Origin of the sequence: Pseudoxanthomonas composti (assembly GCF_004122095.1) — a bacterium.
GTDB lineage: Bacteria > Pseudomonadota > Gammaproteobacteria > Xanthomonadales > Xanthomonadaceae > Pseudoxanthomonas_A > Pseudoxanthomonas_A composti.
On sequence record NZ_SAWZ01000001.1, the window covers coordinates 515,106 to 572,776 of the forward strand.

At 68.4% G+C, this 57,671-nt stretch carries 42 protein-coding genes and 1 pseudogene (2 of these 43 cut by a window edge); 21 read left to right on the plus strand and 22 right to left on the minus strand.

What is annotated here, in order from left to right:
• Both EPA99_RS02180 and EPA99_RS02185 read left to right on the plus strand, forming a co-directional pair.
• Nucleotides 1-180 carry the 3' portion of a DNA-3-methyladenine glycosylase I gene (locus tag EPA99_RS02180; RefSeq protein ID WP_129469764.1) on the plus strand. 360 nt of this gene lie to the left of the window's left edge, so only the last 180 of its 540 coding nucleotides appear in the window; its start codon lies beyond the left edge, outside the window; its stop codon occupies nt 178-180.
• Nucleotides 181-791: 611 nt separating this feature from the next.
• Nucleotides 792-1,694 (plus strand): DUF72 domain-containing protein, encoded by a 903-nt coding sequence (locus EPA99_RS02185; protein WP_129469540.1) that lies wholly within the window; start codon nt 792-794, stop codon nt 1,692-1,694.
• 240 nt (nt 1,695-1,934) lie between these two features.
• Here the strand turns inward: EPA99_RS02185 and EPA99_RS02190 are convergent, their stop codons facing one another.
• The 3 genes from EPA99_RS02190 to EPA99_RS02200 form a co-directional block, all read right to left on the minus strand.
• Entirely contained in the window at nt 1,935-2,630 is a 696-nt protein-coding gene (locus tag EPA99_RS02190) for a YitT family protein (protein WP_241688247.1), read from the minus strand.
• A gap of 215 nt (nt 2,631-2,845) precedes the next feature.
• Nucleotides 2,846-3,976, minus strand: a complete 1,131-nt coding sequence (locus tag EPA99_RS02195) for a PilT/PilU family type 4a pilus ATPase (protein WP_129469541.1) — start codon at nt 3,974-3,976, stop codon at nt 2,846-2,848.
• A 121-nt stretch (nt 3,977-4,097) separates the two neighbouring features.
• The gene (locus EPA99_RS02200; protein ID WP_129469542.1) at nt 4,098-5,135 is read right to left on the minus strand and encodes a type IV pilus twitching motility protein PilT; all 1,038 of its coding nucleotides are present in this window, start codon (nt 5,133-5,135) and stop codon (nt 4,098-4,100) included.
• A 93-nt stretch (nt 5,136-5,228) separates the two neighbouring features.
• Between EPA99_RS02200 and EPA99_RS02205 the strand changes: the two genes are divergently transcribed.
• From EPA99_RS02205 to EPA99_RS02215, 3 genes are all read left to right on the plus strand, one after another.
• Nucleotides 5,229-5,912: a YggS family pyridoxal phosphate-dependent enzyme gene (locus tag EPA99_RS02205; protein WP_129469543.1), complete on the plus strand. Its 684-nt coding sequence runs from the start codon at nt 5,229-5,231 to the stop codon at nt 5,910-5,912.
• A 31-nt stretch (nt 5,913-5,943) separates the two neighbouring features.
• Nucleotides 5,944-6,768, plus strand: coding sequence for a pyrroline-5-carboxylate reductase (gene proC, locus EPA99_RS02210; protein WP_129469544.1), 825 nt, complete (start codon nt 5,944-5,946; stop codon nt 6,766-6,768).
• A 239-nt stretch (nt 6,769-7,007) separates the two neighbouring features.
• Nucleotides 7,008-7,259 carry a hypothetical protein gene (locus EPA99_RS02215; protein WP_129469545.1) on the plus strand — a complete coding sequence of 84 codons (252 nt, stop codon included), beginning with the start codon at nt 7,008-7,010 and terminating at the stop codon, nt 7,257-7,259.
• Nucleotides 7,260-7,301: 42 nt separating this feature from the next.
• Here the strand turns inward: EPA99_RS02215 and soxR are convergent, their stop codons facing one another.
• Nucleotides 7,302-7,742 carry a redox-sensitive transcriptional activator SoxR gene (soxR, locus tag EPA99_RS02220; protein WP_129469546.1) on the minus strand — a complete coding sequence of 147 codons (441 nt, stop codon included), beginning with the start codon at nt 7,740-7,742 and terminating at the stop codon, nt 7,302-7,304.
• A 125-nt stretch (nt 7,743-7,867) separates the two neighbouring features.
• Here soxR and EPA99_RS02225 point away from each other — a divergent pair, with 125 nt between their 5' ends.
• Nucleotides 7,868-9,268, plus strand: a complete 1,401-nt coding sequence (locus EPA99_RS02225) for an MFS transporter (protein WP_129469547.1) — start codon at nt 7,868-7,870, stop codon at nt 9,266-9,268.
• A gap of 334 nt (nt 9,269-9,602) precedes the next feature.
• On the opposite strand, the gene EPA99_RS02230 is transcribed toward EPA99_RS02225, so the two are convergent.
• The 11 genes from EPA99_RS02230 to pdxH all read right to left on the minus strand — a co-directional run bounded on the left by EPA99_RS02230 (nt 9,603) and on the right by pdxH (nt 34,897).
• Nucleotides 9,603-11,828, minus strand: coding sequence for a di-heme oxidoreductase family protein (locus EPA99_RS02230; RefSeq protein ID WP_206733664.1), 2,226 nt, complete (start codon nt 11,826-11,828; stop codon nt 9,603-9,605).
• 351 nt (nt 11,829-12,179) lie between these two features.
• Complete coding sequence (locus tag EPA99_RS02235) at nt 12,180-12,506, minus strand: hypothetical protein (RefSeq protein ID WP_129469549.1); 327 nt, start codon at nt 12,504-12,506, stop codon at nt 12,180-12,182.
• Between the two features lie 93 nt (nt 12,507-12,599).
• Complete coding sequence (locus tag EPA99_RS02240) at nt 12,600-13,007, minus strand: hypothetical protein (RefSeq protein WP_129469550.1); 408 nt, start codon at nt 13,005-13,007, stop codon at nt 12,600-12,602.
• Between the two features lie 9 nt (nt 13,008-13,016).
• On the minus strand, nt 13,017-17,153 hold the full coding sequence (locus EPA99_RS02245) for a hemagglutinin repeat-containing protein (RefSeq protein ID WP_129469551.1): 4,137 nt from the start codon (nt 17,151-17,153) through the stop codon (nt 13,017-13,019).
• Between the two features lie 140 nt (nt 17,154-17,293).
• Nucleotides 17,294-18,196, minus strand: a complete 903-nt coding sequence (locus EPA99_RS02250) for a hypothetical protein (protein ID WP_129469552.1) — start codon at nt 18,194-18,196, stop codon at nt 17,294-17,296.
• 16 nt (nt 18,197-18,212) lie between these two features.
• Entirely contained in the window at nt 18,213-30,440 is a 12,228-nt protein-coding gene (locus EPA99_RS02255; protein WP_425479151.1) for a hemagglutinin repeat-containing protein, read from the minus strand.
• 119 nt (nt 30,441-30,559) lie between these two features.
• Nucleotides 30,560-32,257, minus strand: a complete 1,698-nt coding sequence (locus EPA99_RS02260) for a ShlB/FhaC/HecB family hemolysin secretion/activation protein (protein ID WP_129469553.1) — start codon at nt 32,255-32,257, stop codon at nt 30,560-30,562.
• Between the two features lie 287 nt (nt 32,258-32,544).
• Complete coding sequence (locus EPA99_RS02265) at nt 32,545-33,339, minus strand: cobalamin-binding protein (RefSeq protein WP_129469767.1); 795 nt, start codon at nt 33,337-33,339, stop codon at nt 32,545-32,547.
• The gene (aac(6'), locus tag EPA99_RS02270; protein ID WP_129469554.1) at nt 33,339-33,797 is read right to left on the minus strand and encodes an aminoglycoside 6'-N-acetyltransferase; all 459 of its coding nucleotides are present in this window, start codon (nt 33,795-33,797) and stop codon (nt 33,339-33,341) included. The genes EPA99_RS02265 and aac(6') overlap by 1 nt, the downstream gene beginning before the upstream one ends.
• Nucleotides 33,794-34,171 carry a YqfO family protein gene (locus tag EPA99_RS02275; protein WP_241688226.1) on the minus strand — a complete coding sequence of 126 codons (378 nt, stop codon included), beginning with the start codon at nt 34,169-34,171 and terminating at the stop codon, nt 33,794-33,796. The genes aac(6') and EPA99_RS02275 overlap by 4 nt, the downstream gene beginning before the upstream one ends.
• Nucleotides 34,172-34,297: 126 nt before the next feature.
• Nucleotides 34,298-34,897 (minus strand): pyridoxamine 5'-phosphate oxidase, encoded by a 600-nt coding sequence (gene pdxH, locus EPA99_RS02280; protein WP_129469555.1) that lies wholly within the window; start codon nt 34,895-34,897, stop codon nt 34,298-34,300.
• Between the two features lie 38 nt (nt 34,898-34,935).
• Here pdxH and EPA99_RS02285 point away from each other — a divergent pair, with 38 nt between their 5' ends.
• From EPA99_RS02285 to aroB, 3 genes are all read left to right on the plus strand, one after another.
• On the plus strand, nt 34,936-35,760 hold the full coding sequence (locus EPA99_RS02285; RefSeq protein ID WP_129469556.1) for a kinase: 825 nt from the start codon (nt 34,936-34,938) through the stop codon (nt 35,758-35,760).
• Nucleotides 35,761-35,877: 117 nt separating this feature from the next.
• On the plus strand, nt 35,878-36,420 hold the full coding sequence (locus tag EPA99_RS02290) for a shikimate kinase (RefSeq protein ID WP_129469557.1): 543 nt from the start codon (nt 35,878-35,880) through the stop codon (nt 36,418-36,420).
• Nucleotides 36,417-37,538 carry a 3-dehydroquinate synthase gene (gene aroB, locus EPA99_RS02295; protein WP_129469558.1) on the plus strand — a complete coding sequence of 374 codons (1,122 nt, stop codon included), beginning with the start codon at nt 36,417-36,419 and terminating at the stop codon, nt 37,536-37,538. The genes EPA99_RS02290 and aroB overlap by 4 nt, the downstream gene beginning before the upstream one ends.
• An 88-nt stretch (nt 37,539-37,626) precedes the next feature.
• On the opposite strand, the gene EPA99_RS02300 is transcribed toward aroB, so the two are convergent.
• Nucleotides 37,627-37,950, minus strand: a complete 324-nt coding sequence (locus tag EPA99_RS02300) for a cupin domain-containing protein (protein ID WP_241688227.1) — start codon at nt 37,948-37,950, stop codon at nt 37,627-37,629.
• Nucleotides 37,947-38,570, minus strand: coding sequence for a cysteine hydrolase family protein (locus tag EPA99_RS02305; protein WP_129469559.1), 624 nt, complete (start codon nt 38,568-38,570; stop codon nt 37,947-37,949). The genes EPA99_RS02300 and EPA99_RS02305 overlap by 4 nt, the downstream gene beginning before the upstream one ends.
• Nucleotides 38,571-38,664: 94 nt before the next feature.
• Here EPA99_RS02305 and EPA99_RS02310 point away from each other — a divergent pair, with 94 nt between their 5' ends.
• On the plus strand, nt 38,665-39,615 hold the full coding sequence (locus tag EPA99_RS02310) for a helix-turn-helix domain-containing protein (RefSeq protein ID WP_129469560.1): 951 nt from the start codon (nt 38,665-38,667) through the stop codon (nt 39,613-39,615).
• Between the two features lie 43 nt (nt 39,616-39,658).
• Here the strand turns inward: EPA99_RS02310 and EPA99_RS02315 are convergent, their stop codons facing one another.
• Together EPA99_RS02315 and EPA99_RS02320 are read right to left on the minus strand one after the other, a co-directional pair.
• A complete protein-coding gene (locus EPA99_RS02315; RefSeq protein ID WP_129469561.1) occupies nt 39,659-40,570 on the minus strand; it encodes a tyrosine-protein phosphatase in 912 nt (303 codons plus the stop codon).
• Between the two features lie 18 nt (nt 40,571-40,588).
• Nucleotides 40,589-42,886: a TonB-dependent receptor gene (locus EPA99_RS02320; protein WP_129469562.1), complete on the minus strand. Its 2,298-nt coding sequence runs from the start codon at nt 42,884-42,886 to the stop codon at nt 40,589-40,591.
• A 135-nt stretch (nt 42,887-43,021) separates the two neighbouring features.
• Between EPA99_RS02320 and EPA99_RS02325 the strand changes: the two genes are divergently transcribed.
• Genes EPA99_RS02325 through EPA99_RS02345 form a run of 5 tightly spaced genes read left to right on the plus strand, consistent with a single transcriptional unit; the run spans nt 43,022 to nt 46,322 of the window.
• Entirely contained in the window at nt 43,022-43,666 is a 645-nt protein-coding gene (locus EPA99_RS02325; protein ID WP_129469563.1) for a TetR/AcrR family transcriptional regulator, read from the plus strand.
• 59 nt (nt 43,667-43,725) lie between these two features.
• Complete coding sequence (locus EPA99_RS02330) at nt 43,726-43,983, plus strand: WGR domain-containing protein (RefSeq protein WP_129469564.1); 258 nt, start codon at nt 43,726-43,728, stop codon at nt 43,981-43,983.
• Between the two features lie 6 nt (nt 43,984-43,989).
• Nucleotides 43,990-44,547, plus strand: a complete 558-nt coding sequence (locus EPA99_RS02335) for a GNAT family N-acetyltransferase (protein ID WP_129469770.1) — start codon at nt 43,990-43,992, stop codon at nt 44,545-44,547.
• Between the two features lie 31 nt (nt 44,548-44,578).
• Nucleotides 44,579-45,658, plus strand: coding sequence for a uroporphyrinogen decarboxylase (hemE, locus tag EPA99_RS02340; protein WP_206733679.1), 1,080 nt, complete (start codon nt 44,579-44,581; stop codon nt 45,656-45,658).
• On the plus strand, nt 45,630-46,322 hold the full coding sequence (locus EPA99_RS02345; RefSeq protein WP_129469566.1) for a hypothetical protein: 693 nt from the start codon (nt 45,630-45,632) through the stop codon (nt 46,320-46,322). Before hemE ends, EPA99_RS02345 begins: the two co-directional genes overlap by 29 nt.
• Here the strand turns inward: EPA99_RS02345 and EPA99_RS02350 are convergent.
• The gene (locus EPA99_RS02350; RefSeq protein ID WP_164978530.1) at nt 46,298-49,894 is read right to left on the minus strand and encodes a sensor histidine kinase; all 3,597 of its coding nucleotides are present in this window, start codon (nt 49,892-49,894) and stop codon (nt 46,298-46,300) included. The genes EPA99_RS02345 and EPA99_RS02350 overlap by 25 nt on opposite strands.
• Nucleotides 49,895-49,982: 88 nt before the next feature.
• Nucleotides 49,983-53,564: a hybrid sensor histidine kinase/response regulator gene (locus EPA99_RS02355; RefSeq protein WP_241688228.1), complete on the minus strand. Its 3,582-nt coding sequence runs from the start codon at nt 53,562-53,564 to the stop codon at nt 49,983-49,985.
• Between the two features lie 67 nt (nt 53,565-53,631).
• Between EPA99_RS02355 and EPA99_RS02360 the strand changes: the two are divergent.
• The 5 genes and pseudogenes from EPA99_RS02360 to EPA99_RS02380 all read left to right on the plus strand — a co-directional run.
• Nucleotides 53,632-54,318: pseudogene (locus EPA99_RS02360) on the plus strand (YceI family protein); the annotation flags it as partial.
• A gap of 98 nt (nt 54,319-54,416) precedes the next feature.
• Nucleotides 54,417-55,007: a cytochrome b gene (locus tag EPA99_RS02365; protein WP_129469569.1), complete on the plus strand. Its 591-nt coding sequence runs from the start codon at nt 54,417-54,419 to the stop codon at nt 55,005-55,007.
• Nucleotides 55,008-55,010: 3 nt separating this feature from the next.
• Nucleotides 55,011-55,577: a YceI family protein gene (locus EPA99_RS02370; protein WP_129469570.1), complete on the plus strand. Its 567-nt coding sequence runs from the start codon at nt 55,011-55,013 to the stop codon at nt 55,575-55,577.
• 3 nt (nt 55,578-55,580) lie between these two features.
• Entirely contained in the window at nt 55,581-56,471 is an 891-nt protein-coding gene (locus EPA99_RS02375) for an alpha/beta hydrolase (RefSeq protein ID WP_129469571.1), read from the plus strand.
• Between the two features lie 295 nt (nt 56,472-56,766).
• Complete coding sequence (locus EPA99_RS02380; RefSeq protein WP_129469572.1) at nt 56,767-57,213, plus strand: nuclear transport factor 2 family protein; 447 nt, start codon at nt 56,767-56,769, stop codon at nt 57,211-57,213.
• Nucleotides 57,214-57,269: 56 nt separating this feature from the next.
• Here EPA99_RS02380 and EPA99_RS02385 read toward each other — a convergent pair whose 3' ends face one another.
• Nucleotides 57,270-57,503 carry a glutaredoxin family protein gene (locus EPA99_RS02385; protein ID WP_129469573.1) on the minus strand — a complete coding sequence of 78 codons (234 nt, stop codon included), beginning with the start codon at nt 57,501-57,503 and terminating at the stop codon, nt 57,270-57,272.
• A gap of 120 nt (nt 57,504-57,623) precedes the next feature.
• Here EPA99_RS02385 and EPA99_RS02390 point away from each other — a divergent pair, with 120 nt between their 5' ends.
• On the plus strand, nt 57,624-57,671 hold the 5' end (the start) of the coding sequence (locus tag EPA99_RS02390) for a GntR family transcriptional regulator (RefSeq protein ID WP_129469574.1). Its footprint extends 678 nt past the window's final position; only the first 48 of its 726 coding nucleotides appear in the window; it begins with the start codon at nt 57,624-57,626; its stop codon lies beyond the right edge, outside the window.

The window sequence follows — 57,671 nt, forward strand, 5'->3', positions numbered from 1 at the left end:
CATCCGCTGGACAAGGCCGGCTGGGTGAAGCTGTTCAAGAAGACCTTCCGCTTCACCGGGGGCGAGATCACCGGCGAGTTCCTGATGAGCCTGGGCTACCTGCCGGGCGCGCATCACGCCGACTGCCCGGTGTACACGCGCCTGCTGGCCATGGCCCCGCCATGGCGGGGCGGCGGCTGAGCGCGGAGATGGTGCGCGGTTGAGGGCTCGGCGTGACGGTCACGCCTGCGCCCACGAGCCCGCAGCGTGGGGAGCCTGCTCTGCCGGACCGGCCTCGCTGACTGGCACGCTTCCGGCGTGGGCAAGCCGGACCTCCTTCCACCCGGACCGGGATGGTGCCGGTGCCTCTGGCCGGCGGCATGCGCAGGACGCGTGCGCCGGAAGGCAGGCCGTCTGTGCCCGCCATCATCCCGGAGGCTGCGTTCACGCATCGCTTCGACACCTCCGAAAGCCATGCGCGGCTCGGCACTGGCCTTGCTCGCCAGTGCAACGCTCTCCCGCGCGCGGCGCCTCAGATCCGCTGCATTGCGCGGGGTGCGGGTGTCGGGTGCGTGAGGCAAATTTTTCCTGGCCGGGACAGGGCCCACGGACGAGCGCGTGTGACGCCATAGATCGGACGGCCTGACAGGAAGGCGCAGCCCCATTCGCCGGAGCGAAGTCTCAAGGCTGCCACCAGGCAGCGATCCAAGCCTGCCCGGGAATCTGTCATCCATGCCACTCGCACCCTCGCCCTGCCGCGCCCAGCACCTGCCGATGACAGCGGCTTACAGGGCCGCCCGCACGCTATGACCATGTCCATCCGCATCGGCATTTCCGGCTGGCGCTACCCGCGGTGGCGCGGCCGCTTCTATCCTCAGGGGCTGCCGCAACGCGCGGAGCTCGAATACGCCTCACGCTGCTTCCCCAGCATCGAGCTCAACGGCTCGTTCTACTCGCTGCAGCGTCCGCAGAGCTGGCAGGCCTGGCACGACGCCACGCCGGCGCGCTTTGTGTTCGCGGTGAAGGGCCCGCGCTTCATCACCCATACCAAGCGGCTGCGCGACTGCGGCACGCCTTTGGCGAACTTCTTCGCCTCCGGCCTGCTCGCCCTGGGCCCGAAACTCGGCCCCTTGCTCTGGCAACTGCCGCCGACGTTGAAGTTCGACGCCGCGCTATTGGAGGAATTCCTTGCACTGCTGCCGCGTAACGTCGAACAGGCAGCCGCGCTGGCCAGGCGCCGCGACACTGCGTTGATGCGCGGTCGCAGCGTCCTGGCGGCTGAGGGCCGGCGTCGGATCCGCCACGCCCTGGAGGTGCGTCACGACAGCTTCCTCGATGCGGAATTCATCGCGCTGCTGCGGCGCCACCGGGTCGGGCTGGTGGTGGCCGATGCGGCCAGCCGCTATCCGCTGATGGAGGACGTGACGGCGGACTTCGTTTATCTGCGCCTGCACGGCGATGCCGAGCTGTATGCCAGCGGCTATGGCGACGCGGCGCTGGCGCGGTGGGCGCGCAAGATCACGCGATGGACCGAAGGCGGGGAACCGGACGATGCCGCGCGCCATGCCCCCAAGGCACCGGCGCGCACCCGGCGGGACGTGTATTGCTACTTCGACAACGACATGAAGGTACACGCGCCCTTCGATGCGGCCGGATTGATGGAACGCCTCGGGCAGCGGCCCATGCGTCCTACAGACTTGGCGACGAGATCCTAGGGCGCTGCCCGGCCTGTTGCGATCACTCAAAGGCTGGTTTCGAAAAGACCCGTCAGGAGCAAAGCGTGGCAGCCAGTGGTGGGAGCGGATTTTGTGGGAGCGGCTTCAGCCGCGAAGTGGACTTCCCAGGAATGCCCCTTCGCGGCTGAAGCCGCTCCCACAAGAATCCGCCTCCACCAAGCCGCCGGTGCGAGACAAGTTTTCATGAGGTCGCTTGCAACCCGGCCCCTGCAGCCTTGCTCAAACACCCATGTAGCGATGCGGGCGATGGTTGAACATCAGCACCAGGCTCAACATCAGCGCGCCCAGCGCCGAGTACAGCACCTTGGAAGGCGCCAGGGTGAAACACGCCACGCACATCAGCGCCGCGTCGAAGCTCATCTGCACCTTGCCCGCGCTGATGCCGCGCGTGCGCTGCAGGTACACCGCCAGGATGCCGACACCGCCCAGGCTGGCGTGGTGGCGGATGAAGAACAGGATGCCCAACCCCACCAGCGCCCCGCCGACCACGGCCGAGTACAGCGAGGCCATGTGACCGTAGTCGGCCCAGCGCGGCAGCAGGTCGGTCAGCACGCCGCAGGCGCCCACGGCGGCGAAGGTCTTGAGCGTGAACTCCCAGCCCATGCGCCGCACCGACAGCCAGTAGAACGGCAGGTTGACCAGCACGAACATCAGGCCGAAGTTCCAGCCGAAGGCGTAATGCGTCAGGAAGGCCACCCCCGCCATGCCGCCGATCATCAGCCCGCCCTTGGCGAACACCGCCAATCCCATGGACGCCACCAGCGTGGCCAGCACCATGCCTTGCACGTCCTCGGCGATGGAGTGGTGGAAGGCGCGATCGTCGACCCCGGTGCCTTCCGAGTCCGGCGCCGGCGTCAGCGGACCGGAGGTCACCACCACGCCCGGCGGCGAGTGGTCGGCACCGCCGTCGTCCAGGCCGATTTCCGGCGCAGGCACGCCCGGGGAGGAATCTTCGGTAGGCGTTCGGGAAGTCGGCACGGCGGCGGCAGGCGTTGGGGGCGCGGGCATTCTACCGGCCGCCCCACGCGTCAGTCACAACTGAAACCGAATCGACGCCGGTAAACCGCTCAGGTCCAACGAAAACGGCCGCCCAAAGGGCGGCCGCGAATCGGGCTGGCGCGACGGCGCGCTCAACGCACCTCGGCCACTTCCACCCCATCCAGGCCCTGGGCCAGGGTCTTGGCATCGCCGCCCTGGGCCAGCTTGATGCGCAGGCGCACCTCGTTCTGCGAGTCGGCGTGGCGCAGGGCCTCGTCGTAGCTGATCTCGCCGGCCTGGTAGAGCTCGAACAGGCTCTGGTCGAAGGTCCGCATGCCCAGGTTGGTGGATTCCTTCATCACTTCCTTGAGCTTGTGGATCTCGCCCTCGCGGATGTAGTCCTGGATCAGCGGCGTGCCCAGCATGATCTCCATCGCCACCCGGCGCCCCTTGCCGTCGGGCGTGGGCACCAGCTGCTGGGCGACCACGCCGCGCAGGTTGAGCGACAGGTCCATCAGCAGCTGGTTGCGGCGGTCTTCCGGGAAGAAGTTGATGATGCGGTCCATCGCCTGGTTGGCGTTGTTGGCGTGCAGGGTGCACAGCACCAGGTGGCCGGTTTCGGCGAAGGAGATGGCGTGGTCCATGCCCTCGCGGGTGCGCACCTCGCCGATCATGATCACGTCGGGGGCCTGGCGCAGGGTGTTCTTCAGCGCCGCTTCCCAGCTGTCGGTGTCGATGCCGACCTCGCGCTGGGTGATGATGCAGCCCTCGTGCTTGTGCACGAACTCGATCGGGTCCTCGATGGTGATGATGTGGCCGGTCGAGTTCTGGTTGCGGTAGCCGATCATCGCCGCCAGCGAGGTCGACTTGCCGGTGCCGGTGGCGCCGACGAAGATGATGATGCCGCGCTTGGTCATGGCCAGCGTTTTGATCACCGGCGGCAGGTTCAGCTCATCGACCGAGGGAATGCGCGATTCGATCCGGCGCAGCACCATGCCGACCTGGTTGCGCTGGTAGAAGCAACTGACACGGAAACGGCCCACGCTGGCCACGCCGATGGCGAAGTTGCACTCGTGGGTCTTCTCGAACTCCTCGCGCTGGGCCGGGGTCATCACGTTGAGCACCAGGTCGCGCGACTGCTGCGGCGTCAGCGGCGTCTGCGTGATCGGCGAGAGCCGCCCATGCACCTTGATCGAAGGCGGCATGCCGGCGGTGATGAACAGGTCCGACGCCTTCTGGTGCGCCATCAGTTTCAGGAACGAGGTGAAGTCGATGGTGCTCATGGTGTGCTCCTTGGGAGCCGGGATGAGGGATGCGGGATGAGGGGATTGCTAAGAGCGGGCGGATCAGGGATCGATGAGAGACCGCTTCCGCGAATCCCCAATCCCCAATCCCGAATCCCCGCTACTCGAACATCCGCTTGTCCTTGGCGTACTCGCGGGCCTGGTTGCGCGTGATCAGGCTGCGCTTGACCAGGTCCTGCAGATGCTGGTCAAGCGTCTGCATGCCCATCTGCTGGCCGGTCTGGATGGCCGAATACATCTGCGCCACCTTGTCCTCGCGGATCAGGTTGCGGATGGCCGGGGTGCCGACCATGATTTCCCAGGCCGCGGTGCGGCCACCGCCGACCTTCTTCAGCAGCGCCTGCGAGATCACCGCGCGCAGCGACTCGGACAGCATCGAGCGCACCATCGGCTTTTCGCCGACGGGGAACACGTCGATGATGCGGTCGATGGTCTTGGCCGCCGAGCTGGTGTGCAGGGTGCCGAACACCAGGTGGCCGGTTTCCGCGGCGGTCAGCGCCAGGCGGATGGTCTCCAGGTCGCGCAATTCGCCCACCAGGATGATGTCCGGGTCTTCACGCAGGGCCGAGCGCAGCGCCTCGTTGAAGCCGTGGGTGTCGCGATGCACCTCGCGCTGGTTGATCAGGCACTTCTGCGAGGTATGCACGAATTCGATCGGGTCCTCGACGGTGAGGATGTGGCCGTATTCGTTCTTGTTGATGTAGTCGATCATCGCCGCCAGCGTGGTCGACTTGCCCGAGCCGGTCGGGCCGGTCACCAGGATCAGGCCCTGCGGTTGGTCGATGAGCTGGCGAAAAATCGGCGGCGTGTTCAGGTCCTCCAGGGTCAGCACTTCCGAGGGAATCGTGCGGAAGACCGCGCCGGCGCCACGGTTCTGGTTGAAGGCGTTGACGCGGAAGCGCGCCAGCGAGGGAATCTCGAAGGAGAAATCGACCTCGAGGAATTCCTCGTAATCGCGGCGCTGCTTGTCCGACATGATGTCGTAGACCAGTGCATGCACCTGCTTGTGGTCCAGGGCCGGGATGTTGATGCGACGCACGTCGCCATCGACGCGGATCATCGGCGGCAGGCCGGCGGACAGGTGCAGGTCCGATGCCTTGTTCTTGACCGAGAACGCCAACAGTTCGGCGATATCCATGCGCGTACTTCCCCCGATTGCGACTAAGTGTGGTAAGGCAGTTCCCCGGACGGCAGTATACGCGGTTCCACCAGATTCAAAGGGTGCCGCCCCATGCTCGCCGAGCGCTACGCCCAGACCCTGCAAAGGCTGCAGAACGACGCGGCCCATGCTGAACGCGCCGCGCCCTCACTGCTCGCCGTGTCCAAGACGCAGCCGGCCGAGGCGGTCGCTGAACTGGCCGCCGCCGGACAGCGCGCGTTCGGTGAGAACTACGTGCAGGAAGCCCAACAAAAGATCATCGGCCTGCGCACGCTCGGACTTGAGTGGCATCTGATCGGCCACCTGCAATCCAACAAGGCCGCCCTGGCCGCCGAGCTGTTCGACTGGGTGCAGAGCGTGGACCGGCCCAAGCTGGTCCAGGCGCTGGCCACGGCGCGCGCGCCCTCGCAGCCGCCGCTGAACGTGCTGATCCAGGTGAACGTGGACGGCGAGCCGGGCAAGCAGGGCTGCAGCCCGGCGGACGTGCCGGTCTTGGCCGCAGCGATCGGCCGCCATGCCACGCTGAAGCTGCGCGGGCTGATGGCGATTCCAACCCCGCATGAGGCACTGGAAGCGCGCCGCCCCGCCTTCCGCGCGATGAAGGCCCTGTTCGATCAGCTGCGCCAGGACGCCCCGCACGTGGACACGCTGTCCATGGGCATGAGCGATGATGCCGCCCTGGCCATCGCCGAGGGCGCCACGATGGTGCGCATCGGCACCGCCCTGTTCGGCGCCCGTCCGCGCAAGCCCGATTGACCCGACATTCCAACGCCAAAAGGCATTCCGCATGACTTCGATTTCCCGCGTCGCCTTCATCGGCGGCGGCAACATGGCCCGCAGCCTGATCGGCGGCCTGATCGCGCGCGGCATTCCGGCCGACCGGATCACCGTGGCCGAACCGGTGCCGGCGCTGCGCCAGGCGCTGGCCGATGACTTCGGCGTGGCCGTGCATGACGATGCCAGCGCCGCGGTGGCCGAGGCGGGCCTGTGGATGATGGCGGTCAAGCCGCAGGTCATGCGCGAGGTCTGCAGCCACCTGGCGGCCACGGCGCAGTCCACGCGCCCGCTGGTGGTGTCCATCGCCGCCGGCATCACTGCCGAACAGCTGGACCGCTGGCTGGGCGGCGATGCGGCCATTGTGCGCGCCATGCCCAACACCCCCGCCCTGCTGGGTGCGGGGGTGACCGGCCTGTACGCCAACGCGCGCGTCGACCTGGAGGGCCGCGCGCAGGCCGAGGAGCTGCTCAGCAGCGCCGGCAAGACCGTGTGGGTGGCCGACGAGGCGCTGATGGATGCGGTCACCGGCGTGTCCGGCAGCGGCCCGGCCTATGTCTTCCTGTTGGCCGAAGCCATGGAGGCCGCAGCCCTGGCGCAGGGCCTGCCCGCAGAAGCCGCGCGCACCCTGGTGCAGGAGACCGTGCTGGGCGCCGCGCGCATGCTGACCGAGGCCGGCGAGGCCCCGGCCGAGCTGCGCCGCCGCGTGACTTCGCCCGGCGGCACCACCCAGGCGGCGGTCGAGACCTTCCAGGCCGGGGGCTTCGAGACCCTGGTCGGCCAGGCCATCGCCGCGGCCACCCGCCGCGGCGGCGAGCTGTCGGCAGCCAACGACTGAAGCGAATCTCGAATCACCCCACTCCGCCACAGCTCCGCAGCGTGCATTGCCCTGTCGAAGCGGCTGCGGTGGAAGTAATTGCTGTGGCAGCGGCTGCTGTGGAAGTGGCTGCTGTGGCGCCGGCTCTTATGGCAGCGGCTGTGGTGGCGCCGGCTTTTGTGGGAGCGGGGGGGGGGGCGAAGGGCCTTCCCGGTAAAGCTCCTTCGCGGCTGAAGCCGCTCCCACGGAATGCTTCGGGAGTGTTCAAGGTTGCCTGGACCATCACATGCAGCGCATCTCCGACCGGTGAGATGACTTCTACCCGCATCGCTCACTGCCTGGGGCAATGCTCGAAGCTCAACAGCGCAGTTGAGGGCGGCAGGGATCACGATCGCTGTTTGGGCTTCATCGTCAGCGTGGAAGCGCTCGGCGACGATCGGACGTATTGGATGGAGCTGGAATCAGGCCGGGACGCCTTTATCGATCGATTGCTCATGCGGCACATGACCTAGTGAGCGTTCGCTTTGGAAGCGACCAGGCATGTGCTGCAGGTGTTACGTGGCCTGCCACCGCTGCGGCCCGTCGCCCTGCCGGGCCAAGGCGTCGCCGGGATTGCTCAGGCGACAGCGCCGCAGCGACAGGCAGCCGCAGCCGATGCAGTCGGTGAGCTGGTCGCGCAGCTGTTGCAGCGCATGGATGCGCCCGTCCAGTTCAAGCCGCCAGGCCGCGGACATGCGCGCCCATTCTGCCTTGGTCGGCGTGCGGCCCTCGGGCAGGCTGTCGAAGGCGCGCGCCACCGCTTCCAGCGGCACGCCCACGCGCTGGGCCACGCGGATCACTGCCAGCCGCCGCAGCACATCGCGCGTGTAGCGGCGCTGGTTGCCGGCGGTGCGCAGGCTGTGGATCAAGCCCTTCTTCTCGTAGAAATGCAGGGCCGACACCGCCAGCCCGCTGCGCGCGGCCACCTCGCCCACCGTCAGTTCCTGCGCGTGCATGCCGTCCTCGCCCTGATCTGTACCGCCCTGTTGACCTAAACCTTACTTGAGGTCGCACGCTGGTGTCACCGCGCTGCCGCGCACCGATGCGGCAACGCGCTTCATTCCACAAGGACGCAAACCTCATGTCATCCATCGCCACGCCTCAGCGCGAGGATTCACCCACCGCGCCCCTGCCCTCGCTGCTCGCATCCGAGTACCGCGCCACCACCTTGGGCATGGTGGCGCTGGTCTCGCTGATCGCCTTCGAGGCGCTGGCCGTGGCCGCGGCCATGCCCACCGTGGCCCAGGCGCTGGATGGCCTGCCGCTGTACGCGCTGGCCTTCGGCGGCACCCTGGCCACCAGCGTGATCGGCCTGACCCTGGCCGGGCGCTGGTGCGATGCACGCGGCCCCGCGCCGGCGCTATGGCTGGGCCTGGCCAGCTTCATCATCGGGCTGGTGCTGGCCGGCGCCGCGGTGTCCATGCCCATGCTGCTGGCGGGCCGGCTGGTGCAGGGGCTGGGCGGCGGCTGCATGACCGTGGCGCTTTACGTGCTGGTGGCGCGGCAATACCCTGATGCCCTGCGCCCGAGACTGTTCGCGGCCTTCTCCGCCGGCTGGGTCGTCCCATCCCTGGTCGGCCCGGCGCTCAGCGGGTTCATCGTCGAATCCCTTGGCTGGCGCTGGGTGTTCCTGATCGTGCCGGTGCTGGCGCTGCCGGCCGCCTGGCTGCTGCGCCCTGCGCTGCGCGCGGCTCATGCCTCGGCTGGATCAGGCCAGCCCACCGGCGCTTCCACGCCGATCGCCTGGGCGATCGGCGCTGCGCTCGCCACTTGCCTGTTGTATCTGGGTGGCCAGCTGCACGGCGCCCTGGGCCTTGCCGTCATGCTGCCCGCAGCGGTGGGCGCGCTGCTGTGCGCGCAGCGACTGTTGCCCGCGGGGACCCTGCGCGGCGGCCGCGGCCTTCCCAGCGTGATCGCACTGCGCGGCCTGGCGTGCTCGTCCTTCTTCGCCACCGAGGCCTTCCTGCCGCTGCTGCTGTCGCGCGAACGCGGGCTGTCGCCGTCCTGGGCCGGCATCGCGCTCAGCATCGGCGCGCTGGGGTGGTTTGCCGGTTCCTGGTACCAGGGCCACAGCCGCAGCGGCTGGAGCCGCCATCGTTTCCTGCGCACCGGCACCCGCGCGATGTGCGCCGGCCTGCTGCTGACCTTCGGCCTGGTATGGCCGGCGCTGCCGATCCCGGTGGCCATCGCCGGCTGGGCGCTGACCGGCCTGGGGATGGGCATGATCTCGGCCAGCCTGTCGGTGTTGACGCTAGCGCTGTCCGCACCGCACGAACAGGGACGTAACAGCTCTGCGCTGCAGTTGTGCGAGGCCTTGGCCGTGGCTGCCACGCTGGCCATCGGCGGCTCGCTGTTCTCGCTGCTGCTGGAGCGCGCACCGCAGGCCGCGTACCTGACCACCTTCGCCGTTGCCGGCCTGGCGGCGGTGGCCGGCGCGTGGATCGTTGGGAGAACCGAGGCGCATCGCGGTGCGACTGCGTGAGGTGGGTCGACTCCAGCCCGGCAGGCGCTCACCCGGGGCCGATGCGCGCGTTCCTTGAAAGCGGCTGAACGTTCCTTTGGACAACCTGCCTGCGCCACGATCGAGCCGGAATTCGGATTGTCCTGTGGGAGCGGCTTCAGCCGCGAAGGGCATTCCCGGTAAAGCCCCTTCGCGGCTGAAGCCGCTCCCACAGGGCGCGCTCACAGCTCACTCGTGCTCCCTGAGTCGCGATGGGAGATGCCTTTTCTCATCTGAGACAGATGAGACAAGCGTCATCTCGCTAGGACAGGAACACCCCTGACTCTGACAGTTCGGTATCGCTGCCAGCCCGGCGTTACAGCGACTCCAGAAAGGTCAGGATCGCCTGGCGGTCGGCACGCGGCAGCGCCTCGTAGCGGGTTCGACTGTTGGCAGCTTCGCCACCATGCCAGGCGATCGCTTCGGACACGGTGCGGGCGCGGCCGTCATGCAGGTAACGCACGCTGCTGGCGTCGGCAAATCCGGTGCCCTTCTGGACATACTTCAGCGAGCCCAGCCCCCACAGCGGCTGCGTGCGCCACAGATTAGCCGCCGCCTCACCCTCGGCCAGCGTGTCGGCCATCTCGCTGCCCATGTCATGCAGCAGCAGATCGGTGTAGGGCCGGATGGTCTGGTTGCGAAGCTCGGCGAACGGGTGGCGGGCGCCGGTCTTGATCTGCGCCACGTGGCAGGCCGTGCACTGCGCCTGCGCGAACAGCTGCTGGCCGCGCGCCACCGTCTGCTCGTCCACCTCGTGCTCGGGCGGGGTGATGGTGCCATCTGTGTAGCCGCTGCGCAGGCTGCGCTGGGCGGGCACGCCGAGCAATTGCAGATAGTCGGTGAGCTGGGCGATGTCCTCGGTGGTGATGGCCGTCGAGGCGTTGCCGGCCTTGCACTCGGCCGAAGCCGGTGCCCGCTGGCAGGCGGCATTCTTGTAGACCGGGCTGGTCACGCCCATGTCCAGCAGCAGGGCCGTGCCGCTCTGCTGGCGCAGCGAGCCTTTGCCCGCCTTCCAGCCGAACCGCCCCAGGTGGCGCGCGCCGGTCTCCGGATCGATCGACCAGTTGGGCTTGCCGCGCACGCCATCGCCGTTGCGGTCGTCCGGATCGGACAACGCCAGGATCGTCTCCTCGTCGATCGCCTCCAGCAGCCCCAAGCCGATCACCTGCGGCGCCTGCCGCACCGAATAGGCCGCCGGCACCGGGCCTGAGAAGGCATAGACCGGCTTGCGCAACTCGACCACCTCGCCATCGGGTAGCCGCCGCTGCGAGGTCTCGAAGGACTGGATCCTCACCGCATGGTTCGGCGCGTTGCCATCGCGCGCCACCTGCTGCACGGCCAGGCCGTAGACCGGGTCGGGCGCCGCCCCGGTGGCATTGGCGGCCGCGGTCAGCACGTTCATCGCATTGAGCGGATCGCCGGCCTCCACCGCCGGGCTGCGGCCGTTCAAGCTGTGACAGGCCAGGCAGCGCTCCTGGTTGAAGCGCGCGCCCAGCTGGTTGGCGTGCCGGGTGAACACCGGGTTGACGTTGGGGCTTTCCGAGTGCCTGCCATCCAGGAAGGAGGTGTGGAACAGCCGCCGCCCCTCCACGAAGCGCTGCACGTTGCTGATGCCGATGTTGGTGGCGGCCTGCTGGAAGACCCGGTGCGGCTCTTCCGAATAGTTGTAGGACACGCTGGCCTGCCCGCCCAGCAGCGTCTCCTCGGGCAACGGCGTGGTGTCCAGCTTGGGCGCGGTGCCATACCAGGGCACGAAGCCCTTGCCGACCACGTACATCTGCTCCATCGAGTAATAGCGGCGCGGGCCGCCGTCGATCAGGGCGTTGTTCGTGCCCGGCGCGGCCTCCAGGAAGATGCTGCCGGTCATCTCGATCTTGTCGCCCATCCGCAGCCGGTTGTCTGGCCGGGTATTGCCGATGTAGAGCTGCTCATCGCCGTAGCGCCAGTAGTCGCGGATCACGGCGTTGCCGTCCCCGGCCACGCACATCTGGGCGATGTCGGTCGAGGCACCGCAGCGCGTGCTGCCATCGGTCGGATGCTTGAAGCCGGTGTTCAACTGCCAACCGTACTCGGCGCTGGTGGGATCGATGCGACGGAAGGCGTTGAAGGCGTTGTCGACCATGACCCCGGCGTTGGAGCGCAGGTACGCATTGATGCGCTGGCGACCCGCTGGCACCTCATCGCGAATGACGATGCCGAAGGTGCGGTTCTGGAAATAGTGGGTCGGGAAGGCGAAGTGATTGCCCGGCCCCCGGTCCACCGGATCGGTCCACGGCTCACCGCCTTCGCGCGAATGACGCGGCACCGGCCGAAACCCCAGCAGGGTCACCAAGGTGCCATCGGCCTCGGTGTACTGGATCTGCTCGCGCACCGGCGTGTCGCTGGCAAACAGCGACGCGTAGGCCGGCGTGGGGTTGGCCGCCGGCGGAACCGGCGTGGCCACCGGAGGCGCGGCAGGCTGCGCCGGCGTGCTGGCGCTGCCACCCCCACCACCCCCACCGCATGCGGCCAGGACCACCGCCGCCACACACGCCGCTGCCAAGGTCCTCGTCCGCATGCCCCGCCCCCATCCCGGTCCTGCGCAAGCGGCCGTCATGGCCATGCGCGAAAGAGCGCAATCCTACAGATCCGGACGGCCGCCACCTTGCTGGCGATCACTGTCTGCGCGCTTGGTCAGGTCCTGGCCCCTCGTTAGGAACGAGAGCTCGCGCCCGCAGTCTGACTGTGGCTCCTGCCAAGTCACCCTGTGACACAACGCCCCAGTGCCGCAACAAGGACAACGTAAGGACCACTCTTTCCGTCAATGCTCGAAGGAAAATAAGGGGGGGGGGGGGGATAAGTAACCCCAGTAGTATCGGGCCACTTTTACTGAGAGGCCATAAATTCACGATCGTTATTCATACTTAAAATCGATTTTTATCTTCATGCTGCGCAGGCATAGCTCGACAATACAACTTTTCCATGGCCTACCCCCCGCATAAAGCCCATTCGACTCGAAGAAATTTCTAAGCCGAACAAAAAGATCTAGCAAATCATTATCCACCTTCGCGCTGCTTGGCAAAAACCACTGCTTTTTTCCAGAGGGCCCAAGATAATCAAATAACAAATTACAGTGATCCTCCCCCGGAGAAATTTCGGCCTCTACCATTACCACCTCGGCGTCAGCAGGAGAGATCGCGACCAAAACCGCACCAATGCCCTCATAAATCTTATTGTCCACACTCACATCCCACGCGGAGAATTGACAAAAGCTCCTATTATTGGGCGTCCGGAATTTACAGGAATAGCTCCACGCTAATCAGCGAAGAACCTTTCAGGTGAATTCAATCGTGCACTCTGATAGCGGAAATGAGCGGCCATCCGAGACAACAAATTTATCCCCCTCGACTCGAGCAAGGAGTAAGCCAAGCCCCTTCCCCCCCTCTTCCATGTCCTTTCGCCAGCCAGCAAGATCACCGTGATATATGACAGCATGAAAAAGCGGGCCACCTGGAGGTGTAATGTCGCAACCAGCTTCATTTATGCCACCAGAAGTTGCATTAGGCGGCTCAGTAAAGCAGGTTATTTTTTTAAACTGCTTTCTGAACTTACTTTTCCCGTCATCAGAGAAGTAAACAGCCTCACGAGTAGATGTACTTTCGGTTCCCGGGATGACCCTGGCATCCACTCTCTCAAGCTTTCCACCAAGCATTCGCTCTAGCCCTTTAATTTGATCGCTCATGACGCAACCTCAATTTCTCACCGGAGTGATGACAAACTTAAAATTTTCAACACCCGCTTCTGTAAAATCCTTCGAATACTGACTAGCCAGCTCTTGACTATTCGTATGGTAAATGACGCCACCTTCAAAACCTGAAGAATATTTCTTTGCCTGATCCACCATCTTGGCTTGCTCTATAATCGACCAGGGTTTCGTACCTGTAGAGCCACTCGGGTTCCGAATGGAACTCCCCCAATCCTCTACAAACTTAGCATCAACAGCAGTTCGCTTTCCATCAGTAATAGTTACGTTATCAGCAACACCATTTACTCGCCTTCCGTCTACAACTGTCGTGAACTGACGTTCGGCATAGGTAACACCTCCATAAATATCTCGCACACCACTTTCATAGCTCTGTGCCTTGTCGATGGCTCGACCGCCGCTGATGGTCACGGGCTTAGTGGTTTCTAAACCCTGACCACTTGCTTTTGCACCACCAGCTGCAACATTCGGTGCAGAGACATCGTCGCCCAGGCGCACGACCGCTTTCCCCGCGCTGCTACCCGCCAGCTCCGCAGCCTCATCCACCGGCCTTAAGGCACTGACTGGCTCAAGGGTTGTGATCGGCAAAGTCGTGGCTGGCTTGCCTAGATTAGCGGCCGCACCCGCTGGCACAAACCCGACCAGAGAGTAGAGCGCCTCCGCATACGGCGTCGGCAGTCCTGTCTTGCTCAGCAACATGCCGCCCAGGGTGGATGTCGCTTGACCCGTCGCTACCGTTCTAGCCCCGGCTGTGGCCTGGTCTGCGCCCCAAGGGATCAGGACGCATGTAATGGCGGTCTCTAAGCATCCACCGCCGCCTGCGAGCATGGCGGTTGCGCCCTCCGCTGTTTGCAGCAGACCACCAAGGCGGGCAAACGGGTGTCCATTTTCGTTATCCCATTTCGTGGTGGCGTCTGATACGGCGTCAAGGGCTCCGTAGCCGAACAATTGCTGCTCCGAAGGCTTTCCAGTCTTTGCCGCCAGGGTTGTGCCGTAATTTAGGTAAATCTGAGTAGCCAGCAGGTCTTGCTCGTCCTTGAGCGATGCACCCGCAGCTTCAACAGCAGCCCAGAATTTTTGCTCCTCGCTACCATCCGCATACTCTGCAGAGCACTTGACTCGTGCGCAGGCGGCAGCGGTGAGCCGCGCCTCTTTATCGGCGTCCCCCTCGCTTAGCTCCTTGATCCGATTGACTTCCGTCTCGTTCAGCATGCGGTTGTTCTCCACCGCATTCTTGGAGGCGCCGGTTCCCGCCGCAGCCTCGGCCAGGCTTCCTCCCGAAATCCCCCCAGCCAGTGCGCCAGCTGCCTGCGACAGCGCCAAAATGGTTTGCTTGTCCGCGTCAGGAAACGCCTGCATCAGCACGCCGGCCGCCAGCTCCCCACCCGCTCCGGCTGACGCACCGCCCGCCAGCGATGTGCCATTGACCTCCGCAAGCACCGCGCCCAGCAGCGCATGCGACAAGGCCTGGGCGACCGCGTTCGGGTCGCTGCCGTGGTTGGTATCGAACTTCTGACCGATCAGCTGCGCTGCATATGGTGCGAGCGCGTTGCCCGCGATCTGCGCGCCGCTTTGGCCTGCGGTGCTACCCACCAAAGCCGTGGTCACGGCCTGCAGGTCGCGGTTGTAGTCGCCACCGGTCCCCCATTGCAGTTGGGTGGCATAAGCCTGGCGATAGTCCGAGCTGTTCTGCAGCAGGAGGTCCTGCTGGTCCGAAGCACTCAGCGCTCCGAATGCAGCCTGCGCCTCGGGCGATAGCCCCGACAGGTAAGCCTCGGCCGCTTGCGAGGCCTGCTTCTGGGCATTGGTGGCGATGTCCCCAGCCACTTGCTGGCTGGTCGCCACCACCGTGCCCATGGCCGCTGCCATGGCCTGCTGGTCCGCCAGGAGCTTCCCGGCATCGGGAAGATCCTTGAGCGCCGTGTGGGCAACGCTGGCGTCGGCGTTGATGCCCAGTTCCGCGGCGGTGGTCTGCTTGCCGCCGAGGGTGATGTTGCCTTCGGTCAGGGTGGCGTAGGTCGTGCTGCTGTCGCCGCCCTTCTCTGTCATCGGCACGCCAGCGCCGAAGTTCGGGGTGCCGCCTTCGGTGGTCGGCTTGAAGCCCTCGGCCTTGCCGCCGTAGCCGCCACTGATGCTGCCCGAGCTTGCGCTGTGCTGCATCTGGTTCTGCAGGTCGCTGAAGGTCAGGCTCTGCGCGGTCAGCGCGCTGTTGGCCGCATTGGTGCTCGCGATCGCACCGCCGATCAGGTTTACCGTGTCCGCATCGACGTGGTAACCGCCATCCCCGGCGAAGAGCCCGGACTGCTGCCCGACCCCTTCGTAGCTGCCGTTGGCCTTGCCCGAGCTGGCATAGCCGCTGGCGTCCCAGGCCGTGCCGAAGGACACCTGCACGCGTCCGCCGGCCTGGCTGTTCTTGGACGTGCTCTTGGCCAGGTCCTGCAGCGACTCGATGGTGAGTGCGCCGCCAGTCTTCACATCGATGCGGTCGCCCGTGGCTGTGGCACCGCGCAGGGTCGTGTCGCCATCGGCCTTCAGCGAGATGTCCCGACCGGTCAGCGTGGTGTTCTGCCAAGCGGTGCTGTCCGAACTGGACTTGCTGCTGCCCGCACTGGCTTCGGCATACACGTACACACCGGTCTGGGCGCCCACCGACACGCCTACGCCCACCTCGACACCTGCGTTGTTGCTGCGGCTGCTGTCGGTGACATGCGCCTTGCCTGCCTCCAGCAGGATGTCTTGGGCTGAATCCAAGGACAGCTTGTCGCCGGCGCTCAGGTTGCCTTGCACGACATGGATGTCGCCGGTGGTGCTGGTCAGGCTGAGGTTACCGCCGGCCTGCAGGGTCGAGCCTTGCGAGACCGTGCTGCTGCCCTGTGCGCTGCTGCTGGCCGTCTTGAAGCCAACACCCGCCTCAGCGGCGATCAGGGTGCCACTGCCCCCCGCGCCAGCGGCCGCCGCCGCCGCGCTTGCCGACTGGTAGGCATTGGCCGCCGCGGCCATGCCCTGCATCGCCTGCAGGCGACCATCGGACTGGCGGGCGGCGTCCACGTTGTTGATCAGGTCGATCAGCGGCGACTTGATCCGTGCGAACACGCCGAACTTCTTGTCCTCATCGCTTTGCGAGTACTGGCCGGTTTCTTCGGCCGTGGTCACCTCGATCTGTGCGGCGGTGATGCCGATGTCCTGCGCGGCCACCACGTTGCTGGCGACCTGGCTGTAGGTGCCTCCCGCGCTCAGGCTGACATCGCCTTTCAGGCTGCCCACGCTGCTGGCCACCTGCGACACCTGGCCCTCCTGGTCGCGGTGGCGCTGGGCGTTGTAGCCGGCGAAGCGCTCGGTGTCGGAGATGACCACCGTGCCGATGCCCTTGCTGTCCGAGCGATTGGCATTGCCCAGCGTGTCCTGGCCGCTCCGCAGGGTCAGGTCGCCGGCCGCGTGCAGGCCGACATCGCCGTCCGCGACGATGTTGCCGGCGGTCAGCACGATGTCGCCGCCGGTCGTGCTCAGGCTGGCATTACCGCCCACCGACAGCTGCGTGCCGGTGATGGTGTCGGTCTGGCCGGCACCGTTGCCCAGCTGGTTGTAGTTGCCGAAGGCCAGGGCCGCCGCGTTGTTGAATCCCCAGCCCTTGCCGGCGCTGGCGTTGCCGCTGGACTGGGTGTTGTGGGCCACATCGAAGACGATGTTCTGGCTGGCCAGCAGCAGGGCATTGCCCTCAGCCGACAGCTGCGCGCCCTGGCTGGTGATCGAGCCATCGCTGGCGAGCAGGGTCAGGTTGCCGGCGGCGGACAACTGGCTGACCCGGGCGTCGCTGCTGCTGCCATTCTGCGCCGCGTTGGCGCGCTGACTGCCGGCCTGTATCACCACCGGCGTGAGGGCTGCCATGGTGCCGGCGCTGGCGCCTTCGGCATCGCGGCTGGCCTTGCTCAAGGTCGAGCCACTGTCGGCCATGTCGGCCGTGGCCGAGTCGCGGGCGCTGCGATACGCCGCGGCCGGGTCGTAGGTCACCCTGACCGAGAAGCCGCTGGACTTGCTGGCTTGGCTGGACTGGCTGTCCGCCGTGTCCTGCCGCGCCAGCAGGGCGATGTCCTTGGCCGCCAGCGTCAGGTCCTGGCCCGCGCCCACATCGGAGGCCCAACCGGATGGATTTTATGTTTTTAAAGAGCTTCTACTCATGCCACGCCTGCAGAGAAAATCTCTCGATAACCACCGCTAAGAATCAGAGACAAATTTCTTCTGAATAAACACCATCCCTACTCCCCCCCTTATGCCAACATAGGCTCGCTCCATCGCGAGAAATCGAACTCCCCGGGCAATCGGCGCAAGACATGAGCGCAGTAGCGGTCAATTGCATCTCCAGGGTCGCGCAGCACCCGGATGTCATTGATGTCGCCACGATGAATGTGATAGACGACCTGATCCCGGCGAGTCGAGCATACAAAGAATTGATCGCCTACAGGCCCTCCTACGCCGGCAGGACGAGTATCGAGAAAACACCGAAACTTGTATCTTCTTATGCCGTAACGACCCTTCGGCTCAACCACCGTATCCGGAAAGAGATCGACAATCTTCGGAAGGAATTTCTTCTTCGCACCCTTGCCCAACGTATCCAGATAATTATCCGCGTCCAACCACATGGAGGAAGGATGGCCAATCAAACATCGATTGATCAAAGGCCCCTGAAATGGCTCACCTGGCATACGCCACCCCGCGGTACGCCATAACCACGATTTTGCCAACGCATCTGGAAGGCTCAACAAGGAACCAAATGAGTCATCGCCTTCTTCATAGGTAGAACCAGGAAAATTTGCCTGCACTTGAACCATTCGACCGCTGGCGTCAAAAAACAGGATAGGCCTGACCATAGGCGGACCACCTGGATTCATAAGATCCTTAATTAGGACAATACCAAGAAGAAGCTCTCCTGCCGCCTCATTGAATGCCGAAAATGAGTAAGGCTGCAGAATTTCGAGAGGACCAATAACCCAACTCTTCCCTCTCGACAATAGCCCTTCATAATCATAATTACTTTTCATTCCATTGTATCCAGGCTCCATCACGGATCGATAGGTGCCTGGCACATCTTCATAACACCCATAGATGCCCCCATCCATTCGAGCAAGATACTGGTCCGTTGACACCCCAAAGTTTTCATAAAAATCAACCATCGCGACTCCACTCTCATCAATTTGATTCACGGTAGGCCTTTACGGCTTCCTCAACCTTCCCCCTAAATTTATCTTGCACCCCTTCCAAATAATTCTTGTATTCAGCACTTACAGGCTTCCCATTCCAAGTCATCCATCCATCACCAACCCCTTCGACCTTGCATCCCTTGGAGCAGTTTGCCGAAGCGATCACGGGCTGCAGATTGGCCGGATCATTCAAAAGCTCCTTTTGAACAGTGACTGGCAACTCATCAAATCCGTCAATCTTCTTGATGGCATCTTGCGGAAGAATGTGATCGACATGCACCTTAGCCGTGGACGGCACAACTTCCTTGGCTCCGGTCAATGGATTGACCCACGTCAGCTCGTTCCTGGCGTTCACCCAAGTATCGCTGACGACCCTTCCATTTAGCCAAATCGTGTCTTCGGCGGCCTTGGCTAAAGGACGAAGTACGCCGACCGTCTTGCCAACTACGGTCGGCAACGCAGCCAACGCCACATCCGTGCTAGCTCCTTGGGTATCGCCTTGCACCACCTTACGTACGACACCGGCCGCCATACCGACATCGCCGCTGAACGTCTCCAATACCGCAATGCCATCGGAACCACGTATCGCTGACGCCCAAGTCAACAGCTCGCCTTGGTACATCTGCTGCAAGGAGTTCTTGGTAACTCCCGAAGCTCCAAGGACGTTGTAGACCTGTTGGAACTGCTTGGTGGTGTTGGCCAGCAGATTGCCGTACTGGGGGAAGCTGCCGTATTCCGCGTCAGTAGCTCTAAAAGCCTGCCCCCAGCTATAGCTATTCTCGTTGGTGTTCAGGAACGCCAGTGCTTCGGTATCGATCTTCTCTATGCCGACCTGCTTGGCGAGCACGGCATCAACCTGCGCCGCCGCCTCCAGGGTCAAGCGGTACTTCGCCTCATCAACACTGATGCCTTGCTGCTGTGCGAACGACTCTGCGTTCTGGTTGATCCAAGTGACTTCATCTGGATGAAGCTGGCGGTTGTACTGGTCGCCCGCCAGCGCCGTGCCGGCGCCTGTGCCGCCGCCCAGCGCGGTTCCCAAGGCCGCACTGCCCAGCTCCATCAGGCTGCCGAAGGCTGGGTCCTGAGGCGACATGCCTTGCGCGACCAGGTAATCCGCCATCGCCTGTTTGGCAGCCTCGGCCACCATCGCGCCCGCCGCACCAGCCAAGGCATCCGACCCGCCCAGCGCGGCGACCGCGGCCCCGGTCAGCCCGTGCAGCAGTGTCTTGTTGGTACCACTTTCACTCCAGCTGTTCAGCCTTGCCAATGCATCAGCCTCGGCTGCCGCATCGCCGTTGGCTTGTGCTGTGGCGAAGTCTTCCAGCGCACGCTGCTGCATCTGTGCGGCCAGGTCCCCTGCCGCCCGGAACCACACCTGCCCGGCCACTTGGCCCAACTCGGCACGCTCCTGCAGCTTGTCCAGGTTGATTTCCTTGACCCCGTTGCCATCCAGCGTAGTGGCGGTACGCGTCAGCCCATCCAGTGCTGTGGTGTCGCCGTTGCGCACCACCACCGTGCCAGCGGCGATATCGCTCGTGGTCGTGCTGCTGGCGCTGTCCTTGGACCCGCCCAGCGCGCTGAGCCCGGCAGCCGCGGCCGAGGCGGCCATGCCGCCGCCAGTGCTCGCACTGACCCCCACGCTGCTGGTCTTGGCCTTGGCCTCGTTCTGCAGGTCCTCCACCGTCAGGCTGCCGGTGGACAGGTGGTTGAGTGCCGCATCTGCGCTGCTGGCGATCGCCGCGCCCACCAGGTGCGTGTTCCCGCCGACGTTGATGTCGAAGCCACCGGCGCCGGCCTGGATGCCGCTCTGCTCGGCCACGCTGGTGTAGCTACTTTCGACCTTCTGCTGGCTGTAGCTGCCGCCGCTGCCCGAACCGGTCGCCAGCGTCAGGCTCGCCTGCTGCTGCTTGCTCTTGTACTCGCTGTTGTCCTGCTCGCTCTTGATCAGCAGGTTGCCGCCGATATCGGCCACCACCCGGTTACCCAAGGCCTGCGCGCCCTGGATCGTGGTGTCGTTGCCGCTGACCAGCGTCAACGTATCCGCCGCGCTCACCACGCTCTCAGCATGCAGATCACTATTGCCCTTGGCCTGGCCCTTGCCGGCACTGACGGACAGGTAATAGCCGGTCGTGGCGCCCACGCTGACGCCGATCTCGCCGCCGGCGTTCTTGTTCTCCGACTTGCTGGTGTTGCTCTCCTGATTGCTCAGCAGGCTCAGGTTCCGCGCCGCCGCCAAGGCGACGTTTTGGCCTGCAATCTGGCTGCCGATGACGCTCAGATCGCCGCCGGTGGCGGCGATGGTCACATCGCCATCGCTCAGGATCCGACTGCCGCCGGTGCTCTCCTCGTGCGTCACCGTCTTGCTCGACGAACTGCTGGCGCCGATGCCGAGGCGCAGGCTTACACCGGCCGCGTTGGCCGCGCCCTGGTTGCCATCGGCAAGGGCGCTCGTGCCATCCTGCGCGACGTTCCCGGCTACGGCCTGGCCCTGGTAGCCGGCCATGCCGTTGTTGAACAGCCCGGCGGCATCGCCCGCCGCGTATGCCGCCCTGGCCGCATACAACGCCTTGAGCCGGTCGTCCTCCACCTCGCTGCCTCGCTTGACCGCGCCGTAGGCTGCCTGGGCGGCATCCACCACGCCACCCGTCAGTCCCAGCGTGATGCCGGCGCTCTGCTGCTTGGAGGTCTGGACCGTATCGATGCGGTTCTCCGCCGCCGCGATGGTGACTTCCTTGCCGACGATGGTCGTCCCGCCGGCACTGAGCACATCGCTGCCGGTGATGTTCACCGCATTGCCGGCCGTCAGCGTGACCAACCCGTCCGTGCTGCCCACCACGCTGCCGCTGTGGCTGACTTCGGTCGCATCAAGCGTATCGGTCTTCTTGGTCACGCCCAGGTTGACGCTGAAGCCACCGCCGCCGTACAGACCAGACTTCTTGACGGTCCTGTCGTGCTCCTCGCTGTGCGTGTTCTGCGCCGTCTCGAGTTTCAGGTCGTTGCCGGCTGCCAGCAGGACATCGCCGGTTCCCACGATCTGGGCGCCCTGGGACAACAGGTCATTGCCGGCGGCGACGGTAACGCTTTCGCCACTCAGGGTGCTGGCCACCGCCACGCTGTCATGCCATTCGTCGTGGGTGGTGGTGGTCTTGCTGGAGAAGGTGCCCTTCTTCTTTTTGGCCATGTCCTGCACGGCGTCGTGCTGTTCCTGCGCCGAGAGCAGGTTCACATCGTTGCCGGCCGACAGGGCGATGCCGCCGTTGGTGCTACTGACCGTGGCCGCGGTCAGGGTGGCGTCGTGACCTGCCTGCAGGACGATGTCGCTGCCAGCCTGGAAGCTGGTGCCGTGTACGGTCTGGTCCGAGGTCTGCGTCACCTGCTTGAAGCGCTTGCGCGTCTCGGTGGTGCTGCTGGTGTCGGTGGTGGTCAGGGCGGTGACGTTGAGGTCGTTGCCGGCCACCACGGTCATACCCTGCCCGGCCTGGAGCTGGGCCGCCACCAGGTTCACGTCGTTGCCCGCGGCCAGCACCAGGTTGCCGCCGGCGTTGAGGGCCTGCACGTCCAGCGACTGGCGCGTGGTGGTGGTGGTCACCTGGGTCTTGCCCTGGCGACTGCGATCGACCACGGTGCTGCCGGGCTCGAGGACCGATTCCACCGTCAGGTCGCGCGCGGCCGTGGCCACCAGGTCGCCACCGGCGCTGACTTCCACCTGCCGCAGCAGCAGGTCCTTGCCCGAGCTCAGCTGCAGGTCCTCTGCCGCGCTCACGCGGGTGCGCGTGCCGCTGCCGTCCTGGGACAGGGACAGCGTGCCGCCGGCCATCAGGGCGGCGCTCCCGCCGGCCTCCACCGCCACGCCGCGCAGTTGCAGGTCGTTGCCTGCCTGCAGCTGCAGGTTGCCGCCGGCCTGGATCGATGTCGCCTCGCCACCGCGGATGAGTCCGGCGTCTTCGCGCAGCGCGCCGGGCTGGGCCAGCAGGCTGCCGCCGGCGGCCAGCAGGGCGTTGCCGCCCGCGGCCACCTTGGTGCCCGACAGCGACAGGTCGCCTCCGGCCAGCAGTGCCAGGCTGTTGCCGGCGCTGATCGCGCCCAGCGTGCTGTGTGCGCCGATGCCGGCCAGGGCCTCGCTGCGCAGCGCGTTGCCCGCACTCAGCGCCACGTCCTGGCCCTGGATCTGGCCACCCAGGTTGAGCAGGTCATCGCGTGCCTGCAGGACCACCGCGTCGCTACCGGCGATGCGCCCCTGGTTGAGCAGGCTGCCGGCCGTGGCGAGCACGTCGGTGCCGGTGATGGCGCCCTGGTTGGTCAGGGTGCCGGTGGCGTTCAAGTCCACGGTGCCACCGGCGATCAGCGCCCCGTCGCTGCGCAACTGCAGCGAGGACGAGGCCAGGTACACCACGGGCACCAGCACCTTCTGGCCGGCGTATTCATGCTCGACCATCCACACGATGTCCTCGGTCAGCGCCGCCACCTGCGCCGCGCTCAGGCCCACGCCCACGCTCAGCTGCAACGCGTTGGACGCGGCCACGCCCGATTCCAGCAGCGCTCGGTACTGCGCCACCCCGTCCTCGTAGTTGCCCAGGTAGCGCCGGCCGGTCAGGTCGGTGATCTGGTCCAGCACCAGGCGCTGCTCGTAGAAGCCATCCCCCAGGCGCTTCATGTCCGCTTCCGGGTCCACGCCCAGCTTGTCCAGCAGGTAGTCGCTGCTGATGAAGTTGTCGTAGTTGACGAAGCGCGGATCGGTCTCGATCAGGTACCGTCGCACCGGGCCGCCGCCGCGATAGGCGTTGATGCCGCCCAGTGCGCCGGCCGCGCGGCCAAGTGCCGCGGTCGTGGCGCCATCGATGCTGGCCAGGCGGTAGAGCCCGCCCGGCGCGGTCATCCGTACGTAGTCGGGCACGTTAACCGTGCCGTCCAGCAGCACCGTTTGCGTCTGCCCCTCGACTGCCGCGGGCGCCACGGTGGAACTGCTCACGCCCGTGGCCGCGCCGACGCTGGTGGCCACAGGACCGGCCGACTGCAGGCCATTGTCCACACGCGCCGGACCGCTCGCCGCATTCGCACGGCCCTGCACGGACTGACCTGAAGCGCCGTTGGCGCGCTCCACGCCGCGCTGCGACGGTGCGCCGATACCGCCGCTGCCGGCGAGTTGTGCACCGCTGATCGCCCGGCCGTCCAGACTGACCGCGCCATTGGAGATGTTGGCGCCATTGATCGCCACTCCCTGGCCACCGGTCATGTTGGCGGCAAGGGCGATGTAGCTGTTGTCCAGGATCCCGGAGTTGTACTCCTCTACCTGTACGCTGTAAGTGCAGCCGTCCGCTCGATAGCCGCGTGCGCAATCGCCATCCTCCAGAACGGCCACCTGCGCGACGTCGGCGTATCGAGTCCGTTGGCTCAGTGCTAGAGCGTTGTTGCTTACGACTTCTTGCCCGCTGATCAGAGCATCGCTAAGACCATTCGTGCCGGCACGATTGAGCGAGAGCACACCAGCGGCGGCAATCGTCGATGCATTGTTGTCTACGCTGCCGGACAGGGAGATGTTATTTCCAGCGGCGAGGCGTCCTTCGGCGCTGGCCGAGATCAGTTGATCGCGGCTGATGACGTCATACGTTCGCGTCTCCTCCAGAATGATTCTGTCACCGACGTTGGGACCGTTTTGCTCGGGCATTGGTCCCCCGACGTACAGCACTTCAGGAGGCGTCGTCGCGTTAATTGCTTCGCGCTCAGCTTCAGACAGCGGAGCGGTTTGGGCGTTCACCACCCGCCGCCGGTTATTGATCTGATTGGCCGCGATGAGCACGCTGCCATCGGCCTCGATGCTGCCGGAGATGTTGTTCAGCACACCGGTGCGCGCGGTGAGGGTGCCGCCGCCGTCGCGCGCGGCACCGATGGCGATGTTGCCCAGGCTGAAGATGCGCGCGTCGCGGTTGAGTAGCTGGTCGCGCACCAGCAGGGTCATGTTGCCGGTGCTGCCCAACAGCGCCGAGCCGTAGGCGCTGTTGTCGGTCGCCCCGCCCAGGTCGGCGCCGTTGATCAGGGTGCCGGCCTCCACCAGCACGTTGCCGCCGACGAGGTTGCCGGTGTTGTTGATGGTGCCCGCGCGCAGGCTCAGCGCGGTGTTGCCGGAGACGCTGCCGGCGTTGTCCAGAGTGCCGCCGGTGCCCAGGCGGGTCTCGTTGGCCAGGATGCTGGCGCCGCCCCGGTTGAAGATATTGCCGGCGCTGATGTCCAGCACACGCGCGGCCTTCAGCGTGGCCTCGTTGGTCAGGTTGCCGCCCACGCGCAGGAAGAAATCGCCGTTGCTGGACAGGTCGGCGCCGGCACGATGCACGTAGTCGCCATGCAGGGTCAGGTCGAGCAGGTTCTGGGCCAGGATGCTGCCGCCGCCATCGAAGCTGCTGGTGGAGATGACCACGTCACCGGCACCGCCGGTGCTACTGCCCGCGCCGATCCGTCCACCGGCGTTGCTCAGCGACTGCAGGTCCAAGCGGACGGCTTGCTCGGCCTTGAGCGTGCCGTTGCGGTTATCCACGGTGGCGCCGCCACGCTGCAGCGCGAAGCTGCCGCCTGCGTAGACGTTGCCGCCCTGGTTGTCCAGAGCGTTGGTGTTGGCGGTGAGATCGCCACCGGCGACCAGTTGGCCGTTGCTGTTGCCGATGCTGGCCGCGTCGATCACCACGCTGCCACGCCCGCCCAGGTTGCCGCTGGCATTGACCAGGCCGCCGCCGGTGACCAGGCGGGTCAGGCCGGTGCCGTTGTTGACGATGTGGCCCTGGGCGTTGTCGATGGACCCTGCCGAGGCGGTGAGCGTGGTGCCGGCATCGAGCTGGCCGCCGCCGTTGCGCAGCGCGCCGTTCACGGTGAGGTTGAACGCGCCACCGGCGCCGAAGCGGCCGCCCTGGTGGTTGTCGAACTGGCCGCGCGCGGTGATGTTCAATGCGCCACCGGCCTGCACGCTGCCGCCGGCATTGGCGATGTTGGTGGCGATCAGCGTGGCCTCGCCGCTGGCGCCGAGGCTGCCATTGCCGTTGTCCAGCCCCTGGGCCAGCTCGACCCACAGGCCGCCGCCGCTGCCATTGCTGGCCACCGCCTGCGCGGTGCCCCCGGCGTTGGTCAGGCTGTCGGCACGCAGGGTCAGCGCGCCGCCGCTGGCCTGCAGCAGGCCGTTGCGGTTGTCGATGGCGCCGGAGGTGGTCACCGCCAGGTCGCGTGCTGCAATGGAACCTGCCACGTTGGACAGGCTGGTCGCAGCCAGGCCGGCATCGCCGGCGGCGGCGATGACGCCGTTCTGGTTGTCCAGCGCGCCGCTGGCCGACAGGGTCAATCGGCCCTGGGTCAGCACGCGTCCGCCGGCGTTGCCGAGCGCGCCGCGGCTGCTGATGTCGAGGGTGCCGGCGCCGGCATGTTCGATCCGGCCCTGGCTGTTGTCCAGGCTGGCCGCGGCCAGGGTGAGGTTGCCGCCGTTGCTGGCGATGGTGCCGGCGCTGTTGTCGATGCCGCCGTCGAACACCAGCCGGGTATCGCCGCCGCCGGACTGCACCAGGCGGCCACCGGCGTTGTCCAGCGCCGCCGAGTTCAGCGTCAACTGGTTGGCCTGCAGGCTGCCGCCGGCGTTGTCGAGCGTGCCGCCGGCCGACATGGCCAGCGTGCCGCCGGCGAGCAGGTTGGCGTTGCGATGGTCGATCGCGCCGGTGGCGCTCAGCGTGGCGTTGCCGCTTACGCGGGTGGTGCTGCCGGCCAGTTGCAGCTGCTGGCCCGAGGCCTGCAGCGCATGGCCTGCCAGCAGCGTGCCCGAGGCCTGCATGGTGCGGTCTGCGATCAGCGACAGCGTGCCGCCGCTGCCCAGCTCGCCGTTGGCGGCGATGCCGGCGCCGACGGTGCCGGCGATGGCGATGTCGCCGGCGTGCAGGCTGAGGTCACCGGCGGACACGGTCTGCCCGGCGTTGTCGAGATGCGCCGCTTCCAGCGCCACGGCCTGGCCGCGCACGCTGCCGCGCTGGCGCAGGGTAGCGCCGCTGCCCAGGTCGACCTGCTGGGCATCGAGCGCACCGTCGATGGTCAAATCCCCGCCCGCATCGAGCCGCAGCAGGGACGCGGCACTGAGCGTGCCGCTCTGGCTGAGCGCGCCATCGGCCTGGGCGGTGAAGGCGCCGCTGGCGGCCAGCGTGCCAGCCAGGCGCAGGTCGCCATGGCTGCGCAACGCGACCTCGCCGGACTCGCTCCCCAGCCTGCCGCTGCTGGCCAGGCCGGCCGCGGTCACCTGCAGTGCCTGGCCGCCGATCAGGTCGCCCTGGTTGTCCACGCTGCCACGCGCGCTCAGCTCTAATCCCTGCGCGCCATAGGCTTGGCCTTGCTGGCTCAGGCTGCCCACGTCCAGGGCGAGCATGCGCCCTGCCAGCAGCCCGCCAGCGTTGCCGGCCTGCCCGGCCAGCTGCACGCTCAGGTCGCGTTGCGCGGCCAGCATGCCGCGGTTGTCCAGGCTGGCTGCGTTGACGGACAGGTCGCTGCCTGCATGTAGCTGGGCAGCGTTGTGCAGCGCGGACCCGGCGGCGATATCGATGGTGGTGCCGGCCTGCAGCGCGCCCGCCAGGGCGATGTCGCCATCGGCCTGCAGGTCCAGCGTGGTGCCGGCTTCGAGCGTGCCGCGGCTGTCGATGGCGCCGGCGTCCAGCGCCAGCGACTGCGCGGTCTGTATCTGCGCGGCCTGGCCGGTGGCCAGGGTGGCGCCGGCGCCCAGACGAACGCTGGCGGCGCCCAGCTGGCCGTCCAGCTGCAGGGTGCGCTGGGCCTGCAGATCGGCCGCTTGGATCGCGTGCAGGCTGCCGCCGAACACCGCATCGCGCCCGGCGCTCAGCACCAGTGACTGCGCCGACAGACCGCCCGCCTGGTAGAGACTGCCGCCCGCCTGTGCATGCAGCGCACCGGCGGCGGCGACGACGCCTGCAAGGTCGAGGTCCTCGCGGGCCGAAAGCCGGACCGCGCCCGCTTCGCTGCCCAGGCGACCACGGCTGCGCAAGGTCCCGGCATCAACTTCCACATCGCCAACAGCAATCGCCTCGCCGGTGTTGTCGAGCGTCTGCAGCACCTGCAGCCGCAGGTCCTGCCCGGCCTGCAGGGTGCCGGCATTGGCAAGGCTGCCGGCAAGGTTCGCTTCCAGCGTGCGCTGGGCGGCAAGGACCGCGCTGACGGCGTTGTCCAGGCCGTCGGCATCGATGCGCAAGTCGCGGCCGGCGATGACCTGGCCGGCGGCGCTCAGTTGGCCATCGCTGCGCAAGGCCACGTCACCGCCTGCCTGCACAATCCCACCCAGCGTCAGCGCATCGCTGCCGAACAGGCGCAGGTCGCCATTGGCATCCAGGCTGCCTTGGCTGTCGAGCACGCGTGCGTCGGCCGCGATTGCAGCGCCGCTCTGCAGGACCGAGCCAGCTTCAAGGTGCAGCTGGTCGGCCTGCAGGCTGGCATTGGCCTCGCTGCGCGCCTGCGCGGCGAAGCTCAGCGCGGCATGCGCGCGCAGGTCGAGTGTGCCCGCCGATTGCAGGGTGCCGCGCGCGACCAGGTCGCGCCCGGCCGACAGCGACACGCTGCCGCCGCTCAGCGCACCGGCCTGGTGCAGGTCACCGGCCGCGACGGCTCGCAGCGCACCGGCGGCCGCGGCCGATCCGGCAAGCGCAAGATCACCGTCGGCGGTCAGTGCCGCATCGCCCGCCTCGCTGCCGATCTGGCCGCTGGTGCGCATCGTGCCGGCGCGCACGGCGAGCGCATCATGCGCGACCAGGCTGCCGGTGTTCTCCAGCGTCTCCTGCACCTGCACGTCCATGTTGCCGGCGCTGGTGATGCGGCCGTCCTGCCGCAGCGCGTGCGCACGCAGGTCCACACCGCCGAGCGCATGGATCTGGCCAGCGTTCTCCAGTGCGCCGAGCACCTGCAGTTGGAGTCCCTCGCCGGCCGAGAGCGTCGCATCGCGAGCCTGGCGCATCGCGGCCGCGCTCGCCGACAGCGGGCCGCCGGCCACCACCTGGGCCGCGCTGTCGAGTGCGCCGCCGGCCTGCAGCGCCAGCGCCTCACGCGCCTGCACCGTCCCGGCCAGTGTCAGCGCATCGACCGCGGTGGCCTGCAGCGAGCCGCCGGCATCGAGCACGCCGTCGCTGTCCACGCTGGCGCCCTGCAGGACCAGCGCGCCCAGGCTCTGCAGTTGACCACGCTGGCGCAGCGCCGCATCGGCCTGCACACGCAGGTCGCCGGCTGCCGACACCACCGCACTGCTGTCCAGCGCGCCGACCGCCTGCAGGTCCATGCCGCCCGCGGTGCTACGCACGCTGCCGCCCAGGACCAGATCACCGCCGCTGCGCGCCGCCAGCGTGGCCGCACTCAGCGAGCCTTCGAGTCGCGCCTGCTGCTGGGCCTGGATCGAGGCCGCACCGCCTGCAACGGTGTTGCCGCCCAGCGCGAGCGTGTTGACACGTAACGCCAGCGCACCGCGCTGGCTGCCAAGGTCGCCACTGGAAGCCAACTGCGCGGTGTCCACGCGTAGGGCATCGGCCGCCACCAGGCTGCCGCGATTGTCCAGCGCATCGCGCAGCGCCAATGTGGCCGCACCGGCGCTGTAGACCTGTCCGGCGTTGTCCAGGCGCTCGCCGCGCAGGTCCAGCCCCGCGCGGGCGTAAAGCGTGCCGGCGTTATCGGTGCTGGCGCTGTCCACGGACAAGGCGCCGTTGGCCGACACCATGCCATCTGCGCGGTTATCCAACCGCGCCGTCTGGAGCCGCAGTGCGCCACCGGAGATCAGGCTGCCGCGGTTGTCCAGGGCCGAAGCCAGCAGCTGCACGCCGCCCCGGCCCTGGGCCAGGCCAGCCAGGCTGGCCGAACCCGTGCTGCGGATGTCCAGGGTGTCGGCGGCATCCAGCGTGCCGGACAGCCCCATCCTGCCGGCGTCCAGGGCCAGGCTGGCGCCACTTTGCAGCATGCCCGACAGCGACAGCTCCTCCGCCTGCAAGGAAGCATTGCCACCGGCATGGAGCGTGCCGGCACTGCGCAGCAGGCCATCGGCGTTCAGGGCCAGGGTGCCTGCGCTGTAGATGTTGCCGTCCACGGCCAGCTCGGCGGCGGCCAGGCGCAGCGCACCGGCGCTGCTGCGACCGGTTTGCAGCAGCGCGCCGGTGGTTGCCGCGTCCAGCGTGCCCGCGGCGATGGTGTCGCCGCGCAGCGCCATCGACGCGCCGCGCAGGCTGACATCCCCGGTCTGCGAGCCGGCCGTGCCGTCCTGTAACAACGCACCGGCCGCAGCGACCGCCAGGGCATCGCGCGCCACCGTGGCGCCGTCCAGGCTGACCTGTCCGCTGCTGTCGATCCGCAGATCCCCGGCCTGCGCCGCCAGCGTGCCCTTGCTGACCACGCCGACCCCGGCCTCGGTAGCGATCAGGCGAATGCGATTGGCATACATGCCACCGAGCTGGGCCACGTCGATGCCGAAGGCCGGCGCCCCGCCCTCGGTCGCCGGCAAGGCTTCGAGCAGCAGGCCGTCGTAGCTGAAGCGCCCGCCACCGCTCACCCCGTTCAGATCCTGCGCCCACACCGAGCCGGCCACGCCCAGCTGCCGGGACAGCAGATCCAGTCGATCCACGCCGGATGCATCCAGGCCACGGGCGCCCACCTCCAAGGTGCCGCCGCCCACGTCGAAGCCGTTGAGCGCGCCATCGGCGCCAAGATGGGGACGGCCGGTGGCCAGGGTCACGCGCGAGGTGTTGAGGAAGCCGCAGCCGTTGCAGCTGATGCCGTTGGGGTTGGCGATGACCAGCTGCGCCCTGCTGCCGGCGATCTCGACATAGCCATCGAGTCGGCTGCGTGTGGAGCTGACCTCGTTGAGGATCAGCGAGGCCGGCCCGGCGCCCTTGAGGTTGTCGTTGCCGGCGACGTAGCCGCCCAGCTCGGTCCTGGAGATCTGCGCGCTGTTGTTGAGGATCAGGCCCTGCGTGCCGACGTCGAACTGGTTGTAGCGGTTGTGCGAGACGCCCTTGGCATTGGGCGCCACGATGTCCACGACGGGCACGCCATTGGCGGCCACCTGCTGGCCCGGCGTCTGCCCCTGCGCGTTGCTGGCCAGGGCCACCTGGGCCCAGGCCGGGAATGACGCCCACGGCACCGTGCAGGACAGCAGCAGGGCGAGCGCGCGCTTGCACAGCTCGGCGACATACCTGCGCGGCCCTGCAGGCACCGGCGCCATGTCCATCCGATCCATCTCGCTCACGTGCTTGCTCAACTTGTCCATGTCGCGTCCCCTGTTTCCTTGTTGCCTGGTGCTCCGCGCGGTGGCGGACTCAAATCGCACGCGCAGCGCGTGCGTCAGAACTGGTAGATCACCCGCGCGCCGTAGGTCGGCTGCGCGCTTCCGAAACCGTCCGGCCGGTGGATCGGCCAACCGGCAAACGCATCCACGCTGGCCCCGTGCCAGCCGCCGCGCACGCCGACCGCCCCGCCCACCAGGCTGCGCCCGGGCAGGCCCTCGGCACTGCGGCCATCCACGCGCCCGGCATCCAGGCCCAGGTAGGGCGACAGGCGCCCACCGAGCAGGGTCAGGCTCAAGGTGTTGCGCCAGTACGCCCCCTTCTCCGCGCCCAGGGCGGCCTCGCCGTCGAATCCGCGCACGCTGTAGCGCCCGCCGATGGTGATGAACTCAGAGCCCAGCAGCAGTTCTCCTGCCGTTTGTGCGCGCAGATTGCTTTCCCAGGACAGCGCCGCCGGGCCCAGTCGCAGCGGCAGCGCCATCCCAAGGTCCAGGCTGGTCACGCCATAGCGAAAGCTGGGGAAGCCGACCTGCGGGTCGTAGCCGGTCCACTGCCCATCGAACCAGGGCGTGCCGCGGCGATGCGCCAATCGCGCATCGACCTGCATCGCGCCCAGGTAGTGTCGATGGGTCAGGTAGAACTCGGCGCTGGTGGTGTCGCGGCGCTGGATGGCGATCTCCACCCCGTCCAGATAGCTGCGCGCCCGCCGCCGGGCCAACGTCATCCCCAGGGCGGTCTTGTGCTTGCCACCGCGAGCGACGACCCGCTGCAGGTCCAGCTGGGTGCTGCTGGATTGGCCGCTGGAGCGGAAGCGCTGCTGGAAGCCCTGCACCTGCTGGTGGTAGCGGTAGGAGGAGGTGGACAGCGAGAAGGTCCACCAGCCCCAGGGCAGGCTGTAGCTGAGGCTGTTGCCGCGCGTGCCGCGCGCCTGGTCCTGGTCTGCCAGATCGTGGCTGTAGCCGATGCCGAACAGATCGTTCAAGCCCAGTGGGTTGTCCACCGACAGGTCCAGCCCCGATTGCACCCGCCCGGTGGCCTGGACGCCGGCATCGTCGGCGTTGAGCACGCCACGCCAGCGCCTGGCGTGCTGCAGGGTCACGATCAGGTCTGACTCGCCGGGCTCCTCACCAGGGGCAATGTCGATCTTCGCGTCCTGTGAGGCCAGCCGCTTGAACTGTTCCACCGCCTGCTCGATCGCCCGCAGATCCAGCAGGTCGCCCGGTCGGATCGGCAGCGCGCTGCGCCAGCTGCCGCCCGGGCGCTCGGACACCACGCGCACCGCGCGCAGGCGTCCTGGCATCAGTTCCAAGCGCAGCTCGCCACCGGACAGGTCCTGCTCGGGCACGCCGATGCGCGTGGTTACCAGGCCGCGGGCGAACAGTTGGTCCAGCGCGCGCCTGCGGATCAGAGCGATGCCCGCACGTCCGACGCACTGCCCCTCATAGCGACGCAGCGACTTCAGCAGCCAGCCGAAGCGGTCCCAGTCCGCGCCGCCACCGAACAGCCGCACGCGGGTGATCGGAAAGCACGGAGTTTCCTCAGGCAGCGCCCACGCGCCGCCGCCCTCGGCCGGAGCGGTCGGTGTTCCGGCGAAAGGCGCCTGACGGTCCTGCTGCTGGCGCTCGCTGATCTGCTCGGCCTGGCGCAGCTGCTCCTGCCGATCCAGCGGCGAGGACGATGTTTGTTGCGCCGAAGCGATGCCGGCCGCAGCCCAAAGGCACGCCGCCAAGATCCATGGCGCTGGACGAATCCCCATTGCTCCTGCCCCCTGCATGACCGCGACAGCGACGCGGTCAGTTCACATCCCTGCGACATCCATGTTTTCGCGTTCGCACCGTTGGCACGGTGCGGCAACGTCACAAGGCATGCCTGTCCTTGAAACCTCTTCGGCAGGAACTTTCGGCTTCTGAAGCCTGCAGCGCAGGGCATGTTTCATTTGCCCAGGTGGCTTCACGTTCCGAGCGTGAGGAAAATCACGCCCATCCCGGTGACTTGCGCCCGCACGTCGCGGTCGCAGCGAGCGGGCCGCCCGCGATGCCCGGCTCAGGGCCGGCGGTGCGCCCAGGCCTGGACGATCTCGGCGATCGCGCGCAGGCCGTCGGTCAGGGCCGCCGGGCCGGGCTGCAGGATCAGCGGGGATTTGATCTCGTGCAGCTGGCCATCGCGCACGGCCGGGATGGCCTGCCAGCCCGGCCGTGCGGCCACGCGCTCGGGGCGGAAGCGCTTGCCGCACCAGGAGCCCAGGATGATGTCCGGCGCGCGCGCGATCACCGGCGCGCCGTCGGCCAGGATGCGGCCGCGGGCCAGCGGCTGGCGCGACAGCTCGGGAAACACATCGATGCCGCCGGCGATCTCGATCAGCTCGGCCACCCACTGGATGCCGGTGATGATGGGCGTGTCCCACTCCTCGAAATACACCCTGGGCCGCTGCGGCAATGCCACGGCCTGCGCGGCCACCGCATCCAGCCCGCGTTGCAGGCGATCGGCATAGTCCAGGGCCTGCGCCGCCTCTCCGACCAGCGCGCCGAGCCGGCGGATGTAGTCGAGGATGCCGGCCACGCTGCGATGGTTGGAGATCCACACCTCCACGCCATGCCGGATCAGTGCGGCGGCGATATCGGCCTGGATGTCGGAGAAGCCGATCGCCAGATCCGGCTCAAGCGCGAGGATCGCCTCCACCTTGGCGCTGGTGAAGGCGCTGACCTTGGGCTTGTCCCTGCGCGCCTGCGGCGGGCGCACGGTGAACCCGCTGATGCCGACGATGCGCGCGGACTGGCCCAGCGCGTACAGCGTTTCGGTGGGCTCCTCGGTCAGGCAGACGATGCGGCGCGGACCGATCATGACGCGAGGGCCATGCGGAAATACACCACGCGCTCGGTTTCGGTAAAGCCGCAGCGCGCGTGGGCGGCGTGCGCATCGAGGTTGTCCAGCGCCGCGTCCGAAGCCAGCTCGCCGCAGCCCTGCGTGCGCGTCCACGCCATCACCGCCTGGACCAGCGCGCGCCCCACGCCGCGGCCGCGCGCGGACGGGCTGACGTACCAGGCTTCGAGAAAGCCCACCGGCGCCTCGTCGGTGCCGTTGACGTATTCGTGGCGCACGCTGGCCTCGGCAAAGCCCAGCAGCGCACCCTGCCCATCCACCGCCACCAGCGCGCAGGCCTGCTGCTTTGCCAGCAACGCGGTCGCTTCCTCCAAGGGCTGGTCGGCATCGGGCCATAGCGCCAACCGCAAGACGGCCCACGCCGGCACGTCATCGACCTGCGCGCCACGGATATGAAAGTCCAGGTCTGCGCTCATCGGCCCGCCCTCTCCCTGGTCGGCAGGGGAAACAGGGACTCGTCCACGAACACGGCCGGCACCTCCCATGGGTGATGCGCATGCACGCCTTCCCGCAACAGCCGCTGCAGGCGCTGCGCATCGCGCGGAATGGAAAACTCCAGGCGCACCGTGGGTGCCGCGCTCAGCTCGCCGGCCTTGCCCAAGGCCGGGCTGGCCGCCTGGTCCGGGCGGAACTGCTCCAGGCCAGGGGACGAGATCCACATCACCTCGCGGTAATCGCCCATGGCCAGATCGTCCACGGACAGGATGCCGGCCTTGAGCGCATCCATGTCGGCCGGCGGCACGAACACCGTGATGCGATAGACCGGAATCAACTGCAGCTCAGCTGGCATGTCCGCCTCCCTCGATCATGTTCCCCAGCGTGGTCCCGCGATGCCGGACCACGCCGCACGCATGCGCGCGCCGCGCTGCGCAGTGCTGGCCCGCGCACGCGCGCCAGCCGCACCTCGCCCAGGCCCTCAGGGATACAGCATGCGCTTGGACCACTGCCCGGCCGCATCGCGCTCGTAGCGCCAGCGCTCGTGCAGGCGGAACTGCGCGCCGTACCAGAACTCCATGGCATGCGGGACGATGCGCGTGCCGCTCCAGCCGTCCGGGCGCGGGACCTGGCGGCCTTCGAACTCGGCTTCCACCTGGGCGATGCGGTCCTCGAAATCGTCGCGCCCGTCCAGGGTCTGCGACTGCGCCGAGGCCCAGGCGCCGATCTGGCTCATGCGCGGACGGCTGGCGAAGTAGGCATCGGCTTCCTCGTCGCTCACGCGCTGGGCCAGGCCCTCGATCCGCACCTGCACGCCGGCCACGCGCAGGCTGCGCCACAGGAACAACAGCGCCGCCTGCGGATTGAGCTCCAGCTCCTGGCCCTTGCGACTGTCCAGGTGCGAATAGAACACGAAGCCGCGCGCGTCGTGCGCCTTGAGCAGGACGATGCGCGCCGAAGGCGCGCCGGCCGGCGTGGCGGTGGCCAGGGTCATCGCGGTGGGTTCCAGCTCCTGGCTGGACTGGGCTTCCTGCAACAGCGCGGAGAAGGTGGACAGCGCCTCGGCGTAGAGATCGGTCATGGCATGGCCAGCAGAAGGGACTGCGCTATTGTCGCCCGATGGCCCACTCACCGCATCCCGCGCCTGCCGGCTTTGCGCCGGACATCGTCGAGCAGGCGCTGCAGGCCGCGCTGGCGCTGCCGGCCGAGGTCCCGGTGATGGCCATCAGCGGCCTGCAGGGCAGCGGCAAGTCCACCCTGACCGAACAGGTCGCCGTGCTGGCCCGCGCCCGCGGCCATGCGGTGGCCGTGCTGTCCATCGACGATGTCTACCTGAGCCACGCCCAGCGCCAGGCGCTGGCGCGCCAGGTGCATCCGCTGCTGGCCACCCGCGGCCCGCCCGGCACCCACGATGTGCAGCAGGCCCTGGACGTGCTCGATGCCCTGGGCGCGGGCCGCCCGGTGGCATTGCCGCGCTTCGACAAGCTGGCCGACGACCCCTGCCCGCGCGAGTGCTGGCCGCGCGTGCAGGCGCCGGTGGATCTGGTGCTGATCGAGGGCTGGTTCCTCGGCACCTTGCCCGAAGCGCCGCAGGCCCTGGTCGCGCCGGTCAATGCCCTGGAGCGCGAGGAGGACCCCGACGGTCGCTGGCGGCGCTGGTGCAACCAGGCGCTGGCCGGCGCCTACCAGCAGTTGTGGGCGCGTTTTGATGCGCTGTTGTTCCTGCAGCCGCCGGGCTTTGAGATCGTGGCCGAATGGCGCTGGCAGCAGGAGCAGCACCTGCAGGCCAGCCAGCCCGGGCGTGGCGGCATGAACCGGGCCCAGGTGGCGCGCTTCGTGCAGCACTACGAGCGCGTCAGCCGCCAGGCGCTGCGCACGCTGCCGGCCGTGGCCATGCGCACGCTGACGCTGGATGCGCAGCGCCGCGTCATCGACATCGGCTGACGCGCCTGCGCAATGCATGCATCTGCAACCAGTTTCCCGGCCGCGAGGCGTTGCTTCCGTGCATTCCTGGCGCGTTTTCAGGCCCGCACCGACGCTGCGGTGATAGCATTCGCGGCGATGAATCCCGCGCCCAACCTGGTCCTGGTCGGCCCGATGGGTGCTGGCAAGACCGCCATCGGGCGCCGCATCGCTGAGCGCTTCAGCCTGCAGTTCGTGGACCTTGACCAGCGCATCGTCGAGGCTGCCGGCATCAGCATCCCCACCATCTTCGAGCACGCTGGCGAAGCGGGCTTCCGCCTGCGCGAGTGCGAGGCATTGGCCGACGCGCTGGCTGGCGAGGGGATGCTGATCTCCACCGGCGGCGGTGCGGTGCTGGATGCCGACAATCGTGCCTTGATGCAGGCGCGCGGCTTCGTGGTCTACCTGCAGGTCGGACTGGAATCGCAGCTGCGCCGCATCGGCCGGGACCGCAACCGGCCGCTGCTGCAGACCGACAATCCTAAGGAGACGCTGCGCCAGCTCTCGCGCATCCGCGAGCCGCTGTATCGACAGGTGGCCGACCTGATGCTCGACACCGATGGACTCAACCCCGGGCAGGCCACCGCCTCGCTCACCCTGAAACTGGCCCGTCAGTGGCAACGCAGCGAAGCGACCGCATGAATCCCCCCCGCACCCCTCCCAGGATCGTCCACGTCGGCGGCAGCGCGCCCTACGACATCCACATCGGCCACGGCCTGCTGGACGATGGCGCCGCGCTGGCCGCGCATGTGCGCGGGCGCCACGTGCTGCTGCTGAGCGATACCAACGTCGCCCCGCTGTATGCCGAGCGCGTCGCCGCGGCGCTGCAGGCGGCCAGGCCGGAGCTGAAGATCGGCCGCTTCGTCCTGCCCGCCGGTGAGGCGTCCAAGACCCTTGCCGGTTTCGGTGAGGCCATCACCGCGCTGGCCGAACTGGGCGCCACCCGCGATGCCTGCGTGTTCGCCCTGGGCGGCGGCGTGGTCGGGGACCTGGCCGGCTTCGCGGCGGCCTGCTGGATGCGCGGGGTGGACTGCGTGCAGCTGCCGACCACGCTGCTGTCGATGGTGGACTCCTCCGTGGGCGGCAAGACCGCGGTGGATCTCCCGCAGGGCAAGAACCTGGTCGGCGCCTTCCACCTGCCGCGCGCGGTGTTCGCCGACACCGGTGCGCTGACCAGCCTGCCGCTGCGCGAACTGCGCGCCGGGCTGGCCGAGGTCATCAAGTACGGCGCCATCCGCGATCCGTTGTTCATGGAGTGGCTGGGCGCCGAGCGCGAGGCTTTGCTGGCCGGCGATGCCCACGCCCTGGCCACGGCGATCGCGCGCAGCTGCGAGCACAAGGCCGAGATCGTCGAGCGCGACCCGCTGGAGAAAGGCGAGCGCGCCCTGCTCAACCTCGGCCACACCTTCGGCCATGCCATCGAGACCGAACAGGGCTATGGCGCGCCCGGCAGCGACAACCTCAACCATGGCGAGGCCGTGGCCGTGGGCATGGTGCTGGCCGCGCGCCTGTCCACGCAGCTGGGCCTGGCCCCGGCCAGCGACGCCGAGGCCCTGCAGGCCCTGCTCGCGCGCTACGGCCTGCCCACGCAGATCCCGGTGGGCCTGGCGCCGGAAGCCCTGTTGGCGCGCATGCGCCTGGACAAGAAGAACATCGCCGGCCGGCTGCGTCTGGTGCTGTGGCGGGGCATCGGCCAAGCGATGGTGGTGCCGGACGTGGACGAAGCGCAGGTGCTGCAGGTGCTGGCGGGAACGCCGTAAACCCTGGAGTTTGTCGAGCCCGTGGGGGCCCGGCCACGAACGCGCACGCAGCTGCGCGGCAAAGTTGCTTAGGCGCGGCGATCGACCGTCACACGCTGCCCGCTCGTTCGATCACCAGGATGCGCGCCGCGCCCTGCGGGTGGGCGACGTGCTCGGTGCCTTCCGGCGCATGGAAGACATCGCCGGCCTCCAGCAGCGCCGTGCGCTCGGCACCGTCCGCGCGCCAGTGCATCCGCACGCGTCCATCGAGCACGGCGAACACCTCCTGCCCATCGTTGACGTGCCAGACATAGGGCGCATCGGTCCAGTGCAGGCGTATGCCGACGCCGTCGATCAGCGCGATCGGCAAGGCCTCCCAGGCGCGCGCGGTGAAGTCGCGGCTGCGCACCACCATTGGCATCGGGCGGTTCATGCGGCCTGGCGTGCGCGCTGGTTGGACTGCACGATGTCATCCGGCTGCAGCGCCTGCCCGGCCTGCAGCGCGGCGATCCAGGCATCGGTGCTGGCCACGGCCGCGAAGTTGCTGTGGAAGACCACGCTGAAGACGCGGTGGATTTCCTCTGCGCTGGCCTGGCCGGCGGCGTTGGCATAAGGCAGCGCACCGCTGGCGTCGCCCAGCACTTCCACGCGCAGGCCGCGATGGAACGCCTCGAAGATGCTGGAGGCGTTGCAGTTATGGGTCATGTAGCCGACCACCGTCACGGTATCGATGTCGCGCGCGGCCAGCCACGCGGCCAGGTCGGTGCCGGCGAACACGCTGGGATGCGCCTTGAGGATGTGGTGATCGCGCGGGCGGGCCGCCACGTCCGGGTGCAGCGCCCAGGTGTCGCTGCCATCGGCGAACACCGGCGCGTCGGCGGCCATGGTGTGCTGGAACACCACCACCGGCACCCCCTGGGCATGGGCCGTGTCGATGGCGCGGAGAATATTGGGCAGCGAGGCGGACACCGGCGGATGGGCGATGCGCAGCTGTCCGGTGAAGTATTCGTTCTGGACGTCGATGACCAGCAGCGCGCGGCGGGGGACGGACATGGCGGGAGCCTTTCGTTGGAGTGGGCGGCCAGTCTGGGCGTCGGTCGTGGCATCGACGAGTGGCCCGATGAGCGACTTTCGATAGAATCGGGCCATGTCGCCGCATCGCATCGCCGTGGTCGCCTTCGACCGCATCAGCCCCTTCCATCTGTCCGTGCCGTGCCTGGTGTTCGAGTCGCGCCCGGAGCCGGACCTGCCCACCTTCGAGCTGCGCGTCTGCGCCGCCGAGCCGGGGCCGCTGCGCACCGATGCCGGCTTCAGCGTGCAACCTGCCCATGGACTGGAGGGGCTGGACGGGGCCGACACGGTGATCGTTCCTTCCTGGCGCGATCGGGACGAGCCGGCGCCACCGGTGCTGATCGAGGCACTGCGGCGGGCCCATGCCGGCGGCGCGCAGCTGGTGGGGCTGTGCCTGGGCACCTTCGTGCTGGCCGATGCCGGGCTGCTCGACGGCCGCCCGGCCACCACGCACTGGGCTGCGCTGGAGACCTTCGCCCGGCGCCATCCGCAGGTGCGGCTGCGCCCGGACGTGCTGTACGTGGATGACGGCGAGGTGCTGACCTCGGCCGGCACCGTGGCCGGCATCGACTGCTGCCTGCATCTGCTGCGCCGCCTGCATGGCGCCGAGGTCGCCAACCGCATCGCCCGGCGACTGGTGATCGCCCCGCATCGCCAGGGTGGACAGACCCAGTACATCGAGCAGCCGCTGCCGACCGATGGGGGCGACGAACGGCTGGCGCGGGTCGTGGAATGGGCCCTGACCCACCTGGACCAGCGGCTGGACGTGGACCTGCTGGCCGCACGCGCGTTGATGAGCCGGCGCACCTTCACGCGGCGGTTCCGGCAGTCGACCGGTGCCAGCCTCGGCGACTGGCTGGCGCACCAGCGCCTGGCGCGGGCGCAACGCCTGCTGGAGACCACCGACCTGGCGCTGGACCACGTCGCCGCCGCGGCCGGCTTCGCCAGCGCCATCTCGCTGCGCCAGCGCTTCGCCGCGACGCTGCGCACCTCGCCGTCGGCCTATCGACGCAGTTTCCGAGGTTGACGCGCGTGCCGGCGGCGCCGGGGCGCCACGGCGCGCGCGTGGATCAACCCACCTGGCCCAGGCGCGCGCGCAGGCGCTCGATCTGCGCCTGGCTCAGGCCAATCGTCCTGAGATAACCCTCGGCGCCACCGTACTGGCGCGACAGCGCTGCCAGGAACATCTGCATGTCCTGCGGCGCGGTGCCGGCCATGCCGGCCAGCTTGCGCCCCAGTTCGGGATGGGCCGTGAGCATGGCCTTTAGCTGGGCGTTCATCGCGCTGTCCCTGGGCTGGCCCTGCAGGTAATGCGCCGAGATGGCGTAGTCGTGCACGATCGCATCGTGCGGCACCCCGGCCAGGTCCAGCAGCAGTGCGGCGATCACGCCGGTGCGGTCCTTGCCGGCGGTGCAGTGGAACAGCACGGTGCCCTGCTCCTGCGCGGCCATGCGCGCGAACACCTGGCGGAACTGCGGCTGGTTGCCACCCAGCCACTGCACGTAAGCCTGGCCCAGCGAATCAGGGAAGCGGGTCACCAGCTGCTCCAGGTCCATCTTCTCGGTGCCCATCAGCGAGATGCGCTGGTAATCGAAGCGAGCATCGCCGGCCAGCAGATCCGGCGACTGCGCCTGCTCATCGGCGGTGCGCAGGTCGATGTCCACCCGTACGCCGGCCGCGGCCAGCGCGTCCCGGTCGGCAGCGGTCAGGCGGCCCAGGTCGGCGGTGCGCAGGAAAGCGTCGGCCGGGATCGGACCGTTCCGCCCCTGCAGGCCGGCGAAGCTGCGGACGTTCCAGGCGCCCTGCAGCGGCACCAGGCGCTGCGCATCGTCGGGCAGCGGCTGCACGTTGCCGGGCGCGCCCGCTGCGATCGGGGTGAACGGCGTCGCGGCGGGCGCGGCGGCGGAGACGGCCGGCTGCTGGCTCGCGCAACCGCACAGCACGACCAGGGCCAGGACAAGCGGTGAGTGGGAAGGCTTCATCTTTCGAACTCCGTTGGATCAGAAATGGACGGTCACGTCGAAACCGAACGTGCGCGGATCATTGAAGATGCCGCTCTGGCCGAGGGCGGCGCTGTTGAGCTTGTAGAACAGGTGCTGCTCGTCGAGCAGGTTGCGCGACCACAGCGAGAACTCCGCGGTCGTGCCGCCCTGGCCCATCGGCATGTCCACCAGCGCGATGCGCGCGTTGACCAAGGTGGAACTGTCGGTGAGCGTCTGGTCGTACTCGGAGGTGTAGAACCCATCGGACCAGTTGCCGTCCACATGGAATTTCAGCGCCGAGGCGTTGGCCAGCGGCACGAAGTAATCCACCGCCAGGCTGGTGGCGTTCTTCGGCGCCAGCAGGGGCTGCACCGTCACCTGCACGCCGGCACCGAAGGGGTCGACGGTGTGCAGGGCGTCTATGTCGGTGTAGGCATGGCTCAGGCGCAGGGTCAGGTTCTCCACCGGGATCAGGGTGAACTCCAGCTCGGCGCCCCGCGTTTCGACCTCGTCCAGGGCGTTGGTGGTCACCGCGGTGGTGCGGGTGACGCCGCTGTTGGGGTCGAAGGGCAGGTTGAAGTCCACCTGCTTGTGCGCCACGGTGGCATCGAACAGCGCCAGGTTCAGGCGCGCGCGGCTGTCCCAGAACTCCGACTTCAGGCCAAGCTCGTAGGCGGTGACTTCTTCCGGGTCGAAGGCGGTGTAGTTGGTGGAGCGCGAGTTGGCGCCGCCGGCCTTGAAGCCGGTGCTGTACTTGGCATAGACCATCGCCTGCGTGCCCAGATCGTAGGCGATGTTGACCATCGGGTCGAACCGGCTCCAGGCATCGTCGAAGCGCAACGCGGTGCTGGCGCCGTTGACGATGGACAGCTGGCCCCGCTTGTCGTCGCGGGTGAAGCGGCCGCCTGCGGTCACATGCAGGCGTTCGACCGAGGCAGGCGTCCAGGTCGCCTGCCCGAACACGCCCAGGCTGTCGGTCCAGGCCTTGCTGGCGCGGTCGATGCGCACGCTGCGCAGGTCCAGCGGATTGGTCGCCGGGTTGAGCGTGTAGCTGTTGCCGCCCGGCCCCCACAGCAGCATGTTCGGCGTCTGCGCGTTGTCGCCGGCGGTCTCGTGGTAGTAGAACGCGCCGGCCAGGTACTCCACCTGCGGGGTGTTGCCGATCAGCTGGAATTCCTGGCTGTACTGGTGCTGGTAGACCTGCGCCAGGCTGTAGCGCGCGAACGGCCTGCCCGCGCCGGAGTAGGTGGAGATCGCATCGATCAGGCCCATGTCGAACTGCCCCTGCTCCAGCTCCCGATAGGAACTGATCGACTTCAGCGTCAGGGCATCGGACAGGTCCCAGCTCACGTTGAGCAGGTGGCCGTCGGTGCGGCCCACGTTGGGCTGCTGCGGACCGCCGAGGATGGCGCTGTCCCGGCGCTCGGTCCTGGTGCCAGACACCTGCAGCGGGCTGGCGTAGGGGCCGGCCACCAGCAGCTGGGTGTGGTACGGCGTGGTGGCGTCATAGGCATTGTCGTAGGCGTAGAGCGCCGAGAAGGCCTGGCTGGGCTGCCACAGCGCGCTCAGCCGTCCGCCGCGCTTGGAGAAGGCATTGAAGTCCTCCTGGCCCGGCATCGGGTTGTCGGTGGTGCCGTCGCGCTTGGACTGCACCGCATCGAGCTTGAAGCTCACCTGCCCGAGCTTGGGCAGGTCCAGGTGAAGGCCGGTGTTGTAACCCCCGTAGTTGGAGACCCCCGCGGTGAGCCGCCCTTCGAGTTCACCGGTGGGCTGCCTGGTCACGATGCTGATCGCGCCGCCCTCGGTATTGCGGCCGAACAAGGTGCCCTGCGGGCCCTTGAGCACCTCGATGCGCTCCACGTCGTAGAGCATGGTGCCCAGGCCCTGCGCGCGCCCCAGGAACACGCCATCGACGTAGACGCCCACGCCGGCATCGCGCGCCGGCTGGTTGGCATCGCCGGCCGCGCCGATGCCACGGATGCCGATGTTCAGCGCCGAGCTGCGGGTTGCGAACGGCGTCACCCGCAGCGACGGGATCGCGCCGTCGGCCAGGTTGCCCAGGGAGATGACCTTGCGGTCCTGCAGGGCCTCGGCATCGGCGACCGATACCGAGATTGGGGTCTGCTGGAGGTTGGTGGCGCGCTTTTGCGCGGTGACCACGACCTGGTCCAGTTCGACCGCATCGCGGCTGTCGCTGGCGGCGGGCCCAGGCCCGCGGCTGGACGCGTCGTGCTGCTGGGCCATGGCCAGCGAAGGCAACAGGGAGGCAAGGGACAGCGCGAGCGCCTGCGGACGCAGGGCACGGGAAGCAGACATGGGAGGGTTCCGGCGTGGGTGGGTGGCGGACAGCGAGCGCAGTCTGTGCGGCCGCGATGACAAATGAATGACCGTTCATTCCATCCGCAATCGACTACCATCCCGGCCTTCGCGCCGCACCGCCCACACCGATCGATGGCTCCCCACAGCTCCGCCCCGCACGACCCCGATGCCGCGCCCAGCGCGCGCGCCGAAAGCCAGCGCGAACGCATCCTCGATGCTGCCCAGCGCTGCTTCATCGCCCGTGGCTTCCACGCCGCCACGGTCAGCGACATCGCCACCGAAGCCGGTATCAGCCAGGGGCTGATGTACCGCTATTTCGACAACAAGCGGGCCATGATCCTGGCGCTGATCGAGCGCCAGCTGCAATCGGACCAGCAGTCCATGCGCCGCAATCCGCTGTCGGCCGACATTGTCGAGAACCTGCTGGCGATCCACCAACTGTGGACACGCGGCGAATCGATCGCCGGCGTGGATGCGGCCATCGCCAGCGTGGCGCTGTACGCGGAGATCACCGCCGAGGCGCAGCGGGACCCGGTGGTGGCCGACGTGCTGCAGCGTCATGACCGCCTCACCACGCAGACGGTCTGCGACTGGCTGCGCCAGCACGACCTGGCGCGCGGTGCGGCCATCGACGAGGCCGGCCTGCAACGGCGAACCCTGCTGATGCGCACCGTGGTCGAGGGTCTGGCGATGCGCGCCGTGCGCGACCCGGATATCGCGCCGCAGACCGTGCGCGCCATGCTGGCCGGCGCCATGGCGCAGGTGCTGAACGACTGAGGCCTAGGCCTCGCGCGCCTTGCGCAGGCCTTGCCACGCGCTGCGGTAAACTCGCGGCCATGCGCGTTCTTCTCCAGCAACATCCCAGCGTGGGCCAGTCGCCCCGCTACCTGCAGCTGACCCTGCAGCCGGACCTGTTCGGCGGCTGGGAGCTGCTGCGCGAGGCCGGCCAGGTCGGTGGGCGCGGGCAGCTGCGGCGCGAGCAGTTCCTGGCCCAGGCCGAGGCCACGGCCGCCTTCGAGAAGCTGCGCGATGCCCATCTCAAGCGCGGGTTCCAGGTGATGTTCGTGCGCGGGTTCGACGCGCCGAGCGCCTAGCGCGTGATGCAGCCCGTCCTGGAAACGCCGCGCCTGTTGCTGCGCCCGTACCTGGCCACCGACGCGGCGCACGTGCAGCGCCTGGCCGGCGATGCGCGCGTGGCCGACACCACCGCCAACATTCCCCATCCTTACCCCGATGGCGCGGCACAGGCGTGGATCGCCGGGCTGGCGCCGGCCCTGGCCGCCGGCACGCGCGTGGCCTATGCGATCACCCTGCGCCAGGACGGCAGCCTGATCGGCACGGTCGACCTGCACGAGATCTCCGCCGGCCACGCGCGGGCGATGCTGGGTTACTGGATCGGCGTGCCCTACTGGGGCCAGGGCTATGCCACCGAAGCGGCCCGGCGCCTGATCGAGCACGGCCAGACCGCGCTTGGCCTGAGCCGCATCGGCGGCGCCTGCCTGGCCCGCAACCCGGCCTCGGCGCAGGTGATGGAAAAGCTCGGCCTGCGCCTGGAAGGTCGGCTGATCGCCCACGAATGCAAGCACGGGCTCTTCGAGGACCTGCTGCTGTACGGCCTGGTCCTGCCCGGCCGCGTGCCCCCGGTTTCACCCGCCTGACATCCCCCATCACAGAAGACCTGCCGTGTCCCTGCCTGCATTGAAGAACGACCGCCTGCTGCGCGCCCTGCGCCGCCAACCCACCGACCGCACCCCTGTGTGGCTGATGCGGCAGGCCGGCCGCTACCTGCCCGAGTACCGCGCCACCCGCGCCAAGGCCGGCAGCTTCCTGGGCATGGCCAAGAACCCGGAGATCGCCTGCGAGATCACCCTGCAGCCGCTGCGGCGCTTTCCGCTGGACGCGGCGATCCTGTTCTCGGACATCCTGACCATCCCCGATGCGATGGGGCTGGAGCTGTACTTCGTCGATGGCGAGGGCCCCAAGTTCCGCCACACCGTGCGCAGCGCCGCCGAGGCGGCCCAGCTTGCCGTGCCGGACATGGAGACCGAGCTGCGCTACGTGATGGACGCGGTGCGCCTGATCCGCCGCGAGCTGGACGGCAGCGTGCCGCTGATCGGCTTTTCCGGCAGCCCGTGGACGCTGGCCTGCTACATGGTCGAAGGCGGCGGCAGCAAGGACTTTGCCCGCATCAAGGCCATGGCGCTGAACGACCCGGACACCCTGCACGCCCTGCTGAAGGTCAACACCGATGCGGTGATCGCCTACCTGTCGGCGCAGCGCGCGGCCGGTGCGCAGGCCCTGCAGGTCTTCGACACCTGGGGCGGCGTGCTGAGCCCTGCGATGTACCGCGAGTTTTCCCTGCCCTACCTGCAGCGCATCGCCGCCGAACTGGACCGTGGGCAGGGCGAGCAACGCGCCCCGCTGATCCTGTTCGGCAAGGGCAATGCCGCGCACCTGGAGGCCCTGGCCGCCAGCGGCACCGACGCGGTCGGCGTGGACTGGCTGGTGGAACTGGGCCAGGCCCGCCTCCGCACCGGTGGCCAGGTGGCGCTGCAGGGCAACCTGGACCCGGCCGTGGTCTACGGCGCGCCCGAGGCGATCCGGCGCGAGGTCGGCGCGGTGCTGGACAGCTATGCCGAAGCCAACGGCGGCAGCCGCGACGGCCACGTGTTCAACCTTGGTCACGGCATGTCCCCGGACATGAATCCCGATCACGTCGCGGTCCTGGTCGAGGCGGTCCATGCGCTCAGCACGCAGCGCCAGCGCTGAGATCCGGCGCCGCCTCGGCCGCCGCCTGCGCTGGCGGCGTCACGGCGTGCGCGTCCTGCTGGGCACCAGCCTGCTGCTGTGCCTGGCCCAGGCCATGGCCGCGCAGACGCCGCCCAGCGCGCCGGTGCTGCAGCTGCAGGGGGAGGACTTCCCCGAGCTGGTGATGCGCCTGCCCGGCGGCGGCGCGGATACCGACGAAGCCAACCCCGAATGCGGGCGCATCCGCGCCCGTCGCCTGGATGAGCTGCCACCGGACTGGCGCGAGGTGGTCGAGCGCCTGCACCTGGACTGCGAGGCCGTGGACACGGAAGCGCCGCTGGAAGGCGGCATCGTCACCACCGCCACGGCCTTCCTCAAGCCCGGGCGCGTGCAGTTCCGCCGCCTGCCCGTGCGCGAGGTGCGCATGATGGATGCGGCGCAGTGGGGCGACCACCAGTACGTGCTGGACCTGCCCTACGACGGCATCAAGCAACGCCTGGCCCGCGACCTGCGCGGCAGCTGCCAGGCCCGGCGCGATGTCGGCGACATCCGCACCGTGGACTGCGAGGTCATCGAGCGGCCCGACGGGTTGTACCAGCAGCTGGACGAAATCACCGGCATCTGGGTCCATCCGGACCCGGACAATGCCGCCGCGACGATCTACGCCGAGGCCTGGTCGGACTGACGCCGCATCCAGGCCGCACGCATGGCCTTGAGCAGCAGCGCGCCGGTCAGCGGCTTGCGCAGGAAACCGTCGAAGCCGGCCTCCATCGCCAGCGACTCGGCCTCCACGTCCGCCCGCGCGGTCACCGCCAGCATCGGGGCGATGAAGCCCTGCGCGCGCAGCTGACGGGCCAGGCTCAGGCCATCCAGCCCAGGCAGGTCCAGGTCCAGCAGCGCGAACTGGTAGTGGTGCATGGCGACCTCGGTCATCGCGGCCAGCCCATGCACGGCGTGATCGACCTGGTGGCCGCGCGATTCCAGCAGGCCGCGGATGACGTCGGCCACGGTCGGGTCGTCCTCCACCAGCAGGATGCGGATGGTGAACTCCGGCGGCACGCGCATGGGGTCGACCTCCGCCAGCGCCAGCTCGCCGGAGCGGCCGGCCAGCGGCAGCTCCACCGTGAAGCGCGTGCCCTGTCCGAGCACGCTGTGGATCTGGATCTGCCCGCCCATGGCCACGGCCAGCTCATGGCAGATCGCCAGGCCCAGGCCGCTGCCGCCGTAGCGCGCGGCCGTGCGCGCGCCCTCGGCCTGCTCGAAGCGCTGGAAGATGCGCGCCTGCTGTTCCAGGCTCACCCCCGGCCCGGTGTCGGAGATCTCGAAGCGCACGCCTTCGGGCTGCAAGGCCGCCACCGACAGACCGATGCGCCCGTGCTCGGTGAACTTGACCGCGTTGAGCAGCAGGTTCAACAGGATCTGCCGCAACCGCGCCGGGTCCCCGCGCAGCACCTGCGGCACCTCCGCGGCGATCTGGCAATCGAAGGCCAGGCGCTTGCGCTCGGCCATCGGCCGCACCAGCACCGCTGCTTCCTCCACCAGCGCGCGCAGTTCGAAATCCTGCTGGTCCAGCGGTAGCTTGCCGGCCTCGATGCGGGCCAGGTCCAGCGCGTCGTTCACCAGCCGCAGCAGGTGCTTGCCCGCCGACTGGATCGCCGCCGCGTAACCGCGCTGGCGCGGATTCAACTCGGTCTCCAGCAGCAGCTCGCTCATGCCCAGCACGCCGGTCATCGGCGTGCGCACCTCGTGCCCCAGCGTGGCCAGAAAGCGCGTCTTGGCCAGCGAGGCCTGCTCGGCCACCTCGCGCTTGTGCTCGGCCAGCAGCCAGGCGGCCCTGCGCCGCAGGCGACGGCGATAGGCCCAGGCCGATCCCAGGATCAGCAGCAGGCCGCTGAGCAGCAGCAACGTCACGCCCCAGGCGCTGGCGTACCACGGCGGCGCCACGCTGAAGGACAGCGCCACCACCGAGGACACGTTGCCGGTCGCATCGATGCCCTGGATATCCAGCCGATAGTCGCCCGGCCGCAGCGAGGACAGCATCCGCGTGCCGCTGTTGCCCTGGTTGACCCACCCCGGGTCGAAACCGGACAGGCGCGTGCGGTACTGGTTGGCCAGCGGGTCGTCGTAGGCCAGCACCCGCGCATCGACCTGCAGCTCGCGGTCGTCCGGGCGCAGGCGGAAGCCGCCTTCCACCGGCAGGTCGATCCGGCGGCCTTCGCGCATCACCGTGATCTGCTCGACCTTCAACGGCGGCGAGCCGGCCAGCGGATCGTCCAGTGCGGTATCGAGCAGGGTGATCGAGCCATCGGTGAAGGCCCCGGCCAGGATGCCCTGTCCCAGGTCCAGCAGGCAGCGGTCGGTGAACTCCTGGCTGCGCATGCCGTCGCGCACGCCGAACAGGCGCACGTCGAAACTGCCGTCGACATGGTGCGGATTGATCCGGAACAGGCCGCGCCGGGTCGCCAGCCAGATGCGCCCCCGTGGATCCAGCTGCATGCCCACCGATTCGATCTCCGGCAGCTCCGCGCCCGGCGCCAGCGTGCGCGTCACCCGCCAGCCACCGCCGCTGCGCTCCCACAGTTGCAGCCCGCCGTCGCCGTGCAGCCACAGATGGTCGGCATCGGCGAAAGCGAAGGCCGAGCTCGCCCCGTTGCCCAGGCCGGGCTCCTCCTTGAAGTGGCCCGTGCTGTCATCCCAGCGCGCCATCTTGCCGTTGGAGATCCACACCCGGCCCTGGGGGTCGCTGGACATCTGGAACACCGACAGCGACATCTCCTCGGTTTCCGCCACCGTGCGCAGGATCCTGCCGCTGCGCGCGTCGCGCACCTGGATCTGGTGGCTGTGCGGCGAGCGCACCCACACCGTGCCATCGCCGGGCGCCAGCACCTGGGTGGCCACGTACTCGGTCGCCGCATCCACCTTGTCGCGCGGGGTCCAGTGGCGGAAGGCGCCGGTTTCCAGGTCGATGCGTACCAGCTCGGCGGGGTCCAGGGTGATCAGCCACAGGCCGCCCACGCCGTCCTCGGTGCCGTGGGCGATGCGCCCCCTGGCCAGCTGCGGGAAGGTCCAGGGCGTGGCCACCACGGTGCCGGTCCGCTGGTCCAGGTGCTCCAGCCTGCCCTCGCGGTCGAACTGCCACAGCCCGCGTTCGGCCTTGGCCCGGATCAGGTTGCAATGCACGCCGTCGGAGGTGTCCACCTGCGGCACGTAGGACGCCATGCGTTGCCAGTCCGAACGCAGGTAGGACAGGCCCAGCCCCAGCTGCGACAGCCACAGCCCGCCATTGGGCGCGCGCGCGAAGCCGCTCACCGTGCGGACCGGTGCACCCGCCTGCACCGGCACCGGCACCGGCGCATCCACGCCATGGGTGCGCCACAGCCCCTTGGGGCTGCCGATCCAGTAGCCGCCATCGTTGGCCGCGCCGATGTTCCACACCATGTTGGCGTGCGCGAACATCGCCGACCACGGCACGGTCTCCCACACCCCCTTGGCGCCCATGCGGAAGACGCCGTTGGAGGTGCCGGCCCACAGGTAGCCGCCGGCCTGGCTCAGCGAGAACACCAGGGGCTTGCCGTCCACCGGCAGCGGCGTGGCCACGAAGGTCTTGCCGTCGAAGTAGGCGATGCCGACATCGGTGCCGGCCCACAGCCGCCCGCTCAGGTCGAAGCCGACCACCATGGCGCGCGTGCTGGGCAGGCCGCCCTGGGTGTTCTCCTTGGTGTAGTGGTCGACCCCGCCATCGGCGCGCAGCCGCCACACGCCCTGGTCGGGGCCGGCGAACCACACCTCGCCCTTGCTGCCGGTGATGGAGTAGATGCTTTCCTCGGTGATCGGGCCCTTGCCGTCGTTGTAGAGCGAGTGGAACCTGCCGGTGGCCGTCTCCAGGTAGGCCACGCCCATGCTGTCCGGCGCCACGAACACCCGGCCGCGCTGGTCCGGATAGACCCACTGCAGATAGTTCGCCGGCAGCGAATCGGGGTTGCCCGGCTCATGACGCCAGACGCTGAAGTCCACGCCGTCGAAGCGTGCCAGGCCATCGATGGTGGCGACCCACACATAGCCATCGGCATCGGTGGCCACCGACAGCACCGAGTCCGAGGGCAGGCCGTCGGCCACGGTCAGCGTGCGGAAGCGCGGCATCTCCGGCACACGCTGGTGATTGTGACCGACCCCTGCCCAGGCCAGCGCCGGCAGCAGCCATGCCCACAGCAGCAGCCATGCCCGTCGCCGGCTGCCCGCGCCCCTGCTCCCCCCCATGATGCGTTTGGCTCCTGTCCGGCTCATGCCGCCACCGCGGGCATGATCCCACGCAAGCTGCGCGCGCGTGCCGCTTCGACCCACCGGCTCAAGCAGACGCCCCGCCGGCCGGCATGACCGCGGCGATGGCCTGCTCCAGCATCAGGCCGGTCAGCGGCTTGCGCAGGAAGCCGTTGAAGCCGGCCTCCATCGCCAGCGCCTCGGCATCGGCGTCGGCCCGCGCGGTCACCGCCAGCATCGGGGCGATGAACCCCTGCGAGCGCAGCTGCCGGGCCAGCGCCAGGCCATCCAGGCCCGGCAGGTCCAGGTCCAGCAGCGCCACCTCGTAGCGGTTAACCGCCACTTCCGTCAGCGCCGCCAGGCCGTGCACGGCATGATCCACGCGATGGCCGCGCGCCTCGAGCAGGCCGCGCACCACGTCGGCCACGGTCGGGTCGTCCTCCACCAGCAGCACCCGCAGCGCATGCGGCGCGCGGGTCGCCGGTGCTTCCGGCCTGGCCTCGACCGCGCCGCTGATCGCCGGCAGGGGCAGCGAGACGACAAAGCGCGTGCCCTGGCCGAGCACGCTGTGCACCTGAATCTGCCCGCCCATGGCCACGGCCAACTCATGGCAGATCGCCAGGCCCAGGCCGCTGCCGCCGTAGCGCGCGGCCGTACGCGCGCCCTCGGCCTGCTCGAAGCGCTGGAAGATGCGCGCCTGCTGTTCCAGGCTCACCCCCGGCCCGGTGTCGGAGATCTCGAAGCGCACGCCTTCGGGCTGCAAGGCCGCCACCGACAGACCGATGCGCCCGTGCTCGGTGAACTTGACCGCATTGAGCAGCAGGTTCAACAGGATCTGCCGCAGCCGCGCCGGGTCCCCGCGCAGCACCTGCGGCACCTCCGCGGCGATCTGGCAATCGAAGGCCAGGCGCTTGCGCTCAGCCATCGGCCGCACCAGCACCGCCGCTTCCTCCACCAGCGCGCGCAGTTCGAAATCCTGCTGGTCCAACGGCAGTTTGCCGGCCTCGATGCGGGCCAGGTCCAGCGCGTCGTTCACCAGCCGCAGCAGGTGCTTGCCCGCCGACTGGATGGCCGCCGCGTAGCCGCGCTGGCGCGGGTTCAACTCGGTCTCCAGCAGCAGCTCGCTCATGCCAAGCACGCCGGTCATCGGTGTGCGCACCTCGTGCCCCAGCGTGGCCAGAAAGCGCGTCTTGGCCAGCGAGGCCTGCTCGGCCACCTCGCGCTTGTGCACCGCGAGCTGCCAGGCCGCCTTGCGCCGCAGGCGCGCGTTGTAGGCCCAGGCGATCCACCACCCCAGCAGGGCCAGCAGGGCGATCTGCAGGGCCAGGCCCCAGTGGCTGGCATACCACGGCGGCTCCACGGTGAACTGCAGCGTGGTGATCTCCGAGGCATTGCCCTGCGAGTCCATGCCCTGCAGCTGCCAGCTGTAGCGGCCGGGCTTGAGCGAAGTCAGCACCCGGCTGCCGTTGCTGCCCTGGTTGACCCAGTCCGGGTCGAAGCCCACCAGCCGCGAGCGGTAGTGGTTGCCCGGCGGATCGTCGAAGGCCATCAGCCGCATGTCCGCCTGCAGCTCGCGGTCATCGGCACGCAGGATGAAGGACCGGGCGGTGCCCAGGTCGATGGACTCGCCATTGCGCACGAAGGACAGTGCGGCCAGCCGCAGCACCGGCGCGTAGGGCGGGGTGTCCTGCATGGCCATGTCCATCAGCACGGTGCGACCGTCCATGGTGGCGCCGGCGAGCACGTCGCGCTCCACCCGATGCAGGCACATCGGGATGAATTCCTGCGTGGTCAGCCCGTCGCGGGTCCCGAAGATGCGCACGCGGGCGCGCTGCTCGGCATTGGGGTCGATGCGGAACAGGCCGCGCAGCGAGCTCAGCCAGATGCGGCCGCGAGAATCGAGCACCATGCCCTGGCTTTCCAGGATCGGCAGGCCGTCCTCGCGGCCCAGGCTGCGTTGGCGCCGCCACTGGCCCTGGTCGCGTGCCCACAGCTCCAGCCCCTCGGCGCGATGCAGCCACAGGCGGCCATCGGGCAGGAACTGGAAGCTGTAGATGAGCGAGCCGGCCAGTTCCTGGATGGTCGCCAGCGCCTGCGCATCGGCGTCCCAGCGCAGCATGCCGGCCGAGCTGGCCACCCAGGGCACGCCGTCGGCGCCGAGGGAAAGCTGCCGGTAGTCGAGCATGCCGCCGGCGCCGGCGTCCGCCTCCAGGGTGCGCAGCAGCTTGCCGCTGCGCAGGTCGCGGACCTGCAGGCTGCGGGTGGAGCTGGTCCACAAGGTCTGGCCGAACTCCAGCATGCCTTCGATGGCGCCACTGGCGCCCAGGCCGTCCGGGCCGCGCCCGGACCACTCGCGCAATGCGCCGGTTTCCAGGTCGATCTGCAGCAGCGCGGGCGCACGCGTGGCCAGCCAGAGCTTGCCGTGATGGTCCTCCAGCGCCGTGGTCGGCCGGACTTGCTGCAGCCTGGGCGAGCGCCAGGCCGTGGCGGTCACGCGCCCGCTCTGGGTATTACGCGAGGTCAGGTGGCCGTCCTGCTCCACCTGCCACAGCCGCTGCTCGCGTCCGGGCAGCAGCGGGCAGTACAGGCCATCGACATCGCCAGGGCTGCGGAAGATCGCAAGACGCCGCCAGTCCGCGCGCAGATAGCCCAGGCCGCGCCCGAACACCGCCGCCCACAAGCCGCCGTTGGACGTGCGCACCATGCTCAGCACATTGGCTTTGTCGAAGAACCGCAGTTCGCCGTCTTCTACCGGCGTGGGCGCCTGCGCCCCGCTCTGGTGCCACAGGCCGAGCTGGCTGCCGATCCACAGGCCATCGGCATCGTCGCCGACGATGGTCCAGGGCTTGTTGCCCTCGGCGAACATCGGCGCCCAGTTGGGCTGGCGCCAGCCGCCGCCGGCATCGCGGATGTGCACGCCTGCATCGCTTCCAACGTACAGGCTGCCTTGGACTTCACTGATGGACATCACCGCCGGCTGTCGCGGCCGGTCCAGCAAGGGGACGTTGCGGAAGGTGCGGCCGTCGTAGGAGGACAGCCCGCCATGGGTGCCGACCCACAGCACGCCGTACTGATCGGTGCGCACCACATACACCTGGTCGTCGGCAATGCCGCCCCGGGTGGAGATCTTGTTGAACGGCGTCATCCGCCCGTCCGGGGAAAGCCGGATCAAGCCGGCGCCGAAGGCCGCCATCCAGATGTCCTCGCCCTGCTGGGCGATGGCGTAGACATCGGTCTTCAGCAGCGGATGGTCCTGCGGCCGGTAATGGCGGAACCCGCGTCGGCGCTTGTCCAGCACGCTGATTCCGCCGCCTTCGCTGGCCACCCAGATGTTGTCGTCGCGGTCCACGAACAGGGCCTGGATCGCGTTGCCACCCAGCGAATCCGGATCGGTCGGGTCGTAATGCCAGGAGTCGTAGCTGACACCGTCGTAGCGGTGCAGGCCGTCATAGGTCCCCAGCCACAGGTAGCCCTCCCGATCCAGCGCCAGGGCGCTGATCGAGGTCGAGGGCAGCCCGTCGGCGATGGTGGTCTGCCGGAAGCGCGGCAGCTCGGGAATGCCGGCCACGGCCACCAGTGGCAGCCACAGCAGTGCCAGCCACCACGTTCGCCAGCCTCGACCCCGCTTGCCCATGCGTCCCTGTGCCCCACCGCGCGATCCTTCGCGCATGCTCGCAACGGACCGTTGCGGGTGCAAGTTGCCACCCGTTACCGGGACTCTGTCTAGAATCGCCCTCATGTCCATTCCGCACCGCCCAGCTGCACGCCTTGCCGGCCTCGCCCTGGCCGCGCTGCTTTGCGCCCCCGCCGCGCCGGCATCGGCCCAGGCCGCCAGTTACCGCCTGGACCCGGTGCATACCCGCGTGCTGGTCGCCATCTCCCACGCCGGATTCTCCGATGCGCTGGGCACGGTCTCCGGCAGCCAGGGCACCCTGTCCTTCGATCCGGACGACTGGCGCAGCGCGCAGGTGGACATCACCGTGCCGCTGGCGCGCATCGATTTCGGCGATGCGGACTGGAACAAGGCCGTGCAGGCCGGCAACCTGCTCGACGTCAAGGACCATCCGCAAGCCCGCTTCGTCTCCAGCAGGATCGAGCCGGTCGACGCCACCCACTTCATTGCCCATGGCGCCCTGACCCTGCATGGGGTCACCCGGGAAGTCGCCCTGGACGTGCGCTTCAACCAGCTCAAGCGACATCCGCTGCCGCCGTTCCGGCGCACGGCCGGCTTTTCCGCCACCACCACGCTGAGCCGGGCGGCCTTCGGCATCGACGCTTGGAAATCGGTGATCGGCGATACGGTGACGCTGCGGATCCAGGCCGAAGCCACGCGCAGCGGCAAGGCCGACCTGGACACGCCGGATGCGGCCTCCGAACCCGTCGAAGCGCCCGAGGCAGACGCAGCCGCAGCCGCGGCAGAGTCCGCCGCGCAGGCAGCCGCCGATGCCGCAGCCGAGACGGCCGAGACGGCCGAGCCCGCGGCTTCACCCGATCCTGCCCCCCACCCACCAAAGCCCACCCCATGACCCTGAAGAACACGCCCGACCGCTGGGGCGCCGTGAGTCAATCGCTGCACTGGCTGATCGTCCTGCTGATCTTCAGCCTGTGCGTGGTCGGCCTGCTGATGGACGAGCTGCCGCGCACGCCGAAGTACTTCTGGGTCTACACCGCGCACAAGTCGGCCGGCATCACCGTGCTGGCGCTGGTCATCGTCCGCCTGGCCTGGCGCCTGCTGGCCGGGGCGCCCAGGCCGGTCCCCAACACGCCCGGCTGGCAGCATGCCATCGCCAGCATCACCCATGTGCTGCTGTACGCGGTCATGCTGGGCATGCCGCTGTCGGGCTGGCTGTACGACTCGGCCAGCGGCCTGCGGCCGTTCAAGTTCTTCGGGCTGTTCGACATGCCCAAGCTGACCGCACCGGACGATGGCCTGCGCCACCTCTCCCACACCGCGCACGAGTGGGGCCTGTACGTGATCATCGTGCTGGTGCTGATGCACGCCGGCGCGGCGCTTTATCACCATCTCGTGCTGCGCGATGCCACCCTGGCACGCATGCTGCCGCGCGGTTGGCTGCGCCTGCCCGCCTCCCAATCCCCGGCCAAGGAGTCCTGAGTCATGTTCCGCAAGCTGCTGTTGTCCTCGCTCACCGCCCTGGCGCTGTCCCCGGCGCTGGCTTCCTCCGCCCTGGCCGCCGACTACGTGCAGGCGCCCGGCTCGACGCTGGTGTTCGCCAGCAGCTACGACGGCGAGGTGTTCACCGGCCGCTTCGGCAGCTTCGACACCAAGCTCAGCTTCGACCCGGCCAAGCTGGAAGGCTCCAGGCTTGACGTCACCATCGGGATTCCCGGCACCAAGTCCGGCAATGGCGAGCGTGACGGCACCTTGCTGGGCAGCGACTTCTTCGACGCCGGCAAGTTCGCCCAGGCCCGCTACGTGGCCACCCGCTTCCGCGCCCTGGGCGGAGACCAGTACGCCGCCGACGGCGACCTCACCCTGCGCGGGGTGACCAAGCCGGTCACCCTGACCTTTACCTGGACAGCCGGCGCCCAGCCGGTGCTGAAGGGCAAGGCCACGGTCAAGCGCCTGGACTTCGGCGTGGGCGGCGGCGACTGGGCCGACACCAAGACGATCCCGAACGAGACCGCGGTCAGCACCCGGGTGGTGTTGAAGCCGGCACCCTGATCGATGCGGCCGCGCCTGCGCTGGCTGGCCATCGCAGGCGCTGCGCTCCTGCTTGCCGGTGTCGGCTGCTGTCTGTGGATCGGCGCCGAACTGGTCGCTGCCCGGCCCCGGCATGTCGGCACTGTGCCACCAGGATTTTCCACCGTGCAGGTGCCCACCGACGCCGGTCCTGTCCACGGCTGGTGGATGGTCCCAGCCAATGCACATGGCAACGTGCTGTTGCTGCACGGAGTTCGTGCCGACCGGCGCGCGATGCTGGGCCGGGCGCGGTTGTTGGCCAATCATGGTTATGCGGTGCTGTTGATCGACCTGCCCGGCCACGGGGAGACTGCGGGCGGCCCCATCACACTGGGTTGGCGCGAGGCTGACGCGGTGAGCGCGGCCTTGGCATGGCTGCACGCGCAGCGGCCTGGGGACAGGGTGGGCGTGATCGGCGCTTCGATGGGCGGGGCCGCAGTGTTGCTGCGCCGCCCCACCGCCGGCTTCGACGCGGTTGTGCTGGAAGCGGTCTACCCGGACGCGCGCAGTGCGCTGGACAATCGCCTGCGCATGCGCCTGGGACAGCCCGGCATCTGGCTGGCGCCGCTGCTCGCCGTCCAGTTCCAGCCGCGCACCGGCCTGTCGCTGGATGCGCTGCGGCCGGTGGACCACATCGCCGACTTGCATGCGCCGGTCATGGTGGTCGGTGGACAAGCCGATCTGCACACCACGGTCGGGCAAACGCGCCAGCTCTATGCACATGCCCTGCCCCCGAAGTCGCTCTGGCTGGTGCCCAACGCGGCGCACGTGGACCTGTACCGCCACTCGCCGGACGACTACGCCGCGAAGATCCTGCCCTTCCTCGATGGCGCCCTGCGCAAAGATGAAGACATCAGGACGCCGGCAGCCGGCTGATCGCACCCAACTCGAACGACAAGTCGGGTCGCAACATCGCGCAGCACCGGCACGCGCAATGCCTCCAGACCCGCTTCGCCATCGAACATCCCCAATGCGGTGGCGGTCGGCACACGGGTAGTTTTGAAGCGGGAGTGAGCAAAGAAGAGTCGGCAGCGGGGAAAGAAAAGCATCGCGCTCACTCCTCACTCCTCTCCGCTCACTCCTGGCCATCAAGCACCATGACTTCCTGGGCATGCGGGCGCGGGCCTGCGCGGCGCATCGTACTGGCACCCTCCCTGCCAGGCCTTGAAACATGCGTGCGCCGTTGATCGCGATGTTGTTGTCCGCCTTGCTGCCGCTCCCGGCGCTGGCCGCGACGTCCGGCGTGCCGGCCACGCCGGAGGCGGCCTTGCGCCAGTACCACCAGGCCGAGCACGACTTCGACCTGGAACGACTGCGTCAGGTGCTGGACCCGGCTTTCATCGAAATCAGCCCGCTCGGTCAGGTCGACGGTCACGATGCGGTGCTGTCGTTCTACACGCCCGAGAAGAAGGTCGACGCGCCGCCGACGACGATGGACGAGGTCATCGTTCACCCGCACGGCGACAGCGCGGTGCTGGCGACGCAACTGCGCTACACCGTGGGCGGGCGAACGATGGCGATGCGCCTGGGTGCCACGGCCCGGCGCACGCCCCAGGGCTGGGTGCTGATCTCGGCGCAGTACACGCCGATCAAGTCGAACACCCCGCCGTCGCACTGATTCGGCATGAGGCTGCATGGTCGCCGCAGTGCGGCAGGCAACCCCGGAATGTCCGCTCAGCGCCGCGCCAGTGCCATGACCGCCTCAACGTCGAACGGCCAGTCCAACTCGGCACCGGTGCCGTCATCGCGCAGCACCGGCACGCGCAGGCCGTAGCGGGCCTCCAGGGTCGCGTCATCATCGATGAAGACGCTTTCGAAGGCCGGGCAGCGCGCTTGCGCCAGCAGGTCCAGGGCCTGGTCGCACAGGTGGCAATCGTCGCGTTGGTAGAGGATCAGCGGCGCGTTCATGCCGCCATTGTGGGGCTGGCACGCCCTGGGGGCACCCGCTCGCTGAAAATCGAAATTAAACCGCCCGTTCGGCCCGTAGAATGCCCGAATACCCAGCTACCTTGCGTTAATTTCGATTTTATGGACATCGCCGTCGCTGGCACCCTGGCCAGCCGCATCCATCAGCAG

Coding starts and splice junctions, on each gene's coding strand:
- EPA99_RS02185 (WP_129469540.1), top strand. CDS start 792: ATGTCCATCCGCATCGGCATTTCCGGCTGGCGCTACCCGCGGTGGCGC.
- EPA99_RS02195 (WP_129469541.1), bottom strand. CDS start 3,976: ATGAGCACCATCGACTTCACCTCGTTCCTGAAACTGATGGCGCACCAG.
- EPA99_RS02200 (WP_129469542.1), bottom strand. CDS start 5,135: ATGGATATCGCCGAACTGTTGGCGTTCTCGGTCAAGAACAAGGCATCG.
- EPA99_RS02205 (WP_129469543.1), top strand. CDS start 5,229: ATGCTCGCCGAGCGCTACGCCCAGACCCTGCAAAGGCTGCAGAACGAC.
- proC (WP_129469544.1), top strand. CDS start 5,944: ATGACTTCGATTTCCCGCGTCGCCTTCATCGGCGGCGGCAACATGGCC.
- soxR (WP_129469546.1), bottom strand. CDS start 7,742: ATGCACGCGCAGGAACTGACGGTGGGCGAGGTGGCCGCGCGCAGCGGG.
- EPA99_RS02225 (WP_129469547.1), top strand. CDS start 7,868: ATGTCATCCATCGCCACGCCTCAGCGCGAGGATTCACCCACCGCGCCC.
- EPA99_RS02240 (WP_129469550.1), bottom strand. CDS start 13,007: ATGAGCGATCAAATTAAAGGGCTAGAGCGAATGCTTGGTGGAAAGCTT.
- EPA99_RS02250 (WP_129469552.1), bottom strand. CDS start 18,196: ATGGTTGATTTTTATGAAAACTTTGGGGTGTCAACGGACCAGTATCTT.
- EPA99_RS02255 (WP_425479151.1), bottom strand. CDS start 30,440: ATGGCGCCGGTGCCTGCAGGGCCGCGCAGGTATGTCGCCGAGCTGTGC.
- EPA99_RS02260 (WP_129469553.1), bottom strand. CDS start 32,257: ATGGGGATTCGTCCAGCGCCATGGATCTTGGCGGCGTGCCTTTGGGCT.
- EPA99_RS02275 (WP_241688226.1), bottom strand. CDS start 34,171: ATGCCAGCTGAGCTGCAGTTGATTCCGGTCTATCGCATCACGGTGTTC.
- pdxH (WP_129469555.1), bottom strand. CDS start 34,897: ATGACCGATCTCTACGCCGAGGCGCTGTCCACCTTCTCCGCGCTGTTG.
- EPA99_RS02285 (WP_129469556.1), top strand. CDS start 34,936: ATGGCCCACTCACCGCATCCCGCGCCTGCCGGCTTTGCGCCGGACATC.
- EPA99_RS02290 (WP_129469557.1), top strand. CDS start 35,878: ATGAATCCCGCGCCCAACCTGGTCCTGGTCGGCCCGATGGGTGCTGGC.
- aroB (WP_129469558.1), top strand. CDS start 36,417: ATGAATCCCCCCCGCACCCCTCCCAGGATCGTCCACGTCGGCGGCAGC.
- EPA99_RS02300 (WP_241688227.1), bottom strand. CDS start 37,950: ATGAACCGCCCGATGCCAATGGTGGTGCGCAGCCGCGACTTCACCGCG.
- EPA99_RS02305 (WP_129469559.1), bottom strand. CDS start 38,570: ATGTCCGTCCCCCGCCGCGCGCTGCTGGTCATCGACGTCCAGAACGAA.
- EPA99_RS02310 (WP_129469560.1), top strand. CDS start 38,665: ATGTCGCCGCATCGCATCGCCGTGGTCGCCTTCGACCGCATCAGCCCC.
- EPA99_RS02315 (WP_129469561.1), bottom strand. CDS start 40,570: ATGAAGCCTTCCCACTCACCGCTTGTCCTGGCCCTGGTCGTGCTGTGC.
- EPA99_RS02320 (WP_129469562.1), bottom strand. CDS start 42,886: ATGTCTGCTTCCCGTGCCCTGCGTCCGCAGGCGCTCGCGCTGTCCCTT.
- EPA99_RS02325 (WP_129469563.1), top strand. CDS start 43,022: ATGGCTCCCCACAGCTCCGCCCCGCACGACCCCGATGCCGCGCCCAGC.
- EPA99_RS02330 (WP_129469564.1), top strand. CDS start 43,726: ATGCGCGTTCTTCTCCAGCAACATCCCAGCGTGGGCCAGTCGCCCCGC.
- EPA99_RS02335 (WP_129469770.1), top strand. CDS start 43,990: ATGCAGCCCGTCCTGGAAACGCCGCGCCTGTTGCTGCGCCCGTACCTG.
- EPA99_RS02345 (WP_129469566.1), top strand. CDS start 45,630: ATGCGCTCAGCACGCAGCGCCAGCGCTGAGATCCGGCGCCGCCTCGGC.
- EPA99_RS02350 (WP_164978530.1), bottom strand. CDS start 49,894: ATGGGGGGGAGCAGGGGCGCGGGCAGCCGGCGACGGGCATGGCTGCTG.
- EPA99_RS02355 (WP_241688228.1), bottom strand. CDS start 53,564: ATGCGCGAAGGATCGCGCGGTGGGGCACAGGGACGCATGGGCAAGCGG.
- EPA99_RS02365 (WP_129469569.1), top strand. CDS start 54,417: ATGACCCTGAAGAACACGCCCGACCGCTGGGGCGCCGTGAGTCAATCG.
- EPA99_RS02370 (WP_129469570.1), top strand. CDS start 55,011: ATGTTCCGCAAGCTGCTGTTGTCCTCGCTCACCGCCCTGGCGCTGTCC.
- EPA99_RS02375 (WP_129469571.1), top strand. CDS start 55,581: ATGCGGCCGCGCCTGCGCTGGCTGGCCATCGCAGGCGCTGCGCTCCTG.
- EPA99_RS02380 (WP_129469572.1), top strand. CDS start 56,767: ATGCGTGCGCCGTTGATCGCGATGTTGTTGTCCGCCTTGCTGCCGCTC.
- EPA99_RS02385 (WP_129469573.1), bottom strand. CDS start 57,503: ATGAACGCGCCGCTGATCCTCTACCAACGCGACGATTGCCACCTGTGC.